The 50,908-nt window shown below is 73.4% G+C and carries 50 protein-coding genes; 28 read left to right on the forward strand and 22 right to left on the reverse strand.

All coding sequences use genetic code 11. The features are described 5' to 3' along the window. Window positions 1-31: 31 nt before the first annotated feature. Window positions 32-1,624: a benzoylformate decarboxylase gene (mdlC, locus tag ACFU0Y_RS02060; protein WP_380212782.1), complete on the reverse strand. Its 1,593-nt coding sequence runs from the start codon at window positions 1,622-1,624 to the stop codon at window positions 32-34. 364 nt (window positions 1,625-1,988) lie between these two features. On the opposite strand from mdlC, the gene ACFU0Y_RS02065 reads away from it, so the two are divergent. Beyond that, complete coding sequence (locus ACFU0Y_RS02065) at window positions 1,989-2,366, forward strand: TIR domain-containing protein (protein ID WP_380212783.1); 378 nt, start codon at window positions 1,989-1,991, stop codon at window positions 2,364-2,366. 132 nt (window positions 2,367-2,498) lie between these two features. Here the strand turns inward: ACFU0Y_RS02065 and ACFU0Y_RS02070 are convergent, their stop codons facing one another. Continuing rightward, window positions 2,499-3,212 carry an HNH endonuclease family protein gene (locus tag ACFU0Y_RS02070; RefSeq protein ID WP_380212784.1) on the reverse strand — a complete coding sequence of 238 codons (714 nt, stop codon included), beginning with the start codon at window positions 3,210-3,212 and terminating at the stop codon, window positions 2,499-2,501. Between the two features lie 193 nt (window positions 3,213-3,405). On the opposite strand from ACFU0Y_RS02070, the gene ACFU0Y_RS02075 reads away from it, so the two are divergent. Further along, window positions 3,406-4,437, forward strand: coding sequence for a bile acid:sodium symporter (locus tag ACFU0Y_RS02075; RefSeq protein WP_380212785.1), 1,032 nt, complete (start codon window positions 3,406-3,408; stop codon window positions 4,435-4,437). 238 nt (window positions 4,438-4,675) lie between these two features. Here ACFU0Y_RS02075 and ACFU0Y_RS02080 read toward each other — a convergent pair whose 3' ends face one another. Further along, complete coding sequence (locus tag ACFU0Y_RS02080; protein WP_380212786.1) at window positions 4,676-5,929, reverse strand: glycosyltransferase; 1,254 nt, start codon at window positions 5,927-5,929, stop codon at window positions 4,676-4,678. Window positions 5,930-6,043: 114 nt separating this feature from the next. Between ACFU0Y_RS02080 and ACFU0Y_RS02085 the strand changes: the two genes are divergently transcribed. From ACFU0Y_RS02085 to ACFU0Y_RS02100, 4 genes are all read left to right on the forward strand, one after another. Beyond that, window positions 6,044-6,673, forward strand: coding sequence for a TetR/AcrR family transcriptional regulator (locus ACFU0Y_RS02085; RefSeq protein WP_380212787.1), 630 nt, complete (start codon window positions 6,044-6,046; stop codon window positions 6,671-6,673). Window positions 6,674-6,880: 207 nt separating this feature from the next. Next, window positions 6,881-7,366, forward strand: coding sequence for a pyridoxamine 5'-phosphate oxidase family protein (locus ACFU0Y_RS02090; RefSeq protein ID WP_380212788.1), 486 nt, complete (start codon window positions 6,881-6,883; stop codon window positions 7,364-7,366). A gap of 84 nt (window positions 7,367-7,450) precedes the next feature. Beyond that, window positions 7,451-7,633, forward strand: coding sequence for a PspC domain-containing protein (locus tag ACFU0Y_RS02095; protein WP_380212789.1), 183 nt, complete (start codon window positions 7,451-7,453; stop codon window positions 7,631-7,633). A 180-nt stretch (window positions 7,634-7,813) separates the two neighbouring features. Continuing rightward, on the forward strand, window positions 7,814-8,083 hold the full coding sequence (locus ACFU0Y_RS02100; protein WP_380212790.1) for a maleylpyruvate isomerase N-terminal domain-containing protein: 270 nt from the start codon (window positions 7,814-7,816) through the stop codon (window positions 8,081-8,083). 78 nt (window positions 8,084-8,161) lie between these two features. Here ACFU0Y_RS02100 and ACFU0Y_RS02105 read toward each other — a convergent pair whose 3' ends face one another. Beyond that, the gene (locus ACFU0Y_RS02105) at window positions 8,162-9,199 is read right to left on the reverse strand and encodes a LacI family DNA-binding transcriptional regulator (protein ID WP_380212830.1); all 1,038 of its coding nucleotides are present in this window, start codon (window positions 9,197-9,199) and stop codon (window positions 8,162-8,164) included. 191 nt (window positions 9,200-9,390) lie between these two features. Here ACFU0Y_RS02105 and ACFU0Y_RS02110 point away from each other — a divergent pair, with 191 nt between their 5' ends. The 9 genes from ACFU0Y_RS02110 (at window position 9,391) to ACFU0Y_RS02150 (ending at window position 22,062) form a co-directional block, all read left to right on the forward strand. Next, window positions 9,391-10,914 carry a sugar ABC transporter ATP-binding protein gene (locus tag ACFU0Y_RS02110; RefSeq protein ID WP_380212791.1) on the forward strand — a complete coding sequence of 508 codons (1,524 nt, stop codon included), beginning with the start codon at window positions 9,391-9,393 and terminating at the stop codon, window positions 10,912-10,914. Beyond that, the gene (locus ACFU0Y_RS02115; RefSeq protein ID WP_380212792.1) at window positions 10,911-11,975 is read left to right on the forward strand and encodes an ABC transporter permease; all 1,065 of its coding nucleotides are present in this window, start codon (window positions 10,911-10,913) and stop codon (window positions 11,973-11,975) included. Before ACFU0Y_RS02110 ends, ACFU0Y_RS02115 begins: the two co-directional genes overlap by 4 nt. Beyond that, complete coding sequence (locus ACFU0Y_RS02120; protein WP_380212793.1) at window positions 11,968-13,026, forward strand: ABC transporter permease; 1,059 nt, start codon at window positions 11,968-11,970, stop codon at window positions 13,024-13,026. The genes ACFU0Y_RS02115 and ACFU0Y_RS02120 overlap by 8 nt, the downstream gene beginning before the upstream one ends. Before the next feature lie 67 nt (window positions 13,027-13,093). Then, window positions 13,094-14,152, forward strand: coding sequence for a rhamnose ABC transporter substrate-binding protein (rhaS, locus tag ACFU0Y_RS02125; RefSeq protein ID WP_380212794.1), 1,059 nt, complete (start codon window positions 13,094-13,096; stop codon window positions 14,150-14,152). Between the two features lie 149 nt (window positions 14,153-14,301). Further along, window positions 14,302-14,685, forward strand: a complete 384-nt coding sequence (locus ACFU0Y_RS02130) for an L-rhamnose mutarotase (protein ID WP_380212795.1) — start codon at window positions 14,302-14,304, stop codon at window positions 14,683-14,685. Beyond that, window positions 14,682-15,848, forward strand: a complete 1,167-nt coding sequence (rhaI, locus tag ACFU0Y_RS02135; protein ID WP_380212796.1) for an L-rhamnose isomerase — start codon at window positions 14,682-14,684, stop codon at window positions 15,846-15,848. The genes ACFU0Y_RS02130 and rhaI overlap by 4 nt, the downstream gene beginning before the upstream one ends. A 69-nt stretch (window positions 15,849-15,917) precedes the next feature. Beyond that, the gene (locus ACFU0Y_RS02140; protein ID WP_380212797.1) at window positions 15,918-18,008 is read left to right on the forward strand and encodes a bifunctional aldolase/short-chain dehydrogenase; all 2,091 of its coding nucleotides are present in this window, start codon (window positions 15,918-15,920) and stop codon (window positions 18,006-18,008) included. Between the two features lie 5 nt (window positions 18,009-18,013). Continuing rightward, the gene (locus tag ACFU0Y_RS02145; protein ID WP_380212798.1) at window positions 18,014-19,486 is read left to right on the forward strand and encodes a rhamnulokinase family protein; all 1,473 of its coding nucleotides are present in this window, start codon (window positions 18,014-18,016) and stop codon (window positions 19,484-19,486) included. 50 nt (window positions 19,487-19,536) lie between these two features. Continuing rightward, window positions 19,537-22,062: a glycoside hydrolase family 3 C-terminal domain-containing protein gene (locus ACFU0Y_RS02150; protein ID WP_380212799.1), complete on the forward strand. Its 2,526-nt coding sequence runs from the start codon at window positions 19,537-19,539 to the stop codon at window positions 22,060-22,062. 153 nt (window positions 22,063-22,215) lie between these two features. Here ACFU0Y_RS02150 and ACFU0Y_RS02155 read toward each other — a convergent pair whose 3' ends face one another. The 3 genes from ACFU0Y_RS02155 to ACFU0Y_RS02165 are packed head-to-tail and all read right to left on the reverse strand — an operon-like array spanning window position 22,216 to window position 24,735. After that, complete coding sequence (locus ACFU0Y_RS02155; RefSeq protein ID WP_380212800.1) at window positions 22,216-23,013, reverse strand: ABC transporter permease subunit; 798 nt, start codon at window positions 23,011-23,013, stop codon at window positions 22,216-22,218. Further along, entirely contained in the window at window positions 23,010-23,972 is a 963-nt protein-coding gene (locus ACFU0Y_RS02160; RefSeq protein WP_380212801.1) for an ABC transporter ATP-binding protein, read from the reverse strand. The genes ACFU0Y_RS02155 and ACFU0Y_RS02160 overlap by 4 nt, the downstream gene beginning before the upstream one ends. 1 nt (window position 23,973) lies before the next feature. Next, window positions 23,974-24,735: a TetR family transcriptional regulator gene (locus ACFU0Y_RS02165; RefSeq protein ID WP_380212802.1), complete on the reverse strand. Its 762-nt coding sequence runs from the start codon at window positions 24,733-24,735 to the stop codon at window positions 23,974-23,976. Between the two features lie 233 nt (window positions 24,736-24,968). On the opposite strand from ACFU0Y_RS02165, the gene ACFU0Y_RS02170 reads away from it, so the two are divergent. Both ACFU0Y_RS02170 and ACFU0Y_RS02175 read left to right on the forward strand, forming a co-directional pair. Beyond that, window positions 24,969-26,009 carry an LCP family protein gene (locus tag ACFU0Y_RS02170; RefSeq protein WP_380212803.1) on the forward strand — a complete coding sequence of 347 codons (1,041 nt, stop codon included), beginning with the start codon at window positions 24,969-24,971 and terminating at the stop codon, window positions 26,007-26,009. Window positions 26,010-26,099: 90 nt separating this feature from the next. After that, window positions 26,100-26,894 carry a ferritin-like domain-containing protein gene (locus tag ACFU0Y_RS02175; RefSeq protein ID WP_380212804.1) on the forward strand — a complete coding sequence of 265 codons (795 nt, stop codon included), beginning with the start codon at window positions 26,100-26,102 and terminating at the stop codon, window positions 26,892-26,894. 826 nt (window positions 26,895-27,720) lie between these two features. Here the strand turns inward: ACFU0Y_RS02175 and ACFU0Y_RS02180 are convergent. From ACFU0Y_RS02180 to ACFU0Y_RS02205, 6 genes are all read right to left on the reverse strand, one after another. Continuing rightward, a complete protein-coding gene (locus ACFU0Y_RS02180) occupies window positions 27,721-28,506 on the reverse strand; it encodes a VOC family protein (RefSeq protein ID WP_380212805.1) in 786 nt (261 codons plus the stop codon). 136 nt (window positions 28,507-28,642) lie between these two features. Then, complete coding sequence (locus tag ACFU0Y_RS02185; protein WP_380212806.1) at window positions 28,643-29,767, reverse strand: NAD(P)/FAD-dependent oxidoreductase; 1,125 nt, start codon at window positions 29,765-29,767, stop codon at window positions 28,643-28,645. A gap of 71 nt (window positions 29,768-29,838) precedes the next feature. After that, the gene (locus tag ACFU0Y_RS02190) at window positions 29,839-30,045 is read right to left on the reverse strand and encodes a hypothetical protein (RefSeq protein WP_380212807.1); all 207 of its coding nucleotides are present in this window, start codon (window positions 30,043-30,045) and stop codon (window positions 29,839-29,841) included. A 45-nt stretch (window positions 30,046-30,090) separates the two neighbouring features. Continuing rightward, on the reverse strand, window positions 30,091-31,005 hold the full coding sequence (locus ACFU0Y_RS02195; RefSeq protein ID WP_380212808.1) for a DMT family transporter: 915 nt from the start codon (window positions 31,003-31,005) through the stop codon (window positions 30,091-30,093). Between the two features lie 34 nt (window positions 31,006-31,039). Continuing rightward, a complete protein-coding gene (locus ACFU0Y_RS02200; protein ID WP_380212809.1) occupies window positions 31,040-31,912 on the reverse strand; it encodes an N-acetylglucosamine kinase in 873 nt (290 codons plus the stop codon). A 103-nt stretch (window positions 31,913-32,015) separates the two neighbouring features. After that, window positions 32,016-32,237 (reverse strand): hypothetical protein, encoded by a 222-nt coding sequence (locus ACFU0Y_RS02205; protein WP_380212810.1) that lies wholly within the window; start codon window positions 32,235-32,237, stop codon window positions 32,016-32,018. Between the two features lie 352 nt (window positions 32,238-32,589). Here ACFU0Y_RS02205 and ACFU0Y_RS02210 point away from each other — a divergent pair, with 352 nt between their 5' ends. Together ACFU0Y_RS02210 and ACFU0Y_RS02215 are read left to right on the forward strand one after the other, a co-directional pair. Next, complete coding sequence (locus tag ACFU0Y_RS02210) at window positions 32,590-32,727, forward strand: hypothetical protein (protein ID WP_380212811.1); 138 nt, start codon at window positions 32,590-32,592, stop codon at window positions 32,725-32,727. Further along, the gene (locus ACFU0Y_RS02215; protein WP_380212812.1) at window positions 32,724-34,355 is read left to right on the forward strand and encodes an L-lactate permease; all 1,632 of its coding nucleotides are present in this window, start codon (window positions 32,724-32,726) and stop codon (window positions 34,353-34,355) included. The genes ACFU0Y_RS02210 and ACFU0Y_RS02215 overlap by 4 nt, the downstream gene beginning before the upstream one ends. Before the next feature lie 55 nt (window positions 34,356-34,410). Here the strand turns inward: ACFU0Y_RS02215 and ACFU0Y_RS02220 are convergent, their stop codons facing one another. Together ACFU0Y_RS02220 and ACFU0Y_RS02225 are read right to left on the reverse strand one after the other, a co-directional pair. After that, entirely contained in the window at window positions 34,411-35,169 is a 759-nt protein-coding gene (locus tag ACFU0Y_RS02220) for a dienelactone hydrolase family protein (protein ID WP_380212813.1), read from the reverse strand. Window positions 35,170-35,175: 6 nt separating this feature from the next. Further along, window positions 35,176-36,618, reverse strand: coding sequence for a sodium/glutamate symporter (locus ACFU0Y_RS02225; protein WP_380212814.1), 1,443 nt, complete (start codon window positions 36,616-36,618; stop codon window positions 35,176-35,178). Window positions 36,619-36,808: 190 nt separating this feature from the next. On the opposite strand from ACFU0Y_RS02225, the gene ACFU0Y_RS02230 reads away from it, so the two are divergent. The 4 genes from ACFU0Y_RS02230 (at window position 36,809) to ACFU0Y_RS02245 (ending at window position 40,201) form a co-directional block, all read left to right on the forward strand. Beyond that, complete coding sequence (locus tag ACFU0Y_RS02230; RefSeq protein ID WP_380212815.1) at window positions 36,809-37,858, forward strand: DUF368 domain-containing protein; 1,050 nt, start codon at window positions 36,809-36,811, stop codon at window positions 37,856-37,858. Between the two features lie 77 nt (window positions 37,859-37,935). Continuing rightward, on the forward strand, window positions 37,936-39,417 hold the full coding sequence (locus tag ACFU0Y_RS02235) for a DUF1538 domain-containing protein (protein ID WP_380212816.1): 1,482 nt from the start codon (window positions 37,936-37,938) through the stop codon (window positions 39,415-39,417). Then, window positions 39,414-39,767, forward strand: coding sequence for a P-II family nitrogen regulator (locus ACFU0Y_RS02240; RefSeq protein ID WP_380212817.1), 354 nt, complete (start codon window positions 39,414-39,416; stop codon window positions 39,765-39,767). Before ACFU0Y_RS02235 ends, ACFU0Y_RS02240 begins: the two co-directional genes overlap by 4 nt. A gap of 44 nt (window positions 39,768-39,811) precedes the next feature. Continuing rightward, the gene (locus tag ACFU0Y_RS02245) at window positions 39,812-40,201 is read left to right on the forward strand and encodes a CBS domain-containing protein (RefSeq protein WP_380212818.1); all 390 of its coding nucleotides are present in this window, start codon (window positions 39,812-39,814) and stop codon (window positions 40,199-40,201) included. Window positions 40,202-40,421: 220 nt separating this feature from the next. Here the strand turns inward: ACFU0Y_RS02245 and ACFU0Y_RS02250 are convergent, their stop codons facing one another. The 5 genes from ACFU0Y_RS02250 to ACFU0Y_RS02270 form a co-directional block, all read right to left on the reverse strand. Then, on the reverse strand, window positions 40,422-40,610 hold the full coding sequence (locus ACFU0Y_RS02250; RefSeq protein WP_380212819.1) for a CsbD family protein: 189 nt from the start codon (window positions 40,608-40,610) through the stop codon (window positions 40,422-40,424). A 116-nt stretch (window positions 40,611-40,726) separates the two neighbouring features. Beyond that, the gene (locus ACFU0Y_RS02255) at window positions 40,727-41,230 is read right to left on the reverse strand and encodes a hypothetical protein (protein WP_380212820.1); all 504 of its coding nucleotides are present in this window, start codon (window positions 41,228-41,230) and stop codon (window positions 40,727-40,729) included. A gap of 32 nt (window positions 41,231-41,262) precedes the next feature. Next, window positions 41,263-42,315, reverse strand: a complete 1,053-nt coding sequence (locus ACFU0Y_RS02260; RefSeq protein ID WP_380212821.1) for a zinc-dependent alcohol dehydrogenase family protein — start codon at window positions 42,313-42,315, stop codon at window positions 41,263-41,265. A gap of 83 nt (window positions 42,316-42,398) precedes the next feature. Further along, complete coding sequence (locus ACFU0Y_RS02265; RefSeq protein ID WP_380212822.1) at window positions 42,399-43,361, reverse strand: hypothetical protein; 963 nt, start codon at window positions 43,359-43,361, stop codon at window positions 42,399-42,401. A 184-nt stretch (window positions 43,362-43,545) separates the two neighbouring features. Then, window positions 43,546-44,187 (reverse strand): PadR family transcriptional regulator, encoded by a 642-nt coding sequence (locus tag ACFU0Y_RS02270; RefSeq protein ID WP_380212823.1) that lies wholly within the window; start codon window positions 44,185-44,187, stop codon window positions 43,546-43,548. Window positions 44,188-44,362: 175 nt separating this feature from the next. Here ACFU0Y_RS02270 and ACFU0Y_RS02275 point away from each other — a divergent pair, with 175 nt between their 5' ends. From ACFU0Y_RS02275 to ACFU0Y_RS02285, 3 genes are read left to right on the forward strand one after another with little or no spacing between them, the layout of a single operon-like run. After that, window positions 44,363-45,478 (forward strand): Rieske 2Fe-2S domain-containing protein, encoded by a 1,116-nt coding sequence (locus ACFU0Y_RS02275; protein ID WP_380212824.1) that lies wholly within the window; start codon window positions 44,363-44,365, stop codon window positions 45,476-45,478. A gap of 9 nt (window positions 45,479-45,487) precedes the next feature. Continuing rightward, complete coding sequence (locus ACFU0Y_RS02280; protein ID WP_380212825.1) at window positions 45,488-46,492, forward strand: PDR/VanB family oxidoreductase; 1,005 nt, start codon at window positions 45,488-45,490, stop codon at window positions 46,490-46,492. Between the two features lie 10 nt (window positions 46,493-46,502). Then, on the forward strand, window positions 46,503-47,861 hold the full coding sequence (locus tag ACFU0Y_RS02285) for an MFS transporter (protein ID WP_380212826.1): 1,359 nt from the start codon (window positions 46,503-46,505) through the stop codon (window positions 47,859-47,861). Window positions 47,862-47,923: 62 nt separating this feature from the next. Here ACFU0Y_RS02285 and ACFU0Y_RS02290 read toward each other — a convergent pair whose 3' ends face one another. Both ACFU0Y_RS02290 and ACFU0Y_RS02295 read right to left on the reverse strand, forming a co-directional pair. After that, window positions 47,924-48,892 carry a hypothetical protein gene (locus ACFU0Y_RS02290; RefSeq protein ID WP_380212827.1) on the reverse strand — a complete coding sequence of 323 codons (969 nt, stop codon included), beginning with the start codon at window positions 48,890-48,892 and terminating at the stop codon, window positions 47,924-47,926. A gap of 7 nt (window positions 48,893-48,899) precedes the next feature. Then, the gene (locus tag ACFU0Y_RS02295; RefSeq protein WP_380212828.1) at window positions 48,900-49,397 is read right to left on the reverse strand and encodes a DUF427 domain-containing protein; all 498 of its coding nucleotides are present in this window, start codon (window positions 49,395-49,397) and stop codon (window positions 48,900-48,902) included. Window positions 49,398-49,538: 141 nt separating this feature from the next. Here ACFU0Y_RS02295 and ACFU0Y_RS02300 point away from each other — a divergent pair, with 141 nt between their 5' ends. Together ACFU0Y_RS02300 and ACFU0Y_RS02305 are read left to right on the forward strand one after the other, a co-directional pair. Beyond that, a complete protein-coding gene (locus ACFU0Y_RS02300) occupies window positions 49,539-50,594 on the forward strand; it encodes a YeeE/YedE family protein (RefSeq protein WP_380212829.1) in 1,056 nt (351 codons plus the stop codon). A 34-nt stretch (window positions 50,595-50,628) separates the two neighbouring features. Next, the gene (locus ACFU0Y_RS02305; protein ID WP_344123715.1) at window positions 50,629-50,856 is read left to right on the forward strand and encodes a sulfurtransferase TusA family protein; all 228 of its coding nucleotides are present in this window, start codon (window positions 50,629-50,631) and stop codon (window positions 50,854-50,856) included. The last annotated feature ends 52 nt before the right edge of the window (window positions 50,857-50,908 follow it).

The following is a 50,908-nucleotide window of genomic DNA, read 5'->3' on the forward strand; positions in this document are numbered from 1 at the left end:
GCTCGGGGCTCGCGCCCCGAGCCGTCAGGCCTCACACCACCCGGGCGTCGATGAGGACGGGGCCGTCCGCCTGCAGGGCGTCCTGGTAGGCGCGCTCGAACTCCTCGCGGGTGGCGGTGCGGAGGGCGCGCACCCCGTACCCCTGGGCGAGGGACACGAAGTCGATCTCTCCCAGGACGAGACCCGGCACGTCGGGCACGCCCATGCGCCGGGCGAACCCGGCCAGCGCACCGTATCCGGAGTTGTTGACGATCACGAACACGGTGCGCGTGTCCCGCTGCGCCGCCGTGTACAGCGCGGTGATCCCGTAGTTGGCGGACCCGTCGCCGACAGTGGCCACGACGGTCGCCTCCGGCACGGCGAGGGAGATCCCGACGGCGGCCGGCAGACCGAAGCCGAGGCCGCCGGAGGCCGGGAAGTGGTATCCGCCCGGTCGGTCGATCGCGACCCGCTCGAGATACTCCAGGTCGAGGGTGGTGGTCTCGTTGACGTAGACGACGCGGTCGTCGACGTGCTGGTTCAGGACCTCCAGGATCTCCGTGCCCGTCATCCCCTCGGGGGAGGTCCTCGCCGCGGGCAGCCGGCGCGCGGGACGCCGAGCACCGCGATCCCGCACGCCCTGGGCCAGCACGGTGACGGCGTCGGCGACGTCGGCGACGACCGCCCGGCCGAAGGGGGCGCGGGTGGCCTCGGACGGGTCCTGCGTCAACTGCCACACCCGCGTGCCGGGCTCGAGGTAGTCCCCCGGCTCCCACCGGTGGTACCGGAACACCGGTGCGCCGAGCACGAGCACGGCGTCGTGCCCGGACAGCCCGCGTCGCACCGAGTCGATGCCCGGGACCAGGACGCCGCCGAAGTTGGGGTGGGTGGTGGGAAACGGGGCATGCGACGGTGACGGCGCCACGTACACCGTCGCATCGGCGTGCTCGGCCAGCCGGACCACGGCCTCGAAGACCGCAGGGTCCCGGACCGCGGCCGCGTCGACCTGGGGGCCCAGTACCAGCGCCGGGGACCGTGCGTCGTCGACGGCGGCGATCAGGTCCCGGGCGAGCCGGTCGGGCAGCGCACCCGCTGTGGTCACCGAGCGCTCGACGAGCAGGGAGTCATCGGGAAGGGCCGGTTCGTTCCAGTCGTCCAGGGGGACCGACACGTAGACCGGACCTCGCGGGTGGGTGGTGGCCTCGAGCACGGCCTGGGACAGCGTGCGCGGCACGTCAGCGGCGGACAGCGGTTCGTGCGCGTACTTGGTCAGCGGATAGGTGAGCATTCCCGCCTCCACGTTGGCGAGCATGGCCTGCTGCCCGACCGTGCGCCGGACCTGCTGGCCCGCCAGCAGCACCAGCGGCACGTGCGCATACCGCGCGTTGGTCAGCGCCCCCATGGCGTTGCCGGTCCCGGACGCGGCGTGCAGGTTCACCAGGACCGGCTTGCCCGTGGCGCGGGAGTAGCCCTCGGCCATGCCCACCACCACCTGCTCGTGCAGTCCCAGCACGAAGTCGAAGTCCTCGCCCAGCCCGGCCAGGAAGGGCAGCTCGTTGGAGCCGGGATTGCCGAAGATCGTGGTCATCCCGTGCGCACGGAACAGATCCGCGGATGCCTCCAGAACCGTCCTGTCGTCTCCCATGGTCCGACTCCCATCCGTTGAGTGGTGCGGCGTGGCCGCTGCGTCCTTCTCGATGAGCCTAATGATCGCGCAGGGCTCCTCCATGTTCCTCTGCACCGATCCGGCCGAGGGCTCAGGGTGCGAGACTTCGGACCTCGGCCCATCGGCGTCCTGGAACGTGTCGCCGGAAGCGGCGATGCCGTCGTCGGCCGGATGCCGGGCGGGAGCCTGCCGTCAGGGCTCTCGCGCGGAAAGGGCCGCACCCGGCATCGAGTCCCGATGCGTTCATTAAGGCATGTTGCCCCGTCCCGTCCGCCCACGCCGTGGCACCACCTACTGTGGTTGTCGTTGGTACCGACGCACAAATTCTTGGGAGTTGACGGCAATGGCGCCGAAGACTGTATTTCTGGCATCCGCGGAGCAGGACGAACTGTTCCGGAACCTCTTCACCGCACAGTGGGACCGCGCCGGGGACCAGGCCCGGTTCCTGGATCCGCCCGGCGACGTGACGTGCCCCAGCGAGTGGAAGGAGAGCGTGCGGGAGCGGATCCGCGGCTGCGACGGGGTGATCGCGCTGATCGGCGGCTCGACACCGTCCTCGGATGCGGCGCTGTGGCAGATCGAGTGCGCCGTGACCGAGGACAAGCCGCTGCTGGGTCTGTGGGTGGAGACGGAGCACCGCAACAAGCCGGCCGCGATGGGCGCGGCGCGCTGTGAGACCTGGACCTGGGAGAACATCGGGGAGTTCCTCGACCGCCTCTGATCCGACCGCCTCCGAGCTGAGGGTCGGCGGGCGCCGCGAGCGCCGGGCCGGTCCTGCCCTTCGCACCGCACCGGCGGAGGCGACCGATCGCCGGTCGCGGTCAGCGCCAGGGAACCGCCTGCCTGAGGGGGGTCACGCCCGGGCGACCTTGACGGTCACGTTGGGGCAGGAGGCGGCCAGCCGGACCAGCTCGGCCTTCTCGGCGGAGTCGGCCTTCAGGCCCCAGCGGTGCTTCACGGCCACCCACTCCCCGACGTAGGCGCAGCGGTGCTTCGACGGCATCCAGGACTCGGGGCCCCGCGCCTGCTTGGCGGAGTTCAGCTGGGAGGTCTGGGCGCTGAGGGTGCGGTGGTCGCCGAGGTCGTTGTAGAACGCCACGCGCTTGGCCTTCGTCCAGTGCCTCGCCCCCGAGCCCCAGGCCTCGTGCACGGGCACGGTGTGGTCGATCTGCACGGTGGTGGCGGAGGTGTGGACCTTCCCGTCCCAGGTGGTGATCCACTTGCCGCCCTTGACCGTGCACCGCTTGGCCGTGGTGAAGCTGGTCCGCACCTTCGACTCGTTCTGCAGCACCTCCGCCCGGGTGTTCTGGCAGTCGCGGTCGGCGTCCTTCCAGTCGCCGAACTGCTGGGCGCGGTCGTAGCCGGAGTTGCTCTCCGCGGCCACCGGGAGGGCCTGCACCGCGGCGCGCAGCGAGGCGCTGTAGGTGCTCGCCGCCTCGGCCGGAGCGGCCGCGCCGGTCAGGAGCAGGCCTGCCACGACCGCCGAGGAGACCGCGGCACGCCAGGGTGCGCGGGCCGCAGTGGCGGAGGGCGAGGTGCGGGCACGGGAGAACAGGTCGACGATCACGAGGGGACTCCAGGAGTGGGGGGCGAGGCGCCTGCCGGGGCGCACCCCCATCGTGACATCGCGAATGCAAATAGCACCGGCACGACGCCGGGCCGTCCCCGCAGCACTTGTGGGGACAGCGCCGGTGACCTGGCTGTCCGTGCGCCCCCGGCCACCCCGCTTCGTCAGGGTCGTGGCCCCTAGGCTGGGGCGGGTGAACGCACCGACAGCCGCCGCGTGGGCGGAGCGCCACCAGGTGGCCGTGTACCTGAGCGCCATCGCCGCCGCGGTCCTCGTGGGCCGGTCGGTGCCCGGCGCCCCGGCGCTCGCCCCGGCCATCACGCCGGTCCTGGGGCTGTTGCTGTTCGCCACGTTCCTGGCGGTCCCGTTCTCCTCGCTGGGCCGGGCCTTCGCGGACCTCCGCTTCCTGGGGTCGCTGCTGGTGGTCAACTTCGTGGTCGTCCCGGTCGTGGTCCTCGGACTGTCCCGCACGGTCGCCGGGCACGAGGCGCTGCTGCTGGGCGTGCTGCTCGTGCTGCTGGCCCCCTGCGTGGACTACGTCATCGTCTTCACCGGTCTCGCCGGCGGTGCCGCCGACCGGCTCCTGGCGGCCGCCCCGCTGCTCATGCTCGCGCAGATGCTGCTCCTGCCGGTCTACCTGCTGCTCCTCGCCGGCCCGGAGGCGGTCGCGCTGGTCGAGCTCGGCCCCTTCGTGGAGGCCTTCGTGCTCCTGATCCTGCTGCCCCTGGCCGCGGCGGCGCTGGTGCAGCGGGCGGCCTCCGGCGTCGCCGCGGCCCGGCGGCTGGAGTCCGCGACGGCCACCGCCATGGTGCCGCTGATGGCGCTCACCCTGTTCACGGTGATCGCCTCGCAGGTGCGCGGGGTGGGGGAGCAGCTGGCCGACCTCGCGGCGGTCGTGCCGCTCTACGCCGGCTTCCTGGTGCTCATGGTCCCGATCGGGATCCTGGCCGCCCGCCTCGCCCGCCTGGACGTGCCCGTCTCCCGGGCCCTGGTCTTCGGCGGGGTCACCCGCAACTCCCTCGTGGTGCTCCCGCTGGCCCTGGCGCTGCCGGAGCGGCTCGCGCTCACGCCGCTCGTCGTCGTCACCCAGACCCTCGTGGAACTGGTGGGGATGGTGGTGCTGGTGCGGCTGGTCCCCGCGCTGGTGCGGGACCGCGATCCCCGACACCGTGGGGGGACCACCTCGTCCCCTCGAGCGGCACCCCGCCCTTGGCGCAGCTCCTGACCTCCTGCGTCCCGCCCGTGGCCGGTGGCACCGCGTTCCCCGAGGACGACGACGTCACTGGGGCCACAGCGGCCCCCGCCGTCGGGTCCGGCGAGCGCCGCAGCGCCCGGCTGGGCACGGGCCCGCCTGATTCGCCGTGGTCCACCGCCTCGCCGGGCAGATGGCGTGCCCCGTGAACCTGCCGATCAGCACCGCGAGGAACGCGGTGGTCCCCGCCGCCGGGTCTCCGGAGTCCTGATCAGCCGGTCCCGCGCCCCGTTCCCCATGCCTCGAGGTGGTCCACGGCCGTGCGGACACCGTCCTCCGTCCGGATCGCCGCGCCCAGGCGCCGCGACCGTTCCCGCAGCGACTCGTCTCCCAGGGACTCCTCGAGGGCGGCGGCCAGCCGCTCGGCAGTGAGCCTGGAACGGGGGATCGGCCGGGGCCCCGCTCCGAGGGCGTGGATCCGGGCCGCCCAGAACGGCTGGTCCACGCCGAAGGGGACCGCGATGTTCGGGATGCCCGCGCGCAGCCCGGCCGCCGTCGTCCCGGCCCCGGCGTGGTGCACCACGGCGGCAGCCCGCGGCAGCAGGAGCTCGTGGGGGACGGCGGTGCGCACCAGGACGTCGGCGCCGAGGCCCGCACCGGATCCCTCGGCGGCGAGGCCGCCCCACCCCGTCAGCAGGACGCCGCGGGAGCCGGTGGCCCGCAGCGCCGCGGTCACAATCCGCGAGGTCCGGAGGGCGTCGGCGCTCGACATGCTGCCGAAGCCCACCACCACCGGGGGCGCCCCGTCCCGCAGGAACGTCTCCAGCTCGGGATCGAGCCCGCCCGCAGGGGCATCGAGGAACCAGTAGCCGGTCAGCACATGACGGGCCGGCCAGTCGGAGGGCGGGGGAAGCACCTGCGGGCTGATGCCGTACAGCCCGCCCGCGTCCGGCCGGGCGGGGGACTGTTCCGGCAGGCCCGCGGCGACTCGGGCGGCGCGCTCGGCGGGGCGCGTGGGTGCGGCGGCCGCGAGGGCGGTGAGCCGGTGGGCGAGACGGTTGCCGGCCCGTCCTGCCCACCGCGGCACGCGTGGGGCCAGGACCCCGGGGAACGCGCCCGTCACAGGGCCGAGCGGGTGCAGGTGCGCCGGGAGGAACCGGGCCCCGGTCCGTTCGGCCACCGGACGGGCGATGGGAGCACCTCCGATGCCCGCCAGGACCACGTCGGCCGCCACGGCGGCGTCCAGGAGCGCGGTGGTCCGCGCGGCGGCCTGGCGGCTCACTTCCTCCTGCATCCCGCGCGGCACGAGCCCGCGCATCTTCTCGGTGGACGGCAGCCTCCCGGCGGCCTCCTGCATGCTGCCGGGCAGGGCGACGGCTGGCACGCCGTGCTGCTGGGGGAGCCAGGCGAGGTCCTCGGGCGCCGCGACGACGACGCAGTGGCCCCGGGTCTGCAGGCCCGCCGCGAGCGCGGTGTAGGGCTGGACACCACCGCGGGAGTCGACGGCCACGATGAGGACGTCCATGAACACCTCCTTAATGCAACACATTGTTGCATTAAGGCGTGCTCCGCGCAGGAAGGCTCGACCGCGCCGACGGCTCCAGCACAGGATGCGTCCGACGCGGGCGACAATGGGTGCATGTGCCCCGGCATCCCGGTCCCCGAGCACCGTCCGGCACGGTCATCGGGCCGTGCGGGCCGCCCCGCCGTGCCCATCGACGGCGTGGTACTGGCGGCCACGCTCGAGGAGCTGGCCGTGACGGGACCGCACGCGCTGAGCGTCGACAGGGTCGCGCGGCGCGCGGGTGTCCACCGGACCTCCGTGTACCGCCGCTGGCCGGACCGCGGCGCGCTCGTCGTCGCCGCTCTCGAGCGCCAGCTGGACGCCTTCGGGGTGCCGGAGGACACGGGCGGGCTGCGCACGGATCTCGCGGCCGTGCTGGAGCCCCTGGCGCGGCACCTGGCCACGCCCGCGGGCAGGGCACTGCTCCTGGTGGCCATGGCGGACGGGATGTCCGACGAGGTGGGGACGGTCGTCGCACGGCGCCTGGAGGCCTCCGAGCAGCCGCTGGATGACCTGGTCCGCCGGGCCCGGGCTCGCGGGGAGTGGTCCCCGGACGTCGCCCCGGCTGACGTGGCGGACGCTCTGGTGGGGGCCGCCCTCCACCGGGTCGGCATGCTCCGACGCCCTGTGACGGACGAATGGGTCACGGCCGTGTGCGAGCTGCTGGCCCGAGCCGTCGCGGAGCCCGGTCCCGACGCCACCTGAGGGCGGTCCTCGGCGGAGCCCGGACCGCCCGCCGGACCGGCCGGCCGCCCTTCATCCCGGCGGCTTCCACGAGCCCCCTCGTGTGCGGCCCCCAGGGTTCGTAGACTGGCCCTCCGTGCCGCGGACCGGCGGCCCCGCTGCCGGCCCGGTGGTCGAGCAGTTCAGCAGTGGCACGGCCCAGACGTCGAACGAAGAAGGGATCTCCCCATGACCGACCAGAACGACGGCACCGCCAAGGTGCGCGAGCTCATCAAGTCCACCCGCATCGCCATGCTCACCCACGCGGACGAGCACGGGAACCTGATCTCCAAGCCGATGGCCACGCAGGACGTGGACTTCGACGGGACCGTGTACTTCATCGCCGAGCGCACCTCGGACCAGGTCCAGGACCTGCAGCAGCGCCCGGCCGTGAACGTCGCCTACGCCGGCAACGGCGCCTGGGTGTCGCTGACCGGCACGGCGCTCGTGCTCAACGACGAGGCGAAGCTCAAGGAGCTGTGGGACAGCTTCACCGGCTCCTGGCTCGAGGGCGGTCCCGAGAACCCGGACAACGTCCTCATCGAGGTCACCGGCCGCTCCGCCGAGTACTGGGACACCCCCGGCGGCGGCAAGGTCACCCAGGTGGCCAACCTCGTGAAGGCCAAGGTCACCGGCGACACCATCAAGGGTGACAAGGGCGTCGTCGACCTCTGAGACCGGCCCGGGGCCGTCCGCTCCGCCCGGACCGGACGGCCTCGCCCCCGGGCGTGTCCGGCGGGGCGTTGATAGAATCCGGGCATGAACACTGCACTGGTCCGCCCCCGCAACGGCAAGCTCATCGCCGGCGTCTGCGCGGCCCTGGCCGCCCGCTTCGGACTGCCGAAGTTCCTGCTGCGCCTGGGGTTCATCGTCTTCGGCCTGGTGGGCGTGGGGGAGCTGGTCTACATCGCGCTGTGGATCATCATCCCCAAGGAGGCCTGAGCCTCACCCCCGCTCCTCCGGCGCCGCGTGCGGCTCGGTGATCTCGAGCAGCGCTGTGGATGCCTTCCGCGGCCGGTCCGTCCTGGGTGCCCCCAGTACGCCGCGCTGTATCGCCGAGGCACCCCGAGAGACGTGAGGGACCCCGGTGGCGGCCTCGGCCCGGGGTGAGGGGGCAAAGCCATGAACCGGGTCGTGGACGACAGTGCGGACGGCCGGAGGAGCGACGACGACGTCTGGGCCGTGATCGATCTCCAGCGCCGGGGCACGGCGGACCTGCTCGCCGGGATCTCCGGGGAGCGGTGGGACGAGCCGTCGCTGTGCGAGGGATGGACGGTGCGGGACGTCGCCGCCCACCTGACGCTGCAGCAGCTGGGCCTCGGCGCCGCGCTGCTGCTCCTGCTCACGGGAGGCGGGGCCGAGGTGCTGCGGCACCGGCTCACGCCCGCCTGAGGTCACGGCAGAACGTCGAGCCGCCCTGCCGTGGTGGGTCGGCCCGCGCTCGCCGTGCGGGGCGCCGACCAGGTCGCGCTAGACAGCCCGTGGTCCGGCGGGGGAGTCCTGCCCTGCGGTGGAGGCACGAATGATCAGCTCGGGTTCGGCGATCAGCTGCTGCGGCTCGAATCCGGGGCCGCTGGAAGCCTCGGTCAGCAGCAGCTCCATCGCCGCACGGCCGAGCTCGGCGGCGTTCTGCCGCACGGAGCTCAGGGGCACGGCGGCGGACGCCGCGAAATCGATGTCGTCGTAGCCGATGAGAGCGATGTCCTCCGGGACCCGGGCAGAGCCGCGGAACAGCAGCCCCTGCATCATGCCCAGCGCCAGCAGGTCGTTCGCGGCGAAGACGGCATCGGGGCGCCTCTCCACGGGCAGCCGGAGGATGGCGTCGGCGGCCGCGCGGCCGGCGGCGGTGGTCATGGCGTCGGTCTCGAGCACCTCGGGGCCGGGCAGGCCGGCTTCCCGCAGTGCCTCCCGGGCGCCGTCGAGGCGGTCGCGGACCTGTCGCAGGCTCATCGGTCCCCCCGCGAACAGGATCCGCCGCCGACCGAGGGCCACCAGGTGCGTCGCGGCCAGGCGCCCGCCCTCGACGTCGTCGACGGACACCGACGAGAAGTCCTCCCGATACGTCTGCCGGTCCACCAGGACCGTGGGAATGCCCCGGCTGCGGAGCCGGGACAGTCGCGCCGACACGTCGCCGACGGGGGAGATCAGCACGCCGCGCACGCGCTGCTCCTCGAACAGGTCCAGGTAGTCGGCCTCCCGTTCCGCGTCCTCCCCGCTGTTCCCCACCAGCACATAGATGCCTTGCGAAGCGGCATGATCCTCCGCGCCCCGGGCCAGCTCGGTGAAGAAGGGGTTGGCGGCGTCCAGCACGATCAGGCCGACACTGCGGCTCAGGCCGGCCCGCAGCTGGCTGGCGGCCGCGTTGCGCACGAACCCCAGCTTCTCGATCGCGGTCTGCACCCGCTCCCGCGTTGCCGGCGTCACGCGATCCGGGTGGTTCAGGACGTTGGAGACGGTCCCCACGGAGACCCCTGCGAGCCGAGCGACGTCCTTGACGCCGACGTTCATCACCACGCCCTCCCCCTCTGCCGTGGACGAGCCGCCGTCACACCGCCGTCCTTGAAACGGATCAACCCCGGAAGAATCTCACTGAACCGGTGATTGACACCACACTACACGGTTCATATGATCTAGTTCACACGGCAATTGAAACGATTTACAACCTCCGCCCCCACCCTCATCACGAAAGTGAACACACCATGGCAGCACCAGCCTCTCACCGGGACCGCCCCGTCCTGGCCCTGCGCGGAGCTCTGAAGACCTTCGGTCCTGTCATCGCTCTGGCGGAGGGGACCGTCGAGCTGTGGGCCGGGGAGATCAACGCCCTGTGCGGGGAGAACGGGGCGGGCAAGTCCACGCTGGTGAAGATCCTGGCCGGGGTGCACGCCCCGGACGCCGGGGAGTTCTCGGTGGCCGGCGAGCCGGTGGCCTTCCGATCGGTGGCCGACAGCAAGGCCGCCGGCATCTCCGTCATCTATCAGGAGCCCACCCTGTTCCCCGACCTGTCGGTGGCCGAGAACATCTACATCGGCCGTCAACCCCGGAACCGTCTCGGTCTCGTGGACCACGCGCGGATGCGCCGGGACGCGGCGGGGCTGTTCGACCGTCTGGGGGTGGGCCTGGACCCGGCCCGCACGGCCGAGGGGCTGTCCATCGCGGACCAGCAGATCATCGAGATCGCCAAGGCGATCTCCCTGGACGCCCGGGTGCTGGTGATGGACGAGCCCACCGCTGCGCTGTCGGGCCGCGAGGTGGACCGCCTGTTCACGGTCGCCCGTGCCCTGCGGGACGCCGGGGCGGCGATCCTGTTCATCTCCCACCGCTTCGACGAGGTCTTCGATCTGTCCGACCGGATCACCGTCATGCGCGACGGCCGCTACATCGCCACCCACCGCACCGCGGAGACCACCGTGGAGGAGATCGTGCGGGACATGGTCGGACGCGACATCGACGCCCTGTTCCCCAAGCTCGAGGCCGAGATCGGCGAGCCCGTGCTCACGGTGAAGGACCTGGAGCGCCGGGGAGTGTTCGCGGGCATCGACTTCGAGGTCCGTGCCGGGGAGATCGTCGCCCTGGCCGGGCTCGTGGGGTCCGGTCGCACCGAGGTGGCCCGGGCCGTCTTCGGCATCGACGCCTACGACGCCGGCACCGTAGAGGTCGCCGGCCGGCCGCTGAGGGCCGGGAGCCCGAAGGCGGCCATCGGCGCCGGCATCGGCTTCGTACCGGAGGACCGCCGCAAGCAGGGGCTGGTCATGGACCTGTCCGTCGGACGCAACACGACCCTGACCCTGCGGGAGAAGTTCACCCGCCTGGGCCTGATCAACGGGCGCGCCGAGTCCGACGCCGCCCGGGAGTGGACCCGGAAGCTGCAGGTGAAGACCTCGTCCCTGCACCAGCCCGTGTCCACCCTCTCGGGCGGCAACCAGCAGAAGGTGGTGCTGGCCAAGTGGCTGGCCACCGGGCCGAAGCTGCTGATCATCGACGAACCCACCCGCGGGATCGACGTGGGGACCAAGAGCGAGGTCCACCGCCTGATCTCGGAACTCGCCACGGAGGGTCTGGCCATCCTGATGATCTCCTCCGAGCTCCCCGAGGTGCTGGGCATGGCCGACCGTGTGCTCGTCATGCACGAGGGCCGCATCACGGCCACCCTCGACCGGGCCGAGGCCACGCCCGAAACCGTCATGCACGCCGCCACCGGAGCCACGGAGGACCACCGATGAGCACGCCCCTGGACCAGCGACCGGCCACCGCGTCCACACCCGCACCCGCTCCGCGGGCCGCCCACGGCGGCAGCGACCGGTTCTCCCGGCTGCTCAGGCACCGGGAGCTGCCGGTGATCGTGGCTCTGGTGGCGCTGATCGTCTTCACCAGCGTCAACAACCCCGCGTTCCTCTCCCCGCAGGGCACCAAGGACCTGCTGCTCAACGCCACGATCATGGTGATCCTCGCGGCCGGGCAGGCCATGGTCATCATCACCCGCAACGTCGACCTGTCGGTCGGCTCCGTACTGGGACTCGTCGCCTTCGGCACCGGCACCGTCTTCTCGATCGCCCCCGAGGTGCCCGTTCCGGTGGTCTTCCTCGGCGGGATGCTCTTCGGTGCCCTGCTCGGTGCCGTCAACGGCGCCCTGGTCACCTTCGCCAAGGTCCCGGCCCTGGTGATCACCCTGGGCACCCTCTACATCTACCGCGGGCTCAACAACGCCTGGGCCGGCGGCACCCAGTACTTCGCCGGGGACCGCCCCGCCGAGTTCGGCGCACTGTCCGTGGACACCGTCCTGGGCGTCCCCGTCATCACCGTCCTCGCCCTGGTGGTGGTCGTCGCCGTCGCGGTCTTCATGGGCGGCACCCGCCCGGGGCGCGACCTCTACGCCATCGGCTCCGACCCCGACGCCGCCCGGCTCTTCGGCATCCCCGTGGCCAGGCGCACCCTCACCGTGTTCGTCGCCAACGGCGCCCTCGCGGGGCTCGCCGGTGTCCTGTACACCAGCCGGTTCAACGCGGTCGGCGCGACCACCGGCGCCGGCCTGGAACTGGACGTGGTCGCCGCGGCCGTGGTGGGCGGTGTGGCCATCTTCGGCGGCAGCGGGACCATCCTCGGCGCCGCGATCGGCGCGGTGCTGCTCAACACCATCACCTCCTCCCTGACCGCCCTGCAGGTCGACAAGTTCTGGCAGCAGGCCATCGTCGGCGTCCTGATCCTCGCCGCCATCCTCATCGACCGCCTGGCCGGCCTGCGCCGGGCCAAGCACCTTCGCGAAAAGGAGGGACGCCATGTCTGAGACCGTCTCCGTCACCGCCGTCGACACCTCGAAGCCTCTGCCCGACGACACCGTCACCGGACCCCGCTGGTGGGCCGGCCGCGACGCCGTGATGATCTACCTGCTCGTGGCGTTCCTCCTCTTCGCCGCGATCGCGGTCCCGCGCTTCGCGACCCCCGTCACCGTCGGTTTTCTCCTGCTCGACGTCGTGGCCGTCCTGCTGATCGCCATGCCGATGACCCTGATCGTCATCACCGGGGAGATCGACCTCTCCGTGGCCTCCATCGCCGGTCTGACCAGCGCCGTCCTGGGCGTGCTGTGGGCCGGGGGCATGGGCATCTGGGCGGCGATCGCTGTCGCGCTCCTCTGCGGAATCGCCGCCGGAGCCCTCAACGGCGTGCTCATCGCCCATCTCGGCCTCCCCTCCCTCGCCGTGACCATCGGCACCCTGGCCCTGTTCCGAGGCCTGGCCCTGGTCATCATCGGCGACAACGCGGTGGCCGACTTCCCCGTCGAGGTCACCGCCCTGGCCTCCGCCCGCCTCGGCGCCACCGGCATCCCGGTCGTCATGATCCCCGTGGCCCTGCTCGTGCTGCTCACCGGGCTGGTGCTCCACCGGACGGCCTTCGGCCGCGGGCTCTACGCCATGGGCTACAGCAAGGACGCCGCCCGGTTCGTCGGCATCAACGTGAACCGCTCCAAGTTCGTGCTCTACCTCACCAGCGGGCTCGTCTCGGCAGCCGCGGGCATCTTCTGGACCTTCCGATACACCTCCGCCCGCTCCGACAACGCCTCCGGCCTGGAGCTGACGGTCATCGCCGCCGTCCTGCTCGGCGGGGTCTCGATCTTCGGCGGCAAGGGCACGGTGCCCGGGGTCGTGGCCGGGGTGCTCCTCATCGGGTCGCTGAACTACGCCCTGCGCCTGGACCGGGTCTCGGACGTCGTCCTCGTCACCGTCACCGGCGTGCTGCTCATCGCCTCGGTCGTGGCCCCCAGCATCGGCGCAGCCGTCGGGAAGTGGCGACACACCCGCAGACTCCGGAACCAGCTGGCCCTCCCGGACCCCGCCTGACCACCGTCCCCACCTGCTCACCCGCTCACCGCCCGCCGGGGCCACCCCGGCAAGGAAGGAACCACCCATGTTCTCCACCCGCTCCCGCGCCCAGCGCCTCACCGGGCTGACGGCCCTCGCGATGGCCGGCACCCTGACCCTGTCCGCCTGCGGCGGCGGAGGCTCGACCGACGCAGCGGGTGAGGGCGGCGGCGAGGAAGTCAGCGACGCCGCCATCACCTTCATCCCCAAGCAGCTCAACAACCCCTACACCGACGTCGTGCTCGGTGGCGGGGAGGGGGCGGCCGAGGCCGCCGGCTTCGCCGAGGCCAACGTCGTCGGACCGCTGGAGGCCTCGGCCTCCAGCCAGGTCACCTTCATCAACGCCGAGACCCAGGCAGGGACGAACGCCATCGCCATCGCGGCCAACGACCCCGACGCCGTCTGCGGGGCCCTCGGCGAGGCGCGGTCGGCCGGTGCCAAGATCGTGGCCTTCGACTCCGACACCAACCCGGACTGCCGCGACCTGTTCGTCAACCAGGTCAACGCCAAGGACGTGGCCTTGATCCAGCTCGAGATGATCTCCGAGCAGATCGGCGGCGAGGGCAAGATCGCCATCCTCTCCGCCACCGCCAACGCCACCAACCAGAACGAGTGGATCAAGTACATGGAGGAGGAGCTGGCCTCCAACCCCGAGTACGGGAACATCGAGCTGGTCGCCAAGGTCTACGGCGACGACGACGACAACAAGTCCTTCCAGGAGGCCCAGGGCCTCCTGCAGGCCCACCCGGACCTGAAGGGCATCATCTCGCCCACCACAGTGGGCATCGCCGCCACCGCCCGCTACCTCTCGACCTCCGAGCACAAGGGCGAGGTCGCACTGACCGGTCTCGGCCTGCCCAACGAGATGCGCTCCTTCGTCAAGGACGGCACCGTCAGCGAGTTCGCCCTGTGGGACCCGGCCCAGCTCGGCGAGGTCGCCGCCCACGCGGCCAAGGCCCTCGTGGACGGCACCATCACCGGTGAGCCCGGCGACACGTTCACCGCCGGTGAGCTCGGGGAGCGCACCGTCGAGGAGGGCGGCACCGTCGTCGTCGGTCCCCCGACCGAGTTCAGCGCCGACAACATCGACGACTACGACTTCTGAGCCGTCGGCAGCCTCCCGGTGCGAGGGCAGCCCGCCTCGCACCGGGAGCACCCCCGGCTCTCGCCGAACCGGGGGACCGTCACGACCGTCTCCCCGCACCGCGGAGCCGGCAACCACAGACCCCAGCACCACTCGATGAGAGGACGGACATGGAACGCGTCTGCTTCCGGTTGCAGGTCAAGCAGGAGCACCTCGCCGAGTACGCCCGACGCCACGCCACCGTCTGGCCCGACATGCTCCGCGCCCTGCACGCCACGGGCTGGCGCAACTACTCCCTGTTCCTGGGCGAGGACGGCCTGCTGATCGGCTACCTCGAGACCGAGGACCTGGCCGCAGCCCAGGCCGGAATGGCCGCCACCGACGTCAACGCACGGTGGCAGACCGAGATGGCCCCGTTCTTCGAGGACCTCGACCTCCCGCCCGACCAGGGCTTCCTGCGGCTGACCGAGGTCTTCCACCTCGAGGACCAGCTCCCGGTCCTGCACCCGCCCCGGACCCGTACCGATGACCCGCACCCAGGAGAATCCTCATGACCTCGTTCGACGACATCGCGCCCCAGCTGGCCGCCCAGGCCATCGAGCTGCCCTCGTGGGCGTTCGGCAACTCGGGGACCCGGTTCAGGGTCTTCTCGACGCCGGGCACCCCGCGCACGGTGGAGGAGAAGATCGCCGACGCCGCCACGGTGCACCGCCTCACCGGCCTGGCCCCGACCGTGGCCCTGCACATCCCGTGGGACCAGGTGGACGACTACGCGGCCCTGGCCCGGTACGCGGCCGACCAGGGGGTGGCGCTGGGCACGATCAACTCCAACACCTTCCAGGACGACGCCTACAAGTTCGGCTCCCTGACCCACTCGGACCACGCGGTGCGGGCCAAGGCGGTCGAGCACCACCTGCGGTGCCTGGAGATCATGGGCGAGACCGGATCGCGGGACCTGAAGATCTGGCTGGCCGACGGGTCCAACTACGCCGGCCAGCAGGACATGCGCGGACGCCAGGACCGGCTGGCGGAGTCGCTGGCCGAGATCTACGCCCAGGTCGCGGCGCAGCAGCGGCTGGTGCTGGAGTACAAGTTCTTCGAGCCGGCGTTCTACCACACCGACGTCCCCGACTGGGGCACGGCCTGCGCCCAGGTCACCGCCCTCGGGGAGCGGGCGCTGGTCTGCCTGGACACCGGCCACCACGCCCCGGGCACCAACATCGAGTTCATCGTGATGCAGCTGCTGCGGCTCGGCAAGCTCGGCTCCTTCGACTTCAACTCCCGCAACTACGCCGACGACGACCTCATCGTGGGGGCGGCGGACCCGTTCCAGCTCTTCCGGATCATGGTCGAGGTGATCCGCGGCGGGGCGCTGGACCCGGCCTCGGGGGTGGCCTTCATGCTCGACCAGTGCCACAACGTGGAGGAGAAGATCCCCGGCCAGATCCGCTCGGTGCTCAACGTCCAGGAGATGACCGCCCGCGCCCTGCTCGTCGACCGCGCCGCGCTGACCGCCGCGCAGGAGGCCGGGGACGTGCTCGGCGCCCACCAGGTCCTGATGGACGCCTTCTACACCGACGTCCGCCCCGCCCTGGCGGGCTGGCGGGAGTCCCGCGGCCTGCCGGCGGAGCCGATGGCCGCCTACGCCGCCTCCGGGCACCAGCAGCGACTGGCCGCCGAGCGCGTCGGCGGAACCCAGGCCTCCTGGGCCTCCTGAGCCCCTTCGCAGCTGCCCGCCCGATTCCACCAGAGCCCACCAGACCCGCCCGACGAGGAGCCCCCTGACATGACCGCCCGACACACCACCGCTCAGCAGACCGCCCCGGACACCGCGCAGGACACCGCGCAGGACACCGTCGCCGCCCTCATCGCCCGGTCCAACCGGCTCGGGGCGGACCCGAGGAACACCAACTACGCGGGCGGGAACACCTCCGCCAAGGGCACTGCGACCGACCCCGTCACGGGCGAGGGCGTCGAGCTGCTGTGGGTCAAGGGCTCCGGCGGCGACCTCGGCACCCTGGCCGAGAAGGGCCTGGCCGCGCTCCGGCTGGACCGGCTGCGCGCCCTCGTCGACGTCTACCCCGGGGCGGAGCGGGAGGACGAGATGGTCGCGGCCTTCGACTACTGCCTGCACGGCAAGGGCGGGGCCGCGCCGTCCATCGACACGGCCATGCACGGGCTGGTCGACGCCGCGCACGTGGACCACCTGCACCCCGACTCCGGCATCGCGCTCGCCACCGCCGCCGACGGCGAGGCGCTCACGGGCGAGATCTTCGGCGGGAAGGTCGTGTGGGTGCCCTGGCGCCGCCCCGGCTTCCAGCTGGGCCTGGACATCGCCGCGATCAAGGACGCGAACCCGCAGGCGATCGGGTGCATCCTGGGCGGGCACGGCATCACCGCGTGGGGCGCCACCAGCGAGGAGTCCGAGCAGAACTCCCTGTGGATCATCCGCACCGCCGAGGCCTACATCGACCAGCACGGCCGGCCCGAGCCCTTCGGCCCGGTCCTGGACGGCTGCCAGGCGCTGCCGGAGGCGCAGCGCCGGGCCAAGGCCGCGGCCCTGGCCCCGGTGATCCGCGGACTGGCCTCGCACGACCGTCCGCAGGTCGGCCACTTCACCGACGACGCCCGGGTGCTGGAGTTCCTCGCCGCCGCCGAGCACCCGCGCCTGGCCGCACTCGGCACCTCCTGCCCGGACCACTTCCTGCGCACCAAGGTCAAGCCCCTGGTCCTGGACCTGCACGCCGGCGCCCCGGTCGAGGAGTGCGTGGCGCGGCTCCAGGAGCTGCACGAGGCCTACCGCGCCGACTACCAGGCCTACTACGACCGTCACGCCGGCCTGGACTCGCCCGCGATCCGCGGGGCGGACCCGGCGATCGTGCTGGTGCCCGGGGTCGGGATGTTCTCCTTCGGCAAGGACAAGCAGACCGCCCGGGTCGCCGGGGAGTTCTACCTCAACGCCATCAACGTGATGCGCGGGGCCGAGGGCATCTCCAGCTACGCGCCGATCGACGAGGCCGAGAAGTTCCGCATCGAGTACTGGGCCCTGGAGGAGGCCAAGCTCCGGCGCATGCCCGCGCCCAAGCCGCTGGCCACCCGGATCGCCCTGGTCACCGGGGCGGCGTCGGGCATCGGGCGGGCCATCGCCACCCGTCTGGCCGCCGAGGGCGCCTGCGTGGTCATCGCCGACCTGGACGAGGAGAAGGCCCGGGCCGCGGCCGCGGAGCTCGGCGGGCCGGACGCGGCCGTCGGCGTGGCCGTGGACGTCTCCGACGAGGCCGCCGTGCAGGCCGCGATCGAGGCGGCCGTCCTGGCCTTCGGCGGCCTGGACCTGGTGGTCAACAACGCGGGGCTGTCGCTGTCCAAGCCGTTGCTGGAGACCACCGAGGCCGACTGGGACCTGCAGCACGACGTCATGGCCAAGGGCTCCTTCCTGGTCGCCAAGAACGCGGCCCGGGTGCTGATCGCCCAGGAGCTGGGCGGGGACATCGTCTACATCTCCTCGAAGAACTCGATCTTCGCCGGCCCCAACAACATCGCCTACTCCGCGACCAAGGCGGACCAGGCCCACCAGGTCCGGCTGCTGGCCGCCGAGCTGGGCGAGCACGGCATCAAGGTCAACGGCATCAACCCGGACGGGGTGGTGCGCGGCTCCGGGATCTTCGCCGGGGGCTGGGGCGCCAAGCGCGCGGCGGTCTACGGCGTGCCGGAGGAGGAGCTGGGCGCGTACTACGCCCAGCGCACCCTGCTCAAGCGGGAGGTCCTGCCCGAGAACGTCGCCAACGCGGTGTTCGCCCTGTGCACCGCCGACTTCTCCCACACCACCGGTCTGCACGTGCCCGTCGACGCCGGCGTGGCCGCCGCCTTCCTCCGGTGAGTCCGGTGCGCATCCCCGCGGCGGTCGCCGCCGTCGACCTGGGGGCCACCAGCGGGCGCGTGATCGTCGGCGGCCTCGCGGACGGACGGCTCCGCCTGCGCCACGTGGCCCGCTTCCCCAACCAGCCCGTGCGCCTGCACGAGGGGGACCGTTCCGGGCTGCACTGGAACATCACCGAGCTCCACCGGTCCCTGACCGCGGGACTGGCCCAGGCCCTGCGGGGGGGCGACGACGTGGTCTCCGTCGGCGTCGACTCCTGGGCCGTGGACTACGCCCTGCTGCGGAACGGCCGGATGCTCGGGGTGCCCTACCACTACCGGGACGAGCGCACCGCCGCCGGAGTGGCGGCCGTGCACGCGCAGGTGGGCCCGGAGGAGCTCTACGCCCGCAACGGCCTGCAGCACCTGCCGTTCAACACGGTCTTCCAGCTCGCCGCCGACCGGATCGCCGGGGACCTGGCCGTGGCCGACCGGGGCCTGCTCGTCCCGGACCTCGTCGCCTACTGGCTCACCGGGCAGCAGGTCGCCGAGGCCACCAACGCCTCCACCACCGGCCTGCTCGACCCCCGCACCCGGCAGTGGGACACCGGGCTGCTGGACGAGCTCGGGGTCGCCCGTGGGCTGCTCGCGCCCGTCGTCGCCCCCGGCACCACGATCGGTGCACTGCTGCCGGCGGTGGCGGCCGAGCTGGGCGCCGGGCCGGGGCCGACGGTCACCGCCGTGGGCTCCCACGACACCGCATCGGCGGTCGCCGCCGTGCCGAGCACCGCCGAGGACGCGGCCTTCATCTCCTCCGGCACCTGGTCCCTGGTCGGCGTCGAGCTGGAGGCCCCGGTGCTCTCCGCCGAGAGCCGGGCGGCGAACTTCACCAACGAGGGCGGCGTGGACGGGCGGGTGCGCTACCTCAAGAACGTCTCGGGACTGTGGCTGCTCACCGAGTCCATGCGCACCTGGGACGGGCCCGGGGCCACCGACGCCCAGCGCAGCAGCGACCTCGCGGCCCTGCTCGCCGAGGCCGCCGCCGTGACCCGCCCCGTGCCGGTCTTCGACGCCACCGACGAGCGCTTCACCGCCCCGGGGGACATGCCCGCCCGCATCACCGCCTGGTGCCTGGAGCACGACCGCGAGCCCCCGCGCACCCGCGCCGAGGTGGTGCGCTCCATCCTGGAGTCCCTGGCCGCGGCCTACGCCACCACGATCGAGCAGGCCGAGCGGCTCTCCGGGCGGACCATCCGCACCGTGCACGTCGTGGGCGGCGGATCGCAGAACGCCCTGCTGTGCCAGCTCACCGCCGACCGCACCGGCCGCACCGTGCACGCCGGGCCGGCCGAGGCCACCGCCATCGGCAACGTGCTCGTGCAGCTGCGGGCCGCCGGGATCGTCCCCGGCTCCCTGGAGAACCTGCGGGACCTCGTGGCCCGGAGCATCGAGCCCGTCCGCTACGTCCCGCGGGTGCTCGCTCCGCCCCGCCGGTCGTGACCGACCTGTGGCACTGTGAGGAGCACACCCCGGGAGAAAGCGACACCACCATGACCGACGCCACCCGGACCTCCGGCCGCGCCACCCGCCTCACCGAGCTCGTCGACCGGCTCTCCCTGGCGGAGAAGGTGCACCTGCTCACCGGCGAGACCGCCTTCACCCTGCCCGGCAACGAGACGATCGGCCTGGCGCCCCTGGCCTTCTCGGACGGTCCCACCGGGGTGCGCGGGCTGACCTTCGTCGGTGGGGACGCCGTGGCCCTGTTCCCCAGCGCGACCCTGATCGCCGGGGCCTTCGACGACGGGATCGCCGAGGAGGTGGGGCGGATGCTGGCCGAGGAGGCCCAGCGCCAGCACATCCACGTGGTCCTCGGTCCCACGATCAACCTGCACCGCTCCCCGCTGGGCGGGCGGCTGTTCGAGGCCTACTCCGAGGACCCGTACCTCACCGGGCGCACGGCCGGCGCCTACGTGCGCGGCATGCAGGCCGGCGGCACCGCCGCCTGCCCGAAGCACCTGGTGGCCAACGAGTCCGAGACGCTGCGCAACTTCATGGACTCCCGGGTCTCGGAGACCGCACTGCGCGAGCTGTACCTGCTGCCCTTCGAGATGGCGGTCCAGGACGCCGGCGCCTGGTCGATGATGGCCGCCTACAACGACGTCAACGGGGTGGCGGCCACCGAGCACGACCACGTCCAGAACGGGATCGTCAAGGGCGAGTGGGGCTGGGACGGGCTGATCATGAGCGACTGGTTCGCCACCAAGCGCACCGCGGCCTCCGCCAACGGCGGCCTGGACCTCGTCATGCCCGGCCCCGGCGGGCCCTGGGGCGAGCGCCTCGTGACCGCGGTCCGGGCCGGCGAGGTCGCGGAGGAGACGATCGACGACCACGTGCTGCGGCTGCTGCGCCTGGCCGAGAGGGTCGGCGGGCTCACCCCGCCGGGGCAGCGGCCCCGGCCGTGGGCGCAGGACCTGCCCACGGTGGACTCCCCGCAGCGGAAGGAACAGCTGCGCCGGATCGCCGCCCGGGGCATGACGGTCGTGGCGAACCGCGGCGTCCTGCCCCTGGCGGTCGAGGGAGGCGCCGGCCAGGACGTGGCGCTGATCGGACGGCACGCGATCGACACCGTGGACATGGGCGGGGGCTCGGCGGTCGTGAACCCGCCCTACCAGTCCACGATCGCCGACGGGCTGGCCGCGCTGCTCGGGGACCGCGTGCGCGTGGCCGACGGACCGGCCGTGCGGACCCGCCCGGTCCCCGCGGACCCCGCCTTCCTCACGGATCCGGCCACCGGGACCCCCGGGATGCAGGTGGTGCTGCTCGGCGCCGACGGCACCGAGCTCACCCGGTACCACTCCGACTCCCCGGCGATCTCGATCGACGAACACGACGACCTCGGCCAGGCCCCGGCCACCGCGGTGCTCACCACCGTCCTGGCCAACGACGCGGGACCGGTGCGACTGGGCGCCGTCGGCGCCGGGCGCTGGCACCTGGTGGCGGAGGGGAAGGAACTGTCGGCCGAGCTGCGCCTCGAGGGGCAGGACCCGGGGGAGGCGATGCTGCGCCCGCCGGCCTTCGCCGAGACCGTGGAGCTGCCGGCCGCGGCCACCGTCACGGCCACCGTGGCGCCGGCCCCGGTCGACTGGCGGGAGCTGCTCCTGGGCGACCCGGACCTGGGCCTGGCCGAGGAGAGCCACCTGCTGCAGCTGGCCACGGCGGGCATGACGGCCCTGGTGGCCGCCCCGGCCCCGCGCCCCGACGACGACCTGCTCGCCGCCGCCGGCACCGCGGCGGCCGCCGCCGGCACCGCCGTCGTCGTCGTCGGCCTGACCGAGGAACAGGAGACCGAGGCCGCCGACAAGACGACCCTCGCCCTGCCCGGGCGCCAGGACGAGCTCGTGACCCGGGTGGCCGCCGCAGCCGAGCGGACCGTGGTCGTCGTCAACGCCGCCACCCCCGTGCTCATGCCCTGGCTGGACCAGGTGGACGCGGTGCTGGTCGCCGGGCTGCCGGGGCAGGAGGGAGGGCACGCCGTGGCCGCCGCCCTGACCGGCGTGCTCGAGCCCACCGGGCGACTGGTCACCACCTGGCCCGCCGCGGACGGTGCCGCCCCGGCGTGGGACGTGGTCCCGGACGGCGACCGGGCGCTGAGCTACGCCGACGGCACGTTCATCGGCCACCGCGGCCACCACGCCGGGCACGCCCCCGCCCCGCTGTTCTGGTTCGGGCACGGCCTGGGCTACGGCACCTGGGAGTATGGGACCGTGGACGCCCACGAGGACGAGGACGGGCTCGTGGTCACGGTCGAGGTCACCAACACCTCGCCCCGGGACTCGCGGGAGACCGTGCAGGTCTACCTGGAGCCGGCCGAGGACGACCAGCCGGTCCGCCTGATCGGCTACCAGGGGGTGGACGCCCCCGCCGGGGCCACGGCCGTCGTCAGGGTGGGCTGCGACGACCGGCTGCTCCGCCGCTGGGACGAGACCGCCGGCACCTGGGCACCCCTGGGCGGGGGCGGAGAGCTCGTGCTCGCCCGCGGGCTGGGCGACGTCCGGGCACGGGTTCCGCTGGCCTGACCGTGGCGACGTCTCTGCGCGCGGGACCGCGGGACGTCCTGCCGGTCCGGACGCCCGGTGGCGCACCGGGCCAGGCCCGTGGACCGGCCCAAGTGGATCGGACGGTGTGGATCGGACGGTGTGGTTCAGCCGGTGTGGTTCAGCCGGTGTGGATCAGACCATGAGGTCGCGCCGGGTGAAGGCGGCGGCTCCGCCGAGCGCGGCCAGCACCGCGAGGGCGGCCAGCAGCGCCAGGCCCGGCCCGTCGAATCCGGTGGCCAGCGGTTCGGCGCCGATGTACCAGTGGAAGGGGGAGATCCGCTCCATCCAGGGGGCCTCCGCGATGGGGGAGAGGTAGGCGAGCAGGTAGGCGGTCACCGCGACCGCCGCGGCCGTTCCCAGGGCGACCCCGCGCCGGCCGGTGGCGGCTCCCACAGCGAACGCGACCGTGCCCAGGGCGCCGCCGAACAGGAGCAGACCCGTGCTCGCCGCCGCCACGTTCGTGGCCGACAGGCCCAGCTCCAGCGCGGTGGAGAGGACGCCGAGGGAGGCGCTGAGGGCGACGACCAGCACGAGGACCGTCAGCCACAGGGCGGCCAGCCGTTCGGCGTAGATCCTGCGCCGCGAGACGGGGGCGCTGAGCTCCAGCTCCAGGGTGCCGTCCTCCTCCTGCCCGGCCACCAGGCGAGCGCCCAGGCCGATGGCGCACACCAGCGTCAGGACCGCGCCGAGCAGCGAGTAGACGGTCGAGGTGACGTAGCCGGCCGCCGTGGTCATGCTGTCGAAGCCCATCGCGGTGATGAACTCGGACGGCATGGACTCGAGCATCGCGTCCATCTGGCCGCCGCCCACACTGGGGTAGAACGCCGTGTACAGGGCGGTGACGGCCGCGACGGCGAGCGCCCACAGCAGCAGCGACCGCCGGTTGGTCCGCAGCACGCGGTGCAGGACGGTTCCGTTCCGGGCGGTCATCGCACGGCCTCCTGGTGCGCGGCCCCGGGACCCGGTGCGGGGCGGTCGGCGGTGGTGGGGCCGGCCGGCCGCCGGTAGAAGTCCAGGAACAGGTCCTCGAGCTCCCGGTCCTCGGCCTGCCAGCGCACCACCCGGTGCCGGGCGGCCGCGGTCAGCAGCGGCATCGGATCGCCGCGGAGCAGGCAGCTGAGGGTCACGCCGTCGGAGGGGTCGAGGGCCGCGTCCTCCACCCCGGGCAGCTCCGCGAACTCCGCCAGGGACACCGGCCCGGCGAAGCGCAGGAGCACCTGCTGCCCGGCGCGGGCCCGCAGGGCCCGCACGTCGTCGACGTCGACCACCCGGCCCTCGCGGATGATGGCGACGCGTCCGGCGACCTCCTCGACCTCCTGCAGCATGTGGCTGGACAGGAAGACCGTGGCGCCGCCGGCGCCGGCCTCGCGGGCGAGGTGCAGGAACTCGCGCTGGAGCAGGGGGTCCAGGCCGCTGGTCGGCTCGTCCAGGACGAGCAGCTCGGGCTCGTGCATGAACGCCTGGACCAGCCCGACCTTCTGCTTGTTGCCCTTGGACAGCGCGCGCAGCGGGCGGGACAGGTCCAGGGAGAGCCGTTCGGCGAGCTCGCCGGTGCGCCGCCGGCCGCGGCCGCCGCGCAGGGCCGCGAGGTAGGCCAGGTACTCCCCGGCGCTCATCCGGGCGGGGAAGGAGAGCTCGCCCGGCAGGTAGCCGATCCGCTCGCGCAGCCCGGGCCCGCCGGCGGCGGGGGCGGTGCCGAAGATCTCCACCGTGCCCGCGGTGGGACGCAGCAGGTCCATGAGCAGCCGGATGGTCGTGGACTTCCCGGCGCCGTTGGGCCCCAGGAAGCCGAACACCTCCCCGGCCTGCACGTCGAGGTCCACGCCGTGCAGGGCGCGGGTGCTCCCGTAGTCCTTCACGAGCCCCTGCGCCCGGATGACCGGTGTCATGTCAGTGCTCCTCGCTGTCGGGGCCTGCGGTGTCCGGGCCTGCGGAGTCGGAGCCGTCGCGATCCCTGCCCTCGGGATCCCCGCCCTCGGCGGGCGCCCCGGCGGGCTCTCCGGAGGGGGCGAAGGCGTCCCGGAAGTGCTCCACCGCTCCTGCGGTGAACAGACCCGGCCCCAGGACCTCCACCATCGCGGTCGCGTACTCGGCCATGGCCTCCGGGTCCCGGTCCGGGGCGGTCAGCGAGACGCCCAGCACCCGCTCGAGCTGGGCGTGCAGGGTCAGCGACCCCAGCGACCAGAACGTCAGCAGGGCCGCGCGGGTCCGCGGCGCGGCGGAGGGCCGGACCCACCCCGTCTCCTGCAGTCCGGCCAGGTACCGCTCGGCGTCCTCGACCAGCTGGTCGACGAGGGCGTCCGAGCCGCCGGAGGGCTCCACGAGGCTGCGGGCCAGGTAGTCCAGGAGCGGCAGCTCGGAGGGCCACCGGCGCAGCGCGGCCAGCGGGTCCAGGTCCGGCCCGGACGCCACGACGTCCTCCTGCTGGTGCCGCAGCACGGCGGCGACGTACTCGTCGCACGCCGTGCGCAGCCCCGCCTTCGAGCCGAAGTAGTGGGCGACGTGGCTCGGCGCGACTCCCGCCGCGGCGGCCACGGCGCGGAGGCTGGTGGCCGCGATGCCCTGTGCGGCGAAGAGGGCGAGGCCGGCGTCGCGGATCCGCGCTCGCGTGCTCCGGTCGTCGACCTCGACCGGACGACGTCTTGAGCGCATGACCTAATTCTAGAACGGCTGTTCAAGGCTCGTCCAGGCCATGGACGGTGATCCTCGTCCGTCGGCGTCAGCTCGCGACGGCGGGCAGCCGTCGTCCGCCTTCCCTTGCTCGTCGGCCCGGTCCCTGGTCGGAGCCGTCCAGCCGCCACCCAGGCCGGTCTCCTACACTTCGGTGCTGGTCTCCGGAGTGCGGTCCGCGCCCCGTCGACGCCCCGAGACGATCCAGGACTCCCATGCCATCCTCCCCCCGTTCCCTGCCGTCGTTCCGCGCGCTGCCCCGCTGGTGCCGGCTGGCCGTGACCCTGGGCGTCGTGCTCGCGCTGCTCGTGGTGGCCACCGTGGCGGCCACGGCGGTGCGCTTCGCCCGACTGGCCGCGGACGTCGACACGGTCGAGCTGGTCCGGGAGGACGCCGCGCCCGCGATCGCCGCCACCGGGCGCGGCGTCAATGTGCTGGTGGTCGGCTCGGACGGACGGGACGACGACCCGCTGATGGGGGACCGGGCCGACTCCATGGTGCTGGTTCACCTCAGCGAGGACCGCACCCGGATCGACGCGCTCCAGATCCCGCGTGACACCGTGCTGGACCTCCCCCCGTGCGCCGAGGACATCGACGACGTGTACTCCGGCTATCGCGGCATGATCAACGGCGCGCTGGGCGCAGGGGCCGGATGCCTGGTCACGGCGGTGGAGTCGCTGACCGGAGTGTCCCCGGACCACTTCCTCGAGCTGCGCTTCGAGGGCTTCGCCCGCATCGTCGACTCCCTGGACGGGCTCCCGGTGGACCTGCCGGAGCCCCTCGTCGACCCCAAGGCAGAGCTGGACCTCCCCGGCGGTGAGCAGGTGCTGGACGGCGACGAGGCCCTGGCCTGGTCCCGGACGCGCTACAGCATCGGGGACGGCAGTGACATCGGGCGGATGGGCAATCAGCAGACGGTGATGCACACGATCGTGGACCGCGTCCGGGAGCGGAAGCTGGCCACGCACCCCCGGCGGGCCCACGGGTTCCTCGACGCCGTGACCTCGTCGGTCCGCACCGACACGGAACTGGCCCGGGTCCCGACCATGGCGCGGCTGGGTGCCGGACTCGCCCGCGTTCCGCGCGAGAACATCAGCATCGAGACCATGCCCTGGGTGCCGGACACCCTTGACCCGAACCGGGTGGTGCCGGCGGCAGAGGCGCAGGAGGTCTTCGCCGCTCTGTCGAGGGACGAGCCCGCCCTGGGCCGCGCCGCACCTCCGGCCGGGGAGGACGGGCCCGCAGCGGTCCGCTGAGCCAGGGCGGGCGCCACCGACCCATCCGCTGCCTCCTCGGCGCCGAACATCCTTCACGAGAGCACCCCATCGAGGAGGAGAAGAGGCGTCATGGCCTTCGACATCGACCGGTTCGCCGAGGAGTCCACCAGTCTGCACTGGGAGGACCTCGGGCTGGACGCGCTGCGGGAGGACCCCCTGCCCGCGGAGACGCTGCGCACGCTGCGGTACATGTGCGACGTCGAGTTCCACACCGTCTGCTACCTGCGCGACATGCTCGTCAGCCCCTCCCGCAAGGACCCGGAGGTCAGCACCTTCATGACCATGTGGAACCGCGAGGAGTTCTGGCACGGCGAGGCCCTGGCGCACGTGCTGTCCCTGCACGGCATCACCGTGGCCTTCGACGAGGTCAAGGCCAAGCGGGTCAAGCTCGGCTGGCGCGACCGCGTGGGCCCGGTCAAGCAGTCGCTGCTGTCCGGCATCGTCGGCGCCGACTTCGTCGCCGTGCACATGCTCTGGGGCGCGGTGAACGAGCGGTCCGCGGCCGCCGCCTACCGGCGCCTGGCGGTCCTCGAGAAGGACCCGGTGCTCGCCCCGCTGCTGCGGCGCATCGCCGCGCAGGAGACCAAGCACATCGCGTTCTACACCACCCAGGCGCGCGCCCGGCTGCAGGACAGCCCGAAGGCGCAGAAGCTGGCGCGCCTGGCCCTGCGCACGGCCTGGCAGCCGGTGGGCGCCGGGGTCTCGTCCGAGGAGGAGGTCACCCACGTCATGGGTCACCTCTTCTCCGGTGCCGACGGCCGCAAGGAGATCGAGGCCATCGACCGCCAGATCGCGAAGCTGCCCGGGATGGAGGGGCTGACCGTGGTGGCCGACGCCCTGGACGCCCGGGGGGTGCCGGCGTGAGCACGTCCGCCGGGTTCGACGTGCGGGCCTATCTGCGCGACCCGCACGAGCTGCGCCCCCAGGACCTCGACCTGGACAGCCTGCGCGGGCTCGCGCCGGAGACGCTGGAGGTGCTGGTGCACCTGTGGGGCGTCGAGCGCGGTCTGCTGGACCGGCTGCGGGACATCCTCGTCACCCCCACGCACGCGGAGTCGCGGGTGACCGCTTTCCTGACCACCTGGAGCTACGAGCAGCACTGGCTCGCCGCGACGCTCGGCGCGGTCCTGGCCGCCAACGGGCACCCGGCCCGGGAGCCCGCCGACACGTCCGGGGGACGGCTGCTGCGGGCGTGGGACGAGCGGGTCCGGCCCCCGCTGGGCGCGTTGGCGAGCAACCTCCTGGGCGCCGACGTCGCCGGGGCGCAGATGACCACCGGCGGGCTCGACACCGCCGTGCTCGCCGCGGTCTACCGCCGGCTCGGCGCGGCCGAGCCCGCGCTGGCCACGACGGCCCACCGGATCGTGCGCCTCAAGGAGCGGCACCTCGCGTTCTTCGCCGAGGAAGCCGGCGCGCGGCTGAACGGCAGCAGCCGCGCGCGCCGCCTCGCGCGAACCGCGGTCTCGCGGTGGCGCTGGCCCGGCACCCGCTACGGCGGGAGCGGACCGGCCGGGACGTGGGTCCGCCGGCTGTTCGCCGCGCCGGCCGCCCGCGCGGGTCTGCTGGAGCTCGACGAGGACCTCGCCGCGCTGCCCGGCCTGGCGGGCGCCCGGCCGGTCGCCGCGGCACTGGGGCGCCTGGACAGGGGCCGAGGCGCGCCGGCCGGTCCCGCGGCGCCCCGCCCCCGGGCCTACATGTCCTCCTGGGGGGTCATCAGCACGAAGTGCTCTCCGTCGGGGCCGGTGGCGACCGTCATCCGCCCGTACTCGAAGTCGAAGGGCTCCCGGCTGATCGAGCCGCCGGCCTCGCGCACGCGCCCCGCGGCGGCGTCGACGTCGGCGACCTGGAAGGCCACCGACCAGCCCGGCGGGGCGTCCGCGGCCTCGGGGTCGGGGCCGCCGATCCCACCGGCCGGCATCTGCGCGCCGGGAACGGTGAACAGGGAGTAGGGCATGCCCTCGTCGCCGATGTCCTGGTACTCGTAGCCGAAGACCTCCGCGTAGAAGCTCTGGGCGGCGGCTGGGTCGCCGGTCATGAGGTCGCACCAGACCACCGCGCCGGGCTCGCCGTACGCCTCGAAGCCGGTGTGCTCGTGGGCCTGCCACATGCCGAGGACCGCCCCGGTGGGGTCGGTCCACATCCCCATGGAGCCGAAGGGTCCGACCTCCATGGGCTCGTACACGGAGGTGGCCCCGGCCCGGACCGCGCGGGCAGCGTGGGCGGCGATGTCCTCGGTGGCCAGGTAGACCGACCAGACGTGCGGGGCGTCCTCCATCCCCTCCATGGTGGGGGAGAGCCCGGCGACGGCCCGGCCGTCGAGCAGGGCGTTGCAGTAGCCGCCGTACTCGGGCTGGGACTCGGAGTAGGTCCAGCCGAGCACAGCGCGGTAGAAGTCCTGGGTGCGGCCCAGGTCGGAGGCCATCAGGTCCACCCAGCAGGGGGTGCCGGCCGGCCAGGGTTGGGAGTGCGTGGTCATGGCGAGGGTCCTTCCGGGAAACGGGTGCCACGGTGCCGCCGAGGACCTGCTGCGGGTCCGGAAGCGGCACCGCCGCACTGTGACCCCCGACACGTTCCAGGCTAGGACGCCGCTCGGACGCGCTAACGGGACGGACTCAGCCCGCGGAGCGCCCCAGCTGCTCCTCGTGGTGGAGGTGCCCGGGGATCCCACCGGTCAGCACCGTCTCGGCGAGCGCCTCCCCGAGGGCGGGGGCCTGCTTGAACAGGTTGTGCCCGGCCAGGGCGGTGATCCCGTCCTCGGACCAAATCCCCACGCCGTCGTCGCCCCACGGCAGCCGGGTGACCCAGCAGTGCACGTGGTCGACCGGGCGCGGGTCCAGGCCGGGCAGGGCGCGCCGCACGTAGGCCACGGTCCGGTCGGCCAGGGCGGCGAGCGCCGCGGGGTCGGCGAGTCCGCCGTCCGGACGGGCCGGCGTGTCCGCGCTGAGGCCCACCGAGAAGCGGCGGCCGTCCGGGTACGGTGCCGCGTACACGCCGGTCTCCCCGAAGTCCCCGCTGCCGTCCTGGAAGGTCGGGAGGCCGCGGCCGGTGCCGGGCGCCGACCCCCCGGGGTCCGGCGCGCCGGCAGCCAGTGCGAACGTGAGGCGCACGTGCGCGCCGGTCTCCACGGGCAGGTCGATCCCGGCGCCGCGGGCCAGCGGGGCGGTGCCCCGGCCGGCGCACAGCACCACGTGGTCGTAGGTCTCGCAGGTGGTCCCGGTGCGCAGCTCCACCGACCCGGTTCCCGTGCGGCGCACCGAGAGCACGTGCTCTCGCAGCGTCGACCCCTCGAGCCGGTGCACCAGCGCCGCGACGGCATCGAGGGTGCGGATGGCGCCGCCGTGCACGTCCAGCATCGCGGGGCCGGTCCAGCCGGCCAGCAGCGGCAGCCGGGCGTGCAGCTCCTCCGGCGGGAGCCGGCACACCGGGACCTCGGCGAACCGCTCCAGGGTGCGGAGCTTCTCCTCGACCCCGGCTCCGATCGCCACGGCACCGTCGGGGGAGATCAGCTCGAGACCGAACTCCTGCTCCCACTGCCGCCACAGGGTCCGGCTGCGGGCCACGAGCGCCACCAGCCGGGGGTCCTCGTGGGAGTGCCGGAAGATCCGGCTCTGCCCGGCGGACTGACCGCCGCCGGGCGGACCGGACTCGTAGAGGGTGACGTCGGCGCCGCGCGCCCGCAGGGCATGGGCGGCGGCGAGGCCCACGATGCCCGCGCCGACCACGGCCGTGCGGGTCATCGGAGTGCTCCGGGGGAGTTCGTCATGCCGTTCCCCTGCTCAGTCGTCGGGTCGCCGGGCCGTCCGGGTGCTCAGCCGTCCTGCTCGGGGTCGGTGCTCTCGCCGAGGATGTCGTCGAAGGCCTCCCGCACGGCCTGCCGGGTGGCCAGGCGCACGCTCGCGGCGCCCTGCTTGTCCGCCGTGTCGGCGCTGGCGATGTTGCTGCGCTCCTCGCGCTCCTGCTCCAGGGCGTGGTCGCGGGCGGAGCGGATGCGGTCCATGATCTCGTTGGCTTCCATGGGATCCATCCCATCACGGACGTGCGACATTGAACAGGGGGCTGATCAGTTTCCGCGGGCCGCCGGGTCCGTCGCGGCGTCCGCGGCGAGCTCGGGGGAGCTCCCGCCCACCATGATCACGGCGCTCGCGGTCACCACCAGACCCATGCCCACGAGCTGCAGGCCCGTGAGTGCCTGCCCGAGCACCAGCAGCCCGGCGAGGGCCGCTACCGCGGGCTCCAGGCTGAGCAGGATCCCGAAGACCTTGGGGGGAATGGCTCGCAGCGCCAGCAGCTCGAGGGAGTAGGGGACCACGGAGGAGAGCATCGCGATCCCCACGCCGGCGCCCAGCACGCCCCAGGTCAGGGCGGGGACGTGCGCCGTGAGCACGCCCACCGGGGTGACCAGGACGGCGGCCACGACGAGAGCCACGGCGAGACCGTCGAGCTGGTCGAAGTGCCGGCCCGCGGACCGGCTGCCCAGGATGTAGGCGGCCCAGCCCGCCCCGGCGAGCGCCGCCCAGGCGATGCCCGCGAGGTCGAGCTCCGCCCACGGCACGGTGAGGGCCTGGGAGATGAGCACGATCCCGCCCAGGGCCGCCACCACGGCGAGGACGTCCCGGGCGCGCCGGGAGAGCACCGCGGACAGGGCGAGGGGGCCGAGGAACTCGATGGTCACGGCCACGCCCAGCGGCAGGGTGGCCAGGGACTGGTAGAACGCGAAGTTCATGCCCGCCAGGGCCGCCCCGAAGAACAGCCCGGAGCGCCACGCCTCCCGGCTCCGGCCGCGCAGCCGCGGCCGGATGACGGCGAGCATGATCGCGGCGCTGATGAGCAGCCGCATGGTCACCGTGGCCGACGCCCCGATCAGGGGCACCAGAACGGCGGCGAGCGCCCCGCCGAACTGCACGGAGACGACGGCGGCCAGCACGTAGAGGGTCGGGCGCAGCCGCGGGCTGCGGGCGGGGGCGAGGGTGGTCACCCGTTCAGGGTAGGGCTCCGCCGCGGCTGCTCCGTCATCGCGGGCCGGCGAGGGCCAGGGCGCCGTGCACGGGATCGCGCTCCAGCACCCGCAGCTCCCCGAGGCCGCGGGCCGCGGCGGCCTCCCGCAGCCGGTCCCGCAGCAGCGGCTGGTGCCGTGCCAGACCGCCGCCCACCACCACCGGGCCGGTCAGATCCAGCCGCCGGGCCACGGTGGCCGCGAGGTCGGCCAGCGCCCCGGCGGCGCGGTCGACCAGCCGCAGGGCGTCGTCGTCGTGCGCGGCCGTCTCGAAGGCGACCCGGGAGAGCCCGGCCCAGAACGCCCGGTCCGTGCCGCCGTGGAACCGCTCGATGAGCGTGCCGGGCTCGGCGAGCCCGCAGTGGGCCAGCACGGCCCGGTCCAGGGCGTCGGGCCGCGCTCCGTCGTCGAGCCGGGCGAGGGCGCGGCGCACCAGCTCCCGGCCCAGCCAGTAGCCGCTGCCCTCGTCGCCCAGCAGGTGCCCCCAGCCGCCGGCCCGGGCCTCCCGGCCGTCCGGGGCGGTGCCCCACGCGGCGGAGCCGGTGCCGGCGATGACCGCGATGCCGGTGCGGCACCCGCCGGCGGCCAGGACCAGCCGGGTGTCGTGCACGACGACGATCCGCGCGTCCCCCGTGTGCGGGGCGATGAGCGCGCGCAGCGCCTCGGCGTCGGCAGGCGTGTCGACGCCGCCCGCCCCCGCCACCACCACGTCCGCGGCGGCGGCCCCCAGGTCGCCGAGGACGCCGGCCAGGGCGCGCGAGGCCTCCTCGGGGCTGACGTTCTGCACGTTCGCGCTGCCGCCCACGGCCTCCCGCGCCGGACGGCCGTCCTCGCTCCGGAGGCCGTGGGTCGTGGTGCCGCCGATGTCCAGGCCGATGAGGATGCTCATGGGGCCATCCTGCCGTGCGCGGGCGCACGGACCCAGGGCACGACGACGCCCGACCGGGCGCCGGCGGGAACCGGCCCGATCGGGCGTCGTGGACCGTGTCCGGTCAGGCCGCGAGGGCCAGGGGTGCGGGGCGCAGGCGGCAGCCCTCGAAGGAGAACAGCCGGCGCACGCCGGTGCCGGCCTCGAGGATCCACAGGACCCCCAGGGGGTGCGAGACCTGCCCCACGGTGCCGACGCAGCTCTCGTAGAACTCGTCCCAGATCTCGAGCCGGTCGCCGGGCTGGATCTGGCTCATGTCGGTCATCCACTTCTCAGCAGCGGTCATCACGCCACCTCCCATCTTGGTGTTCGTCTCGTGGTTTTCGTCTTCGGGTACTTCCATGGTGCACTGTCCGGTGCGACCTGTGCGGACGCCCCGATTTGACAATCCGCCCGGGCGTCTTGAGCTTGGTCACACCCCGGTCCGGACGGCAACCCGGACGGGTTGTTCCGGCCGGGTGCGGCGCGGCATTCTGTGACGGCCGTCCCGGCCGGGCGCGTGAACAACAACACGTCGGAAATCCCTCGTCGCACGTCGTCATCCGTGTCGCGGGCGCCCGCCCGCGCCCGCGTCGTGACGAGGCGCACGCATGGACCTCCGGGCCCGGCGACCCTAGGGTCGGGAACGGAGGTGGCCCATGCGCGCAGCGGACTGCAGCACCGAGCCGGACAGCGAGAACGCCGTCCCCCGCCCCGGGGTCGTCCTGGGCCGGCGCGGCACCACCGGTCGCGGCCGGACAGCGGATCCCGCCCGTGGTCCCGGCGGCGCGGCGTGAGCGGGACGGGCGTGCAGGCGCTGCTGGCCGGGGCACCGGTGCTGGTGGTGCTGGTCCTCATGACCGCGGCCGGCTGGTCGGCCGCGCGGGCGGGTCTCGTGACCGCCGTGGTCACGCTGGTGCTGGCCGTGACCGCGTTCGGCTTCGGCGGGACCGCCGACCCGTTCACCGCGTGGTCCGGCTCCGCGGGAGTGCTGGCCGAGGCCGCCTTCATCGCCCTCACCGTGGTCGGCATCATCGGCCCCGCCCTGGGCATCCACCACCTGCAGCAGCGCACGGGCGCCGCCCTGCGGCTGCGCTCCGGGCTGGCGCGCCTGCACCCGGACCCCCGGCTGGGGGCCCTCCTCGTGGCGTGGTTCTTCGCGCTCTTCCTGGAGGGGGCCGCCGGGTTCGGCACCCCGGTGGCCCTCGCCGCCCCGTTCCTCGTGGCGGCCGGCATGCCGCCGCTGCACGCGGTCTCGGCGGCCATGATCGGCCACGCCGCGGGCGTCTCCTTCGGCGCCGTGGGCACGCCGGTGCTGGCCCAGACCGCCCTGGTCGACTTCACGGGGGCGGAGCTGGCCCGGGCCACGGTGCCCTACCACGTGATCCTCGGCGGGGTGCTGATGACCGCGGTGGTGCTCACCATCGGCCGGGCCTTCGGCGACACCCGCGGACTGTGGTCCTGGGGCGCGCTCGCGGCCGTCGCCTTTCTGGTGCCCTACGGGCTGATCGCGACCTTCGTGGGCCCCGAGCTGCCGACCCTGGGCGGGGCCCTCGTCGGGTTCGCCGTGTTCGCGCTGGTCCTGGTGCGGCGGCGCGGGCGGGCCGCCGCGGGCGCCGGACCCGGCGGCGCGATCCCCGCCGCACCCCCCAGCACGCCGGGTGCGACGACCTCTCCCGTGACCGGCGCCGGGCCCGGTGCCGTGCCCGCCGCCGTCCCCGGTGCGGCGCCGGTGGCGGGCCGGGAGCTGCCCATGGTGCTGGCCGCCGCCCCGTACCTGGTGCTGGTGGCCCTGGTGCTGACCACCCGGCTGGTCCCCCCGCTGCGGGAGGCGCTCCAGGGCGTCGTGCTCGAGTGGGAGACGGGCACCGGCTTCTCCGGCAGCGTGCAGCCGCTGTTCCACCCGGCCGTGCTCCTGACCGCCGCCTTCGTCGCCGGCGCCGTTCTCCAGCGGGCCCCCGGCCGGGACGTCCGCGGCGCCGTCGTGGTGGCCACGCTCCAGCTGGGCCCGGTGCTGGTGGCGCTGGTCGCGATGGTCACCATTGCCCGCACCATGTCCCGCGCGGGGATGACCGACGAGCTCGCCCGCACCGCCGCCGGCGTCGGCGCCGCCTGGCCGCTGCTGGCCCCGGCCGTCGGGGCGTTCGGGACCTTCGTCACCGGATCGGCGACCGCCTCCAACGTGCTCTTCACGGAGCTCCAGGCCACCACCGCCGAGACGGTGGGGCTGCCCGTGCTGCCGCTGCTGGGCGCCCAGGGGTTCGGCGCCGCGGTGGGCAACCTGATCTGCCCGCACAACATCGTGGCGGCCGTGGCCACCGTGGGCCTGACCGGGCAGGAGGGCCGGGTGCTGCGCTCCACGTTCCCCACCGCCGTGGTCTACGTGGTCCTCGGCGGGGTGCTCGCGCTGCTGCTGGCCCGGTGAGGCGGCCGTCCGTCCGGTGCGGCGGGCCCGGCCTGCCCCGAACGGCCGGGCGGGCTCAGCCGCCGGTCTCCGGGGGGACGTCCGGGTCGGTCCGCTCCCGCAGGTGCCGGTCGAAGAACGCGAGGATCCGGCGCCGGGCGTCCTGGGTGGCCGGATCGTCGTAGGCGGTTCCGCTGAACCGGCCGAGCACCCGCAGCATCGGGGAGAGGTCCCCGGGGTCGTGGTCGTTCATGAAGCCGTGGCCCACGCCGGGGTAGATCCTGATGTCGTGCTCCACCCCGACCTCCGTGAGGATCCCCTCCAGCCGGCGGCCGGCGTCCGCGCCCAGGGGAGTGGAGTCCGCTCCGCCGTAGCTGCCCACGATCGGGCAGGCCGTGGGGAGCCACTGCTCGGCGCCCTCGGGGCACCCGCCGTAGTTCGTGCTCGCCGCCGAGAACCCGTGCTCGGCCGCGAGCGCGAGGGCGTAGCCGCCGCCCATGCAGAAGCCGATCACCCCGATCCGGCCGGTGCAGTCGGGGCGCGCGGCGAGCCAGGACCGGGCGGCCTCGACGTCGTCGAACGTGCGCCCCCGGCGGACGCCGATGTCCTTCATGATCGTGCGCAGGCAGCGGAGGCGGCCGCCCCAGTGGAACAGGTCCGGGGCGACGGCGAGGAACCCCTCGCCCGCCAGCCAGTCCGCCTGGCGGCGCAGGTCCTGGCTCATCCCCGTGAAGTCGTGCACCAGCACCACCCCGGGCCAGGGCCCCGGGCCGTCGGGCACCGCCACGTGGACGGGCATCGGCCCGTGGTCGGTGGCGACGACGACGTCGCTCATGCCCGCTCAGGCCTGCCGGGCGTGCACGGCGTCGGCGGAGCCGGACGCCACGAGCCGGCGGCGGTAGGCCATGCCGCCCACCAGCGCCACCACGAACACCACCGACATGGCGATGAACAGCGGCCACGGGCCGAACTGGTAGATCAGCGGCACCGAGGCCGCGGTGATCAGCCCGCCGCCGAAGAACGGCTCGAAGAACAGCTGCTTGTAGCCGAAGGCCTCCATCGCCGGGCTCTCGTCGTGCGGGTCGGCGATGCGCATGAGGATGAGGCCGGTGGCGGTCACGCCCATGGACTGGCCGAAGTCCGCGATGCCGCGCTCGAGCCAGTAGTCGGGGATGATCTTGGGCACGAACAGGATGAGGAAGCCGGTGCAGAAGACGATGCCGGCCACGGACAGGATCAGGAAGGTCTCCCAGTTCGCGGCGATCGCGGTGAGGGACAGGGTCGCGATCGCGGCGAGGATCAGGAAGTCGAGGGCGAGCCCCTGGATGCGCAGCATCATCTGGTGGTCCAGCAGGTGGCCGATGCCCCGCCAGTCCATGACCAGCTGCACCACCACACCGCCCAGCATGGCGAGCGGGAAGAGCGGAACGAAGGCGAGCAGCTCCACGGTGTCCGCCCACAGCGCCTGCTCGATCCACTGCAGGGCCGTGAGCATGAGGTAGCCGATGAGGATGGCGATGCCCACCACGGCCACGTGCAGGGTGAGCGGCTCGATCGAGGCGGGCCGGGAGGTCATCATGGCCGCGGGGATGTTCTCGTCCCGGCGGTAGAGACCCTTCTGCTCCTCGATGGACTGCTCCACGTTGCCCTTGATCACCTTGGTGCGCCCGGTGCGCACACCCCAGTTGATGACGGCGATCCCGATGACGATGCCGCCGACCAGGCCGATCGTGGCCATGCCCAGGGCCAGGTCCGCACCCTCCTCGAAGCCCAGCTCCTCCATCACGGGGCGCATCCCGGCCGCGGTGCCGTGGCCGCCCTCGAACCCGATCTCGATGAGGGCGCCGGCCATGGGGGAGATCCCGAACAGCGGGCCGAGGACCGCGATGACCAGCAGCAGCCCGATGACGTACTGGCCGGAGCCCAGGGCGAGACCCACCGACAGCTGCGGACCGGCCAGCCGGGCCACGCGCCGGGGGCCGGGGATGGCCGCCCCGAGGAAGAGCGTCGCGAAGACCACGCTGATGAGCAGGCTGGGGAGCGCGCCCCAGACCTCCAGGATCTCCGGGGTGAAGATACCCCCGTCCGCGAGCCAGCCGACGCCGGCGGCCTCCCCGAGACGGCCGAGCACCTGCGGCCCGACGATCAGGGCGAGGAAGCCCGCGATGATCGAGCTGGGGAGGAAGATCTTCTGGATCCACCGGACCCGGACCCGCAACCACTTCCCCAGCAGGAACAGCGCTGCCAGGAGGATCAGGGCGAAACCGATCTGGTTGGGACTCATGATGCACTCCTGGGTCGAAGGCACGAACGGTCCGGTCAGTCTATGCAGAAGTGACCCGCCGTCCACAGGGATGACGGGGCGCGGCCGGCGGGCCGGGCCCCGGCCCGCCCCGGTACCCTGGCAGGCGTCCCCCTGTTGTCGCGAGCGCTCCGCCGCCCGCCCTCCGTCCTCCCACCGCCCAGGAGCATCTGTGACGCCCTCGTCGCCCCCGGACCGTCCCTCGACCCCGCCGACCCCCACGGCCACCGCCACGACCACCGCCGGCGGTGAGGTGCGCCGCAGCATCCCCGGAAACGTGCTGCGCGGCGCGCTCATCGGCGTGGTCGAGACCGTCCCCGGGGTCAGCGGCGGCACCGTGGCGCTCGTGGTCGGCATCTACGACGAGCTCATCAACTCCGCCGGGCACGTGGTCTCCGCGGGCAAGCGGGCGCTGCTCGGGCCCGACCGTGCCGCCGGGGTGCGCCACCACCTGGACCGCGTCCACTGGCGGATCGTGGTGCCCGTGGTCATCGGCATGGTCGCGGCCCTGCTCACCGTGGCCGGCCCCATGAGCCACCTCGTCGAGGAGTACCCCGTCACCATGCGGGCGCTGTTCTTCGGCATGGTCCTCGCCTCCGTCGGGGTGCCCCTGCGCCTGGCGGGCGGTGCGCTGCGGCTCCGCAGCGCGGCCGTGGTGGCGCTCGCCGCCGCCCTCGCGTTCGTGCTCGTGTCCATCCCGCCCACCACGGTGACACCCGCGCCGCTGCTCGTCGTGCTCGCGGCCATGGTCGCGGTGTCCGCGCTGCTGCTGCCCGGGCTCTCCGGCTCCTTCCTGCTCCTGACGATCGGGCTCTACCAGCCGACGCTGCGGGCCGTCGACGAGCTCGACCTCGGCTACCTGTCCCTGTTCTTCCTCGGCGCGGCCCTCGGCATGGTGGTCATCGTCAAGGGGCTGCAGTGGCTCCTCGACCACCACCACCGCGTCACCATGCTCGCGCTCACGGGGCTGATGCTCGGCGCCCTGCGCACCCTGTGGCCCTGGCAGCTCGAGGACCGCACGCTGCTGTCCCCCGAGGGGGACTGGTGGGTGCAGCTGCTCGCGGCCGCCGCCGGCTGCGTCGTCGTCCTCGCCCTGCTGGCCGTCGACGCCCGCACCCGGGCGCGCACCGGCCACGGCTCCCAGGAGGAGCTCGCCGGCGTCGAGTCCGGCGACGACGCCACGGACGGCACCACGGACGGCACCACGGACAGCGCCCGGTAGACGGCTCCCGACCTGTCGCGACAGACTGGCAGGAGACACCCCGTCCGCGGACCCCCGGAGGAGGCCCGGCGCCGCCCATGGAGCACGTCACCCACTTCGCCCGGGAGTTCCGCAAGGCCCTGCGGAGTCTGCTGCCCATCGTGCTGGTGGTCGTGGTGTTCCAGCTGGCCGTGTTCCGGGAGGTCCCGGACCAGCCCCTGCAGCTCGTCGCCGGGCTGCTGGTCGTGGGCGTCGGCATCGCCCTGTTCCTCCAGGGTCTGGACCTCAGCGTGTTCCCGGTCGGGAAGAACCTGGCCAACCAGTTCGCCCGCCGCGGCGCCCTGGGCCTGCTGCTGCCGTTCGGCTTCGCCATCGGCTTCGCCGCCGTGGTCGCCGAGCCCGCGCTGATCGCCGTGGCCGAGCAGGCTCAGGTCGTGAGCGAGGGCCGGATCAGTGCTCTCACGCTGCGCCTCGTCATCGCCGTGTCCGTGGGCGCGGTGCTCGTCCTCGGCATCCTGCGCATCCTCCGGGGCTGGGCGGTGCAGAGGCTGCTGCTGCCCGGCTACGCCCTCGTGCTCGTCGCCACCTACGTGGCCCCGCCGGAGATCGTGGGCCTCGCCTACGACTCCGGGGGCGTCACCACGAACATCGTCACCGTGCCCCTCATCGCCGCCATCGGGATCGGCCTGGCCAACTCGATCCGGGGCCGCAGCGCGCTCACGGACGGCTTCGGCCTCGTGGCCCTGTGCGTCATGGTGCCGATGATCGGGGTGCAGCTGTACGGGATCTGGGTCTACACCTTCGGCGACGCCGCCGCCGTCAGCGCCGGCGGCTCCGAGGACGCCCCGGTGCACTGGGCCCTGGAGCACGTCCTGGGCCTGGCGCAGATGCTCCGGGACGTGCTGCCCATGGTGCTCGTGGTCCTGTTCTTCCAGTACGTCGCGCTGCGCCGCCGGCTGTCCCACCCGCTGCGGGTGTCCGTGGGCTTCGTCATGGTGCTCGTGGGACTGTACGCCTTCGTGGTCGGGCTCAAGATCGGCCTGTTCCCCATCGGCACGATGATGGCGGAGCAGCTGATCGAGCGCGGAGCACCCGCCCTCATCCTGCTCTTCGCCCTGCTCATCGGCTTCGCCACCACCATGGCCGAGCCGGCCCTGGTGGCCATCGGCGAGCAGGCCGAGGCGGCCGCGCCCGGCCGGATCAGCGGTTCCGCCATCCGGCTCGTCGTGGCCGTCGGCGTGGCGGTCGGCATCGCCCTCGGGGTGTACCGCATCCTCGTGGGAGCACCGCTGCACTACGTGATCATGGCCGCCTACGTCGTGGTCATCGTCCTGGTCCTGCTGGCGCCCACGTACGTCGTGGCCCTCGCCTTCGACCTCGGCGGCGTCACCACCTCGGAGGTCACCGTGCCGCTGGTGACCGCTCTGGGCATCGGGCTCGCGGGCGCGATCGAGGGCCGGGACGTGCTGATCGACGGCTTCGGCCTGATCGCCTTCGCCTCCATCTTCCCGATCATCTCGGTGCTCGGGTACGCCATGGTCCTGGAGAGGATCCCCCGCCTGCAGAAGGAGCAGACATGAAGTTCACCGCCGTGGTGGTCATCGCGCCCGACGACCTCGAGGACACGTGCATCGAGCAGGCCCAGCGCGCCGGGGCCACGGGCGTGACCATCCTCCCGGGCAAGGGCATCGGGGGCGAGGTCAAGCGGACGTTCTTCGGGCTGACGTTCGAGGGCTCCCAGACCGTGCTCCTGATGGTCGTGGGCACACACCTGGCCACGCCGATCCTCAAGGTGCTGCACGACATCCTCATCGACGACGACGGCGGCTCCCGCGGCATCGCCTTCAGCATCCCCATCGAGCACCTCACCGGCATCGACATGCAGCAGGTCGCCCGGTTCGAGGAGCACCTGCGCCGCGAGGGCGCCTGACCCGACCCGTCCGAACCCCGTTCCCGATCTCCAGGAGGACCCCCGTGCTGACCGTCAAGGACGTCATGGTGCGCGACGTCGTCACCATCTCCCCGTACAGCACCCTGCGGGAGGCGCTGCGGGCCATGAGCACCCACCGGATCAAGAGCCTGGTGGTGGAGCCGCAGCACCCCCACGACGGCTACGGGCTGCTCAGCTACAACGAGCTGCTGCAGGCCATCGTGGCGGAGGAGGGGGACGTGGACCTCCTCAACGTCTACGACGCCGCGGTGAAGCCGGTGGTCACCGTCGGCGAGGAGCTCTCCGTGAACCAGGCCGCGGCGCTGATGACCCGCTTCCGCCTCAACCGCCTGGTGGTGGTCCAGGGCAACGAGCTCATCGGCCTGCTCGCGATGAACGACATCCTGGCGCGGCTGATCAGCGACCTCACCTGAATCCCCGGCCCGGTCACGGCATCTCCGGGCCGCCGTCCCGCGCGCTGACGGGTCGTGTTCTGTCGGTACAAGCAGTGCAATCCGGCGGAACGGGACTCCTCGCGTGGGCAGGAGGCGGAACGGGACTCCTCGCGGACGACATGCGGAGCACGGCGGAGGGCCCCGGCGTCGACTGCGACACCGGGGCCCTCCGTGTGGTTCGACGGCTGAACCGTGCTGCTTACATTCCGTCCTTGAAGTTCTTGCCCGCGTCCTTGACGTTCTCGCCGGCCTGCTTGGCACTGCCGGACAGCTTGTCCGCCTGGCCCTCGGCCTGGAGGTCGCGGTTGTCGGTGGCGTCTCCGACCTTTTCCTTGGCGGCGCCGCTCGCCTTCTCCGCGGCGTTGCCGATCTTGTCTCCGAGTCCCATGGGCTCTCCCTCCGGTCGGTGAACAGGTGCATCCCAGCCTAGGCCGCTCAGCATGCTGGGGGGAACAGGCTGGGCGCTCCGGGGCGAGCATTTCCCCCAGGGCGAACAGCGACCGGTCAGCGCTCGGGGACCTCGAGCCCGGTCTCGGCCACCCGCGCCCGCAGCCACGGGGGGATCCGGCGGTCCATCCGCCGGTAGCGCGCGAGGTGCCGCCGCCACTCCTCCGCGGCCACCGGCTGCGGGGCGTGCGCCGGCAGGACGGGGTCGTCGCCGTAGTTCAGCACCAGCTCCACGCCGGGCCGCTGCCAGCGCCCCTCGGCCACCGTGACGATCAGCGTGGCCGAGAGCCAGGACCCGTCGACGAGATCGGCGTAGTCCTCCTGGAGGGACCGGGCCAGCCGCCGCGGGGTGCTGCGCGGGCCCCCGACGTCCACGGGGCGGCGGGTCGTGCGGTCGCCGCGGACCTCCCGCACCTGCGCGCGCAGGTCCCGGCCCACGCTCAGGACGTCCAGCACGAGCGCGTCCCAGCCCGGCTCGGCCCCGTGGGCGCGGACCAGCCACCGGGCCAGCCGGTCGATGGTCCTGCGCTGCCGGGGGCTCTGGAGTCTGTCGGTCCGCACGGCCACACGCTAGCAAGCGCCGGGCGCGCCGCTCAGTCCGCCCTGATGACCACCTTCACCGCCCGGTGCTGCGCGGCGTTGCCGAACAGCTCGTAGGCCTCCTCCATCTGGGACAGGGTGAAGCGGTGGGTGGCCATCGCCTTCGCGTCCAGCCGGCCGGAGCGGACCATGTTGAGCAGGCTGCCCACGGTGCGGCAGTCCACGAGCCCCATGTTGATCCGGACGTTGGAGATCCACATCCGGTCCAGGGGCAGCTCCACCGGCTTGCCGTGCACGCCGGCGTTGGCCACCGTGCCGTAGGGCCGCACCACGTCCAGGCAGGTCCGGAAGGTCTGGGGCACGCCCACGGCCTCGATGGCCACGTCCACGCCGAGCCCGTCCGGGGACAGCGCCCTGATCCGCTCGACGGCGTCCGGGTCCCCGGCGTTGACCTTGTCCGTGGCCCCGAGCTCGAGGGCCTTGTCCATCCGGTTCTCGTCGAGGTCCACGGTGATGACGCGCCCGGCGCCGCAGAGGTTCGCCGTCATGACCGCGCCCAGGCCCACCGGTCCCGCGCCCACGATCGCGACCGTGTCGCCGGGCTTCGTGTTGCCGTTGAGGATGCCGATCTCGAAGCCCGTGGGCAGGGCGTCGGTCAGGAACAGGACGTCCTCGTCGTCGAGCCCGTCGGGGACCCTGTGCACGGAGGTCTCCGCGAACGGCACGCGCACGTACTCCGCCTGCGTCCCGTCGATGAGGTGCCCGAACACCCACCCGACCCCGCCCAGGGTCTGGCAGTGGGAGGGCTGGTTGTTCCTGCAGTAGGAGCACTTCCCGCAGTTGGTGACCGCCGGGATGATGATCCGGTCGCCCGGCGTGAGACCGGTCACGGCATCCCCGACCTCGGTGATCGTGCCGACGGCCTCGTGGCCGAGGATCCGGCCGTCGACGACGGCCGGGACGTCACCCTTGAGGATGTGCAGGTCGGTGCCGCAGATGGTGGTCGTGTCGACCTTCGCGATGACGTCGGTGGGGTCCTGGATCGTCGGGTCCGGGACCTCCTCCCAGGCCTTGCTGCCCGGTCCGTGGTAGACGAGTGCCTTCATGGGGTCCTCCTCGGTCGCCGGTCCGGCGGGCTGCCGGGCCGCCCGTGCTCATCGTAGGCAGGCGGGCACCGCGGAACGAGAGGTCACTGGTAGGAGACGAACCAGGGCTGCGGCTCGATCGCGGAGGTCTGCTCCGGCGTGAAGGTCGGCGTGTCCTCGTCGTAGAAGTTCTTCCACGCCATCCGGATCCCCTCCGGCAGACCCTGCTGCAGCCGCTCCCACGTGCCCATCTTCAGCTCCGGGGTGCCGTGGCCGTCGGCGTGCAGGACCAGGGCGAGCTCCGGGCGGGTGGCGTCCACGAGGTGGCGGTTCGTGATCATCGACTCCGCGAACTGGTGCAGGACCACCACCTTCTGCGGAAGGTCGTTCTCGCGGGTCAGCTCGGCCAGCCACGCCGTGGTCGCGTTGATCTCCGCGGCGTCCACCGAGCCGATCTGCACCATGTGCACCTGGTCCGGGCCGAGCCGCCACTCCGGGTCCAGGGCCAGTCCCACGTTGGGCAGCTCGAGCAGCTCCTGGTACTGCTGCGCCTGGCTCAGGAAGTCCTGCCGGCCGGGCTGGAGGTCCAGCACCACGTAGACGTCGTTCTCCACCGCGGCCTCGACGTAGGGGCGGAGGTCCTCGACGGTCGACTCCCGCGAGTAGTCCCCGTCCTCGCCGGGCTCGGCGGACGCCGTGGTCGCGATGATCTCGAAGGCGGGGACCACCGGCACGTCGCTGAAGGGCTCGTACTGGGCGGCCAGCTCCTGGGCGCGGAGCACCGACTCCTGCGGGTCCTGCTCGCCGAGCACGCCGAGGCCGGGGCTCTCCGGGTGGCCGTAGAGGGCCACCATCCGGCGATCGGGGAACACCTCGGTGCCCCCGCCGATCAGCTCCGCGGGTTCCTCGGGCGTGGGCGTGGGCGTGGGGGAGGGAGAGGTCGACGACGGCGTGCCCGCCGCCGGCGTGGCCGCCGAGCCCGGTCCGGCGTCCCGGGCGCAGCCGGTCAGCAGGAGCGCGGCGCACAGGGCCGGGACGAGGGGGCGGAGCAGCGGCGAGCGGGTCATGGTCTGTCCTGGGGCCGGGAGCAGGGGGGTCCGCCCAGCCTACGCACGGGCCGGTCCGCACGGCGGGAACGGGGCCGGGGGCGGCGGCCGGGGCGTCACACGGCGACCCGGGGGCCGTGCGGGCGGGGGACGTCACGGGGCGGCCGCGCCGGCCGGGCGCGGCGGCCCGGGCGCCCGCCGGTGCTCAGACCGCGCCGGCCGCCCCGGGCTCGGCGGGGTCACCGGAACCACCGGGCTCGCCCAGCTCGCCCAGTTCCTCCAGCAGCCGCAGTCCGCGCTCGGCCCAGGCGATCTCCTGGTCGGCGCGGGACACCTGGCCCTCGTAGGCGAAGACCTTGAACCGGGTGATCCGCTCCCACTGGTCCTCGGGATTGGCGGCCAGCCGGCGTGCGAGCGTGGGACTCGTGCGGTCCTGCAGCGCCCGGATCTGCTGGAGAGCCTGGGCGCGCTGGTCCCGGTAGTGCTCGAGGTGGGCGCGCAGCTGCGCGGCCGCGGCCCCGGGCGAGGCCCACTCGAAGTAGGCGGCCTTCAGGTGGGCCGGGTCCCGCTCCCGGACGTAGCCCAGCGGCTGGTCCTGCCACCGGCGCAGGGCGAGCTCGCCCTCGGCGGTGATCGAGTACTCCGTCTTGGTGGCCCCGCGCGAGCCCCACGGGACGGGCCGGCTCGTGAGCAGCCCCTCCGCGTGCATCTTGCGCAGCTCCGGATAGATCTGCGAGTCGGGGGCGTGCCACACGTGGCCCACGGAGGAGCTGAACTGCTTGACCACGTCGTAGCCCGTCAGCGGCCCGGAGGAGAGCAGTGCCAGCAGGGCCGAGCGGAGGCTCACGGGCGGTTCCTTCCGTCGAAGCGGGAATTGTCCTGCTGAGCCTAGCCCGGAGCCGTACCACGTGACCCTTGTCACTCACTATGGACATAGGTATTGTGTGTCGTGCGCCACCACTATCTATGGAGATAGTGAGTGCGGCGTGCTCGCCCCGGACCGCCCAGCAGAGGACCGCACCATGACCGTCGCCGCCACGAAGACCACTTCCACCGCCAAGCTCCTGTCCCATCCGCTCAACGCCTGGTACGTCGCCGGGTGGGACCACGAGATCACCGCCAAGGGCATCCTCTCCCGCACGGTCGCGGGCCGGCCGCTGGCCCTGTACCGCACCGAGGACGGCCGCCCCGTGGCCCTGGCGGACGCCTGCTGGCACCGGCTCGCCCCGCTGTCCCAGGGCAGGCTCGTGGGCCGCGACGAGATCCAGTGCCCGTACCACGGGCTGCGCTACAACGCCGCGGGACGGTGCACCTCGATGCCCGCCCAGGAGACGCTGAACCCCTCCGCCACCGTGCCCTCCTACCCGGTGCTCGAGCGCTACCGCTACGTGTGGGTCTGGCTCGGCGACCCCACGCAGGCGGACCCCGCCCTGCTGCCGGACATGCACCAGATGGACAGCCCCGAGTGGGCCGGGGACGGCGAGACCATCCACGCCCCCTGCAACTACCAGCTGGTCCTCGACAACCTCATGGACCTCACGCACGAGGAGTTCGTGCACTCCTCCAGCATCGGCCAGGAGGAGCTGTCCGAGTCGGAGTTCGAGACCACCCACGACGAGCGCTCCGTGACCGTGACCCGCTGGATGCGCAACATCGACGCCCCGCCCTTCTGGCTCAAGAACATGCGGGACCGGTTCCCGGGCTTCGAGGGCAAGGTGGACCGCTGGCAGATCATCCACTACACCTTCCCCGCCACGATCTGCATCGACGTGGGCGTCGCCGAGGCGGGCACCGGGGCCCCGGAGGGGGACCGCTCCCGCGGGGTCAACGGCTACGTGATGAACACGATCACCCCGGAGACGGACCGCTCCTGCCACTACTTCTGGGCCTTCATGCGCAACTACCGCCTGGAGAGCCAGCTCATCACCACCCAGCTGCGCAACGGGGTGCACGGGGTGTTCGGCGAGGACGAGGCCATGCTCCAGGCCCAGCAGGCGGCCATCGACGCCAACCCCGAGCACGAGTTCTACAACCTCAACATCGACATGGGCGGGATGTGGGTGCGCCGGCTCCTCGAGCGTGCCCTCGAGGCGGAGGGCCGCCCCGCCGCCGCCCCGGCCGCCCCGGCCGGGGCCTGAGGAGCGACCGTGGCCGATTCCCAGCACGAGATCTGGCAGAACGCCGTCGTCGTCGCCGTCGAGGACGTCGCCGCCGGCATCCGGCGCGTCGTCCTGCGCCCCGACCAGCCCCGCCCGGTGCGTCCCGGCGAGCACGTGGACATCCGCGTCCTCGTCCACGGCGAGCAGCAGGTGCGCTCCTACTCCGTGGTCGACGCCGCCGACGACGGCACCCGGCTGGCGCTGAGCGTCTTCCGCACCCCCACCTCCCGCGGCGGCTCCGTGTTCATGCACGGGCTCGAGCCCGGGCAGGTCCTCGAGATCACCCAGCCGCTGCAGAACTTCCCGCTGCGCGTGGGGGCCCCGTCCTACGTCCTGCTGGCCGGAGGCATCGGCATCACGGCGGTCGCCGGGATGGCCGCGCTGCTGCGCCGGCTCGGCGCGGACTACCGCCTCGTCTACGTCGCCCGCTCCCGCGCCGCCATGGCCTACCTCGACGAGCTGACCGCCCTGCACGGGGACCGGCTCGAGGCGCACATCGACGACGAGGGCGGCTCGCTCGACGTCCCGGCCCTCGTGGCCGGAGTGCCCGAGGCGGCCGAGCTCTACATGTGCGGCCCCATCCGGCTCATGGACGCGGTGCGCCGCGCGTGGGCCGAGCGGGAGCTGGACGCCACCAGCCTGCGCTACGAGACCTTCGGCAACAGCGGCTGGTTCGAGGCCGAGCCGTTCGTGGTCCGCGTCCCGCGGCTGGGCGCCGAGGCCGTGGTCGGTCCGGACGAGTCCCTGCTCGAGGCCCTCGAGCGGGAGGGCCTCGACATGATGTCCGACTGCCGCAAGGGCGAGTGCGGGCTGTGCCAGGTCAAGGTCCTCGGCCTGACCGGGCGGATCGACCACCGCGACGTGTTCTACTCGGACCGGCAGAAGCAGACCGGCACGTCCATGTGCTGCTGCGTCTCGCGGGTGGTCTCCGGCGCGCCCGAGACCGTTCCCGGCGGGCGCCCGGCCGCCGTCCTCACCATCGACGTCCCCTGAGAGGCACCCCATGGACATCCGACACCAGATCGACGCATCCAGGATGTCGTCGTACCAGTGGCTCATCATCGCGGTGACCACGTTCCTCAACGCCCTCGACGGCTACGACGTCCTCGCCATGGCGTTCACGGCCACGTCCGTGACCGAGGAGTTCGGGCTCTCCGGCTCCCAGCTGGGCTGGCTGCTCAGCGCCGGGCTGATCGGCATGGCCGCCGGCTCCCTCGTCCTCGGTCCCTTCGCGGACCGGTACGGCCGGCGGAAGATCCTCGTCCTGGCCCTCGCCGTCAACGCCCTGGGCCTCTTCCTGTCCACCACGGCGGGGTCCGTGCTCGAGCTCGGTCTGTGGCGGGTCGTCACCGGCCTGGGCGTGGGCGGCATCCTCGCCTCGGCCACGGTGATCACCAGCGAGTACGCCAGCACCCGCCACCGCGGCATGGCCGTCAGCATCTTCACCGCGGGCTACGGCGTGGGCGCCACCCTCGGCGGCATGGGCGCCACCCAGCTGATCCCGGCCTTCGGCTGGCGCTCCGTGTTCCTCACCGGCGGGCTGCTCACCCTGGTGGCGATCGGGCTCGTGCTGGCCGTGTTGCCCGAGTCCGTCGACTACCTCCGCACCCGGCGGCCGGCGGGTGCCGTGCAGAAGCTCGAGCGCATCGCCCGGCGCCTGCGCCTCGAGGGACAGGTCGAGCTCGGCCCGGTCCCGGCCGGGACCGGTGCGCAGCACAGCAGCGTCGGCAGGCTGCTCAGCAGCCGCTACCGCACGGCGACGCTCCTCCTGTGGGCGGCGTTCTTCGTCATCATGTTCGGCTTCTACTTCGCCAACTCGTGGACGCCCCGGCTCCTCGTCGAGACGGGGATGACCGAGCAGCAGGGCATCATCGGCGGGCTCATGCTCACGATGGGCGGCACCTTCGGGTCCCTGCTCTACGGGGCGCTGACCACCCGGTGGGACGCGCGGCTGACCCTGATGGCCTTCACCGTGCTCTCCGCGGTGACCCTCGTGCTGTTCATCACCACCACGTCCGTGCCGCTGCTGGCGTTCTCCTCCGGCGTGGTGGTCGGCATGCTCATCAACGGCTGCATCGCGGGCCTCTACACCGTGGCGCCCATGACCTACGAGCCCGGCATCCGGACCACCGGCGTGGGCTGGGGCATCGGGGTCGGCCGGGCCGGGGCGATCCTCGCCCCCATCGCGGTCGGCGCGCTGCTGGACACCGGCTGGACCCCCACGCAGCTCTACCTCGGAGTGGCGGTCGTCGTCGCCCTCGCGGCCCTGGCCCTCATCCGGCTGCGCCCCTACGAGGAGGCGGCCGACCCGGCCGGCGAGCGTCCGGGTCAACGGCGCACCCGGTCCTCCTCCACCGGCTGACGCCGGCCCGGCGCCGGACCACGATCCGGCGCCGGACGCTGCGGGGCAGGGTGCGCCCCCCGCTACCAGCCCAGCAGGTCCGTGCAGTCCTGCTCGTGGGGCAGCAGCGGGCGCAGGGCCACCGACCAGCGCCCGCCGTCCTCGGACACCCAGGGCGTCAGCGAGTCGGCCGCCGCGGCGGCGTCCATGACGGCCCGGGCCTGCTCCCCGGCGGCGAGCACGCAGCTCAGTCCCAGGCGCGGTTCGAGCGGCTCCCCGGGCAGCGGCGGCCCCGGCCACGGCACGGGCCGGGGCTCCGGGCCGTCCGGCGGACCCTGCCACGCGGTGACCACGCCGGCGACCGCCTCCGGGACGTAGACCTCCTGCGCGCCGACGGCGTCCTCCGGGAGCACCGAGGCGGGATCGCCCAGCTCCTGGACGAGGGCCTGCAGCGCGGCCCGTGCGGCCCGCTGCTCCGGGGTCAGGGTGTCGTCCGGCGGACCGTGAGGCGACTCGGCGCCCAGGGCGTACACCTCACGGACGCGGGTCCCGTCCTGGGCCCGCACGGTGAAGCGGGTCGAGGGCAGGTCGGCCACCGGCGGGCTGCCGAGGTCATCGGACCCGCCGACCCCCGCGCGGAGCGCGCGCTCGACCAGCACGGCGACGGCGTCCTCGTCGACGTGCTGCACCTGCAGACCGGGCAGGGCGGGAGGGGGGAAGACGGCGATCTGCGGGCCCGGGGTGATGACCCGGCCGTCGGCGTGGACGCTGACCAGGGGCAGCCGGGACGCCAGCAGCTCCGGCGTGGCGAAGCCCCCGGTGTGGGCCACCTCGATCACCGGCCCCTCGGCCGGCCCCCACGGCGTGCTCGGGGGCGTGCTCGGAGCGGACGGCGTGCCCGTCGTCGTCGGCGGGACCGGACCTGTCGGTGCCTCGGGGGGCGTCGGCGTCCCCGAGGCCGTGGGGGCGGCCCCCGCGGGACCCTCCTGCGCGCACGCGGTGGTCAGGAGCAGGGCGGTCACCACGAGCGCGGGCCACGGCGCGCGGGGCATCGCGGGCTCACCAGCCCCGGCTTCCGGGGGCGCCCTTGAACGGGCCGGCCACCCGCGAGGTGATCCAGCCCCCGTAGAACCCGCCCTCCTGCGGGAGCACCTGCTCCCCGGCCACGAGACACCGGTCCATCAGGGCGGGCATCAGGGCCACGTGCCCGCGCAGGGCCGCGAACCCCGGCGTGGGGGAGGGGTAGGTCCAGGCGGCCCGGGGTGCGGTGCGGTCCCCGCCCCGGACGTCGAAGTACGCCGCCGCGCCCTTCCACTCGCACCACGAGCTCCCCGCGCACGGCACCAGGGCACCGTCGACGAAGGCCTCCCGGGGCAGGTAGTAGGTGGGCGGGTGGCTGGTCTCGAGCACCCGCAGCGGGGCCGTGCTGGACGCGATGCGCTCGCCGCCCAGCCACACCTCCACGTGCTCCCGGCTGGGCTCCGTCCGGGGCGGTCTCGGGTAGTCCCACACGGACTCCTGGCCGGGGCCGGGGACGTCGGGCCGAGGTCGTCTCATCTGCGCTCCGTCCGGACGCCCGCCCGGCCGCGCCGACCGGCACGGTCCTCGGGCGTCACACAGTGGTGAGTGCTCCATCACTATGCTACGGCGCATGACGGCATCCTGGAGTGCTTGCCCGGGAAACCATAGGGTTCCGGGGTGCTCATCTCAGGACTTCTCATCGGTGCCGCCCTCGGGTTCGTTCTCCAGCGCGGCCGCTTCTGCGTCACCGGCGCGTTCCGCGACGTCTGGATCGCGAAGAACACGTGGTGGCTGTCCGCCTTCTTCGTGGCCATCGCCGTCCAGGCGGTCGGCATCTGGGTGCTGAACGCGCTCGGCGTCATCACCCTCGAGGCCTCGGCCTTCCCCTGGCTGGCCACGGTCATCGGCGGCTTCATCTTCGGCTTCGGCATCGTCCTCGCCGGCGGCTGCGCCACCGGCACCTACTACCGCGCCTCCGAGGGGCTCGTCGGCTCCTGGTTCGCGCTCATCTTCTACGCGCTGTTCGCGACCGTCGCCAAGTACGGTCCGCTGGCCGGGACCACCGAGGCCCTGCGCGGCGTCACCGCCGGCACGCAGGGCTCGATCCACGAGACCCTCGGCGTCTCCCCGTGGGTGCTCGTGCTGGTCCTCGTCGGCATCGCCGGGGTGTGGGCCCGCCACCACCTCACCAAGCCCCGGATGAAGATGGCCACGCTCCCGCCGGAGAAGACCGGCCTGAACCACCTGCTGTTCGAGAAGGCGTGGAACCCGTTCGCGACCGCCCTGGTCGTCGGCGTCATCGCGATCATCGCCTGGCCCGCCAGCTGGGCCACCGGTCGCGAGTACGGGCTCGGCATCACGACCCCGTCCGCCAACATCGCGAGCTACCTGACCACCGGCGACGTCGAGCTCGTCGACTGGGGCGTGTTCCTGGTCCTCGGCATCCTGATCGGTTCGTTCGTGGCGGCCAAGGGCTCCGGCGAGTTCAAGCTCCGCGTCCCCGACGCGCAGACGATCGTGCGCTCCATCGGCGGCGGCGCCCTCATGGGCATCGGCGCGGCCTGGGCCGGTGGCTGCACCATCGGCAACGCCCTGGTCGCCACGGCCGCCCTCGAGTGGCAGGGCTGGGTCGGTTTCGCCGTCATGATCCTCGGCACCGGCGCGGCCGCCAGGATCTTCATCGCCCCCCGCAAGAAGTCCGCCGCCCCGGGCCGCGTCCCGGCCGGCGTCTGATCCCACCGACCCCCAGTTCCAGGAGGAGCCACTCATGGCACAGCACGTCCTCGAGACCGACGGTCTCGTCTGCCCGTTCCCCGTGGTCGAGGCGAAGGCCGCGATGGCCGAGATGCCCGCCGGCGACGAGCTCGTCATCAACTTCGACTGCACGCAGGGCACCGAGGCCATCCCGCGCTGGGCGGCGGAGAACGGATACCCCGTCACGCAGTTCAGCAAGCGCGGTGCGGCCGAGTGGTCGATCACCGTGCAGAAGGCCTGATCCGACCGGATCGCCGTCCCGCGGCGGACCCCCGCGGCCGAGTCCCCTCGGC

Source organism: Kocuria sp. NPDC057446 (assembly GCF_042802875.1).
In the GTDB taxonomy this organism is placed as follows: Bacteria; Actinomycetota; Actinomycetes; order Actinomycetales; family Micrococcaceae; genus Kocuria.

Coding starts and splice junctions, on each gene's coding strand:
- mdlC (WP_380212782.1), bottom strand. CDS start 1,624: ATGGGAGACGACAGGACGGTTCTGGAGGCATCCGCGGATCTGTTCCGT.
- ACFU0Y_RS02065 (WP_380212783.1), top strand. CDS start 1,989: ATGGCGCCGAAGACTGTATTTCTGGCATCCGCGGAGCAGGACGAACTG.
- ACFU0Y_RS02080 (WP_380212786.1), bottom strand. CDS start 5,929: ATGGACGTCCTCATCGTGGCCGTCGACTCCCGCGGTGGTGTCCAGCCC.
- ACFU0Y_RS02085 (WP_380212787.1), top strand. CDS start 6,044: ATGTGCCCCGGCATCCCGGTCCCCGAGCACCGTCCGGCACGGTCATCG.
- ACFU0Y_RS02090 (WP_380212788.1), top strand. CDS start 6,881: ATGACCGACCAGAACGACGGCACCGCCAAGGTGCGCGAGCTCATCAAG.
- ACFU0Y_RS02095 (WP_380212789.1), top strand. CDS start 7,451: ATGAACACTGCACTGGTCCGCCCCCGCAACGGCAAGCTCATCGCCGGC.
- ACFU0Y_RS02100 (WP_380212790.1), top strand. CDS start 7,814: ATGAACCGGGTCGTGGACGACAGTGCGGACGGCCGGAGGAGCGACGAC.
- ACFU0Y_RS02105 (WP_380212830.1), bottom strand. CDS start 9,199: ATGAACGTCGGCGTCAAGGACGTCGCTCGGCTCGCAGGGGTCTCCGTG.
- ACFU0Y_RS02110 (WP_380212791.1), top strand. CDS start 9,391: ATGGCAGCACCAGCCTCTCACCGGGACCGCCCCGTCCTGGCCCTGCGC.
- ACFU0Y_RS02115 (WP_380212792.1), top strand. CDS start 10,911: ATGAGCACGCCCCTGGACCAGCGACCGGCCACCGCGTCCACACCCGCA.
- ACFU0Y_RS02120 (WP_380212793.1), top strand. CDS start 11,968: ATGTCTGAGACCGTCTCCGTCACCGCCGTCGACACCTCGAAGCCTCTG.
- rhaS (WP_380212794.1), top strand. CDS start 13,094: ATGTTCTCCACCCGCTCCCGCGCCCAGCGCCTCACCGGGCTGACGGCC.
- ACFU0Y_RS02130 (WP_380212795.1), top strand. CDS start 14,302: ATGGAACGCGTCTGCTTCCGGTTGCAGGTCAAGCAGGAGCACCTCGCC.
- rhaI (WP_380212796.1), top strand. CDS start 14,682: ATGACCTCGTTCGACGACATCGCGCCCCAGCTGGCCGCCCAGGCCATC.
- ACFU0Y_RS02140 (WP_380212797.1), top strand. CDS start 15,918: ATGACCGCCCGACACACCACCGCTCAGCAGACCGCCCCGGACACCGCG.
- ACFU0Y_RS02150 (WP_380212799.1), top strand. CDS start 19,537: ATGACCGACGCCACCCGGACCTCCGGCCGCGCCACCCGCCTCACCGAG.
- ACFU0Y_RS02155 (WP_380212800.1), bottom strand. CDS start 23,013: ATGACCGCCCGGAACGGAACCGTCCTGCACCGCGTGCTGCGGACCAAC.
- ACFU0Y_RS02160 (WP_380212801.1), bottom strand. CDS start 23,972: ATGACACCGGTCATCCGGGCGCAGGGGCTCGTGAAGGACTACGGGAGC.
- ACFU0Y_RS02165 (WP_380212802.1), bottom strand. CDS start 24,735: ATGCGCTCAAGACGTCGTCCGGTCGAGGTCGACGACCGGAGCACGCGA.
- ACFU0Y_RS02170 (WP_380212803.1), top strand. CDS start 24,969: ATGCCATCCTCCCCCCGTTCCCTGCCGTCGTTCCGCGCGCTGCCCCGC.
- ACFU0Y_RS02175 (WP_380212804.1), top strand. CDS start 26,100: ATGGCCTTCGACATCGACCGGTTCGCCGAGGAGTCCACCAGTCTGCAC.
- ACFU0Y_RS02180 (WP_380212805.1), bottom strand. CDS start 28,506: ATGACCACGCACTCCCAACCCTGGCCGGCCGGCACCCCCTGCTGGGTG.
- ACFU0Y_RS02185 (WP_380212806.1), bottom strand. CDS start 29,767: ATGACCCGCACGGCCGTGGTCGGCGCGGGCATCGTGGGCCTCGCCGCC.
- ACFU0Y_RS02190 (WP_380212807.1), bottom strand. CDS start 30,045: ATGGAAGCCAACGAGATCATGGACCGCATCCGCTCCGCCCGCGACCAC.
- ACFU0Y_RS02200 (WP_380212809.1), bottom strand. CDS start 31,912: ATGAGCATCCTCATCGGCCTGGACATCGGCGGCACCACGACCCACGGC.
- ACFU0Y_RS02205 (WP_380212810.1), bottom strand. CDS start 32,237: ATGACCGCTGCTGAGAAGTGGATGACCGACATGAGCCAGATCCAGCCC.
- ACFU0Y_RS02210 (WP_380212811.1), top strand. CDS start 32,590: ATGCGCGCAGCGGACTGCAGCACCGAGCCGGACAGCGAGAACGCCGTC.
- ACFU0Y_RS02220 (WP_380212813.1), bottom strand. CDS start 35,169: ATGAGCGACGTCGTCGTCGCCACCGACCACGGGCCGATGCCCGTCCAC.
- ACFU0Y_RS02225 (WP_380212814.1), bottom strand. CDS start 36,618: ATGAGTCCCAACCAGATCGGTTTCGCCCTGATCCTCCTGGCAGCGCTG.
- ACFU0Y_RS02235 (WP_380212816.1), top strand. CDS start 37,936: ATGGAGCACGTCACCCACTTCGCCCGGGAGTTCCGCAAGGCCCTGCGG.
- ACFU0Y_RS02240 (WP_380212817.1), top strand. CDS start 39,414: ATGAAGTTCACCGCCGTGGTGGTCATCGCGCCCGACGACCTCGAGGAC.
- ACFU0Y_RS02250 (WP_380212819.1), bottom strand. CDS start 40,610: ATGGGACTCGGAGACAAGATCGGCAACGCCGCGGAGAAGGCGAGCGGC.
- ACFU0Y_RS02260 (WP_380212821.1), bottom strand. CDS start 42,315: ATGAAGGCACTCGTCTACCACGGACCGGGCAGCAAGGCCTGGGAGGAG.
- ACFU0Y_RS02265 (WP_380212822.1), bottom strand. CDS start 43,361: ATGACCCGCTCGCCGCTGCTCCGCCCCCTCGTCCCGGCCCTGTGCGCC.
- ACFU0Y_RS02275 (WP_380212824.1), top strand. CDS start 44,363: ATGACCGTCGCCGCCACGAAGACCACTTCCACCGCCAAGCTCCTGTCC.
- ACFU0Y_RS02285 (WP_380212826.1), top strand. CDS start 46,503: ATGGACATCCGACACCAGATCGACGCATCCAGGATGTCGTCGTACCAG.
- ACFU0Y_RS02290 (WP_380212827.1), bottom strand. CDS start 48,892: ATGCCCCGCGCGCCGTGGCCCGCGCTCGTGGTGACCGCCCTGCTCCTG.
- ACFU0Y_RS02295 (WP_380212828.1), bottom strand. CDS start 49,397: ATGAGACGACCTCGGCCCGACGTCCCCGGCCCCGGCCAGGAGTCCGTG.
- ACFU0Y_RS02305 (WP_344123715.1), top strand. CDS start 50,629: ATGGCACAGCACGTCCTCGAGACCGACGGTCTCGTCTGCCCGTTCCCC.